Annotated in this window: 50 protein-coding genes, 1 tRNA gene and 1 pseudogene (1 of these 52 only partly in view); 37 read left to right on the top strand and 15 right to left on the bottom strand. The window is 63.7% G+C overall.

Annotated features, from left to right (window positions below; genetic code table 11):
- Positions 1-425, bottom strand: partial view of an acyl-CoA dehydrogenase family protein gene (locus F624_RS0127455; RefSeq protein ID WP_019577600.1) — the 5' end (the start) only. 838 nt of this gene lie to the left of the window's left edge; the window shows 425 of its 1263 coding nt (coding positions 1-425); it begins with the start codon at positions 423-425; the stop codon falls past the left edge of the window.
- Between the two features lie 212 nt (positions 426-637).
- Between F624_RS0127455 and F624_RS0127450 the strand changes: the two genes are divergently transcribed.
- Positions 638-1615 (top strand): helix-turn-helix domain-containing protein, encoded by a 978-nt coding sequence (locus tag F624_RS0127450; protein ID WP_019577599.1) that lies wholly within the window; start codon positions 638-640, stop codon positions 1613-1615.
- A 25-nt stretch (positions 1616-1640) separates the two neighbouring features.
- Here F624_RS0127450 and F624_RS0127445 read toward each other — a convergent pair whose 3' ends face one another.
- The 6 genes and pseudogenes from F624_RS0127445 to F624_RS0127420 all read right to left on the bottom strand — a co-directional run.
- A complete protein-coding gene (locus tag F624_RS0127445; protein ID WP_031256475.1) occupies positions 1641-2369 on the bottom strand; it encodes a methyl-accepting chemotaxis protein in 729 nt (242 codons plus the stop codon).
- Between the two features lie 90 nt (positions 2370-2459).
- Positions 2460-3296, bottom strand: a complete 837-nt coding sequence (gene cobA, locus F624_RS0127440; protein ID WP_019577597.1) for a uroporphyrinogen-III C-methyltransferase — start codon at positions 3294-3296, stop codon at positions 2460-2462.
- Positions 3293-4198, bottom strand: coding sequence for a DNA-binding protein YbiB (ybiB, locus tag F624_RS0127435; RefSeq protein ID WP_019577596.1), 906 nt, complete (start codon positions 4196-4198; stop codon positions 3293-3295). Before ybiB ends, cobA begins: the two co-directional genes overlap by 4 nt.
- Before the next feature lie 126 nt (positions 4199-4324).
- Positions 4325-7159: a nitrate reductase gene (locus F624_RS0127430; RefSeq protein ID WP_019577595.1), complete on the bottom strand. Its 2835-nt coding sequence runs from the start codon at positions 7157-7159 to the stop codon at positions 4325-4327.
- 71 nt (positions 7160-7230) lie between these two features.
- Positions 7231-8010, bottom strand: coding sequence for a type IV pili methyl-accepting chemotaxis transducer N-terminal domain-containing protein (locus F624_RS0127425; RefSeq protein WP_019577594.1), 780 nt, complete (start codon positions 8008-8010; stop codon positions 7231-7233).
- Between the two features lie 47 nt (positions 8011-8057).
- A pseudogene (locus tag F624_RS0127420) lies at positions 8058-9266 on the bottom strand (NAD(P)/FAD-dependent oxidoreductase); the annotation flags it as partial.
- Positions 9267-9594: 328 nt separating this feature from the next.
- Here F624_RS0127420 and F624_RS0127415 point away from each other — a divergent pair.
- A complete protein-coding gene (locus F624_RS0127415; protein WP_019577592.1) occupies positions 9595-11340 on the top strand; it encodes a bifunctional protein-serine/threonine kinase/phosphatase in 1746 nt (581 codons plus the stop codon).
- 45 nt (positions 11341-11385) lie between these two features.
- On the opposite strand, the gene F624_RS0127410 is transcribed toward F624_RS0127415, so the two are convergent.
- The 4 genes from F624_RS0127410 to F624_RS0127395 all read right to left on the bottom strand — a co-directional run bounded on the left by F624_RS0127410 (position 11386) and on the right by F624_RS0127395 (position 15940).
- On the bottom strand, positions 11386-12597 hold the full coding sequence (locus F624_RS0127410) for an MFS transporter (RefSeq protein ID WP_019577591.1): 1212 nt from the start codon (positions 12595-12597) through the stop codon (positions 11386-11388).
- Positions 12598-12895: 298 nt separating this feature from the next.
- Entirely contained in the window at positions 12896-13702 is an 807-nt protein-coding gene (locus F624_RS0127405) for an ABC transporter ATP-binding protein (protein ID WP_019577590.1), read from the bottom strand.
- A gap of 31 nt (positions 13703-13733) precedes the next feature.
- On the bottom strand, positions 13734-14657 hold the full coding sequence (ntrB, locus tag F624_RS0127400; RefSeq protein ID WP_019577589.1) for a nitrate ABC transporter permease: 924 nt from the start codon (positions 14655-14657) through the stop codon (positions 13734-13736).
- Between the two features lie 38 nt (positions 14658-14695).
- Positions 14696-15940: a CmpA/NrtA family ABC transporter substrate-binding protein gene (locus tag F624_RS0127395; RefSeq protein ID WP_019577588.1), complete on the bottom strand. Its 1245-nt coding sequence runs from the start codon at positions 15938-15940 to the stop codon at positions 14696-14698.
- 448 nt (positions 15941-16388) lie between these two features.
- Here F624_RS0127395 and tsaD point away from each other — a divergent pair, with 448 nt between their 5' ends.
- Both tsaD and F624_RS0127385 read left to right on the top strand, forming a co-directional pair.
- Complete coding sequence (tsaD, locus tag F624_RS0127390) at positions 16389-17480, top strand: tRNA (adenosine(37)-N6)-threonylcarbamoyltransferase complex transferase subunit TsaD (RefSeq protein WP_051107539.1); 1092 nt, start codon at positions 16389-16391, stop codon at positions 17478-17480.
- A gap of 105 nt (positions 17481-17585) precedes the next feature.
- Entirely contained in the window at positions 17586-18248 is a 663-nt protein-coding gene (locus tag F624_RS0127385; protein WP_019577586.1) for a helix-turn-helix domain-containing protein, read from the top strand.
- Between the two features lie 284 nt (positions 18249-18532).
- Here F624_RS0127385 and F624_RS0127380 read toward each other — a convergent pair whose 3' ends face one another.
- Positions 18533-18928: an Hsp20/alpha crystallin family protein gene (locus tag F624_RS0127380; protein WP_019577585.1), complete on the bottom strand. Its 396-nt coding sequence runs from the start codon at positions 18926-18928 to the stop codon at positions 18533-18535.
- A 92-nt stretch (positions 18929-19020) separates the two neighbouring features.
- Here F624_RS0127380 and F624_RS0127375 point away from each other — a divergent pair, with 92 nt between their 5' ends.
- Positions 19021-20310 carry a branched-chain amino acid ABC transporter substrate-binding protein gene (locus tag F624_RS0127375; protein WP_031256469.1) on the top strand — a complete coding sequence of 430 codons (1290 nt, stop codon included), beginning with the start codon at positions 19021-19023 and terminating at the stop codon, positions 20308-20310.
- A 9-nt stretch (positions 20311-20319) separates the two neighbouring features.
- On the opposite strand, the gene F624_RS0127370 is transcribed toward F624_RS0127375, so the two are convergent.
- Positions 20320-20559: a hypothetical protein gene (locus tag F624_RS0127370; RefSeq protein WP_019577583.1), complete on the bottom strand. Its 240-nt coding sequence runs from the start codon at positions 20557-20559 to the stop codon at positions 20320-20322.
- Between the two features lie 96 nt (positions 20560-20655).
- Between F624_RS0127370 and F624_RS0127365 the strand changes: the two genes are divergently transcribed.
- The 23 genes from F624_RS0127365 (at position 20656) to F624_RS0127255 (ending at position 42196) form a co-directional block, all read left to right on the top strand.
- Entirely contained in the window at positions 20656-21825 is a 1170-nt protein-coding gene (locus F624_RS0127365; protein ID WP_019577582.1) for a pyridoxal phosphate-dependent aminotransferase, read from the top strand.
- A gap of 83 nt (positions 21826-21908) precedes the next feature.
- Positions 21909-22175, top strand: coding sequence for a 30S ribosomal protein S15 (gene rpsO, locus F624_RS0127360; protein ID WP_019577581.1), 267 nt, complete (start codon positions 21909-21911; stop codon positions 22173-22175).
- A gap of 234 nt (positions 22176-22409) precedes the next feature.
- A complete protein-coding gene (gene pnp / locus F624_RS0127355) occupies positions 22410-24548 on the top strand; it encodes a polyribonucleotide nucleotidyltransferase (protein WP_051107532.1) in 2139 nt (712 codons plus the stop codon).
- A gap of 60 nt (positions 24549-24608) precedes the next feature.
- A complete protein-coding gene (locus F624_RS0127350; RefSeq protein WP_019577579.1) occupies positions 24609-25595 on the top strand; it encodes an NAD(P)H-quinone oxidoreductase in 987 nt (328 codons plus the stop codon).
- Between the two features lie 4 nt (positions 25596-25599).
- Entirely contained in the window at positions 25600-26349 is a 750-nt protein-coding gene (gene tpiA, locus F624_RS0127345; RefSeq protein WP_019577578.1) for a triose-phosphate isomerase, read from the top strand.
- Positions 26350-26368: 19 nt separating this feature from the next.
- Complete coding sequence (gene secG, locus F624_RS0127340) at positions 26369-26731, top strand: preprotein translocase subunit SecG (protein WP_019577577.1); 363 nt, start codon at positions 26369-26371, stop codon at positions 26729-26731.
- A 115-nt stretch (positions 26732-26846) separates the two neighbouring features.
- Positions 26847-26931, top strand: a tRNA-Leu gene (locus tag F624_RS0127335).
- A gap of 56 nt (positions 26932-26987) precedes the next feature.
- The gene (locus tag F624_RS0127330) at positions 26988-27347 is read left to right on the top strand and encodes an NADH-quinone oxidoreductase subunit A (protein ID WP_019577576.1); all 360 of its coding nucleotides are present in this window, start codon (positions 26988-26990) and stop codon (positions 27345-27347) included.
- Between the two features lie 27 nt (positions 27348-27374).
- Positions 27375-27854, top strand: coding sequence for a NuoB/complex I 20 kDa subunit family protein (locus F624_RS0127325; RefSeq protein ID WP_019577575.1), 480 nt, complete (start codon positions 27375-27377; stop codon positions 27852-27854).
- A gap of 9 nt (positions 27855-27863) precedes the next feature.
- Positions 27864-28472, top strand: a complete 609-nt coding sequence (locus tag F624_RS0127320; RefSeq protein ID WP_019577574.1) for an NADH-quinone oxidoreductase subunit C — start codon at positions 27864-27866, stop codon at positions 28470-28472.
- A 25-nt stretch (positions 28473-28497) separates the two neighbouring features.
- Positions 28498-29751 carry an NADH-quinone oxidoreductase subunit D gene (locus F624_RS0127315; protein ID WP_019577573.1) on the top strand — a complete coding sequence of 418 codons (1254 nt, stop codon included), beginning with the start codon at positions 28498-28500 and terminating at the stop codon, positions 29749-29751.
- A complete protein-coding gene (gene nuoE / locus F624_RS0127310) occupies positions 29748-30236 on the top strand; it encodes an NADH-quinone oxidoreductase subunit NuoE (protein WP_019577572.1) in 489 nt (162 codons plus the stop codon). The genes F624_RS0127315 and nuoE overlap by 4 nt, the downstream gene beginning before the upstream one ends.
- Positions 30236-31591, top strand: coding sequence for an NADH-quinone oxidoreductase subunit NuoF (gene nuoF / locus F624_RS0127305; protein ID WP_019577571.1), 1356 nt, complete (start codon positions 30236-30238; stop codon positions 31589-31591). Before nuoE ends, nuoF begins: the two co-directional genes overlap by 1 nt.
- Positions 31592-31605: 14 nt before the next feature.
- Positions 31606-33735 carry an NADH-quinone oxidoreductase subunit NuoG gene (gene nuoG / locus F624_RS0127300; RefSeq protein WP_019577570.1) on the top strand — a complete coding sequence of 710 codons (2130 nt, stop codon included), beginning with the start codon at positions 31606-31608 and terminating at the stop codon, positions 33733-33735.
- A complete protein-coding gene (gene nuoH, locus F624_RS0127295) occupies positions 33732-34814 on the top strand; it encodes an NADH-quinone oxidoreductase subunit NuoH (RefSeq protein ID WP_019577569.1) in 1083 nt (360 codons plus the stop codon). The genes nuoG and nuoH overlap by 4 nt, the downstream gene beginning before the upstream one ends.
- A gap of 12 nt (positions 34815-34826) precedes the next feature.
- Positions 34827-35336: an NADH-quinone oxidoreductase subunit NuoI gene (gene nuoI / locus F624_RS0127290; RefSeq protein ID WP_027477194.1), complete on the top strand. Its 510-nt coding sequence runs from the start codon at positions 34827-34829 to the stop codon at positions 35334-35336.
- Between the two features lie 37 nt (positions 35337-35373).
- The gene (locus tag F624_RS0127285) at positions 35374-36030 is read left to right on the top strand and encodes an NADH-quinone oxidoreductase subunit J (RefSeq protein WP_019577567.1); all 657 of its coding nucleotides are present in this window, start codon (positions 35374-35376) and stop codon (positions 36028-36030) included.
- A complete protein-coding gene (nuoK, locus tag F624_RS0127280; RefSeq protein WP_019577566.1) occupies positions 36027-36335 on the top strand; it encodes an NADH-quinone oxidoreductase subunit NuoK in 309 nt (102 codons plus the stop codon). Before F624_RS0127285 ends, nuoK begins: the two co-directional genes overlap by 4 nt.
- 15 nt (positions 36336-36350) lie before the next feature.
- Positions 36351-38372 carry an NADH-quinone oxidoreductase subunit L gene (gene nuoL, locus F624_RS0127275; RefSeq protein ID WP_031256463.1) on the top strand — a complete coding sequence of 674 codons (2022 nt, stop codon included), beginning with the start codon at positions 36351-36353 and terminating at the stop codon, positions 38370-38372.
- Between the two features lie 13 nt (positions 38373-38385).
- Entirely contained in the window at positions 38386-39861 is a 1476-nt protein-coding gene (locus F624_RS0127270; RefSeq protein ID WP_027477191.1) for an NADH-quinone oxidoreductase subunit M, read from the top strand.
- Positions 39862-39885: 24 nt separating this feature from the next.
- A complete protein-coding gene (nuoN, locus tag F624_RS0127265) occupies positions 39886-41373 on the top strand; it encodes an NADH-quinone oxidoreductase subunit NuoN (protein ID WP_019577563.1) in 1488 nt (495 codons plus the stop codon).
- Positions 41374-41383: 10 nt separating this feature from the next.
- Positions 41384-41692 carry a DUF2818 family protein gene (locus tag F624_RS0127260; RefSeq protein ID WP_031256460.1) on the top strand — a complete coding sequence of 103 codons (309 nt, stop codon included), beginning with the start codon at positions 41384-41386 and terminating at the stop codon, positions 41690-41692.
- Positions 41693-41707: 15 nt separating this feature from the next.
- Positions 41708-42196 (top strand): DUF1178 family protein, encoded by a 489-nt coding sequence (locus F624_RS0127255; protein WP_019577561.1) that lies wholly within the window; start codon positions 41708-41710, stop codon positions 42194-42196.
- Between the two features lie 39 nt (positions 42197-42235).
- Here the strand turns inward: F624_RS0127255 and F624_RS0127250 are convergent, their stop codons facing one another.
- Positions 42236-44026 carry an ABC transporter transmembrane domain-containing protein gene (locus F624_RS0127250; protein WP_031256458.1) on the bottom strand — a complete coding sequence of 597 codons (1791 nt, stop codon included), beginning with the start codon at positions 44024-44026 and terminating at the stop codon, positions 42236-42238.
- A gap of 255 nt (positions 44027-44281) precedes the next feature.
- Between F624_RS0127250 and F624_RS0127245 the strand changes: the two genes are divergently transcribed.
- The 4 genes from F624_RS0127245 to F624_RS0127230 all read left to right on the top strand — a co-directional run bounded on the left by F624_RS0127245 (position 44282) and on the right by F624_RS0127230 (position 49205).
- Positions 44282-44716 (top strand): MarR family winged helix-turn-helix transcriptional regulator, encoded by a 435-nt coding sequence (locus tag F624_RS0127245; protein ID WP_019577559.1) that lies wholly within the window; start codon positions 44282-44284, stop codon positions 44714-44716.
- Complete coding sequence (locus F624_RS0127240) at positions 44713-46272, top strand: efflux transporter outer membrane subunit (protein WP_157443659.1); 1560 nt, start codon at positions 44713-44715, stop codon at positions 46270-46272. Before F624_RS0127245 ends, F624_RS0127240 begins: the two co-directional genes overlap by 4 nt.
- Positions 46273-46347: 75 nt before the next feature.
- Positions 46348-47628 (top strand): HlyD/EmrA/EmrK family protein, encoded by a 1281-nt coding sequence (locus tag F624_RS0127235; RefSeq protein ID WP_019577557.1) that lies wholly within the window; start codon positions 46348-46350, stop codon positions 47626-47628.
- Between the two features lie 11 nt (positions 47629-47639).
- A complete protein-coding gene (locus tag F624_RS0127230; RefSeq protein ID WP_031256456.1) occupies positions 47640-49205 on the top strand; it encodes a DHA2 family efflux MFS transporter permease subunit in 1566 nt (521 codons plus the stop codon).
- A gap of 36 nt (positions 49206-49241) precedes the next feature.
- Here F624_RS0127230 and F624_RS0127225 read toward each other — a convergent pair whose 3' ends face one another.
- Positions 49242-50282, bottom strand: a complete 1041-nt coding sequence (locus F624_RS0127225) for an L-histidine N(alpha)-methyltransferase (protein WP_019577555.1) — start codon at positions 50280-50282, stop codon at positions 49242-49244.
- A gap of 392 nt (positions 50283-50674) precedes the next feature.
- Between F624_RS0127225 and F624_RS0127220 the strand changes: the two genes are divergently transcribed.
- The 5 genes from F624_RS0127220 (at position 50675) to F624_RS0127200 (ending at position 55392) form a co-directional block, all read left to right on the top strand.
- Complete coding sequence (locus F624_RS0127220) at positions 50675-51445, top strand: ABC transporter ATP-binding protein (protein ID WP_019577554.1); 771 nt, start codon at positions 50675-50677, stop codon at positions 51443-51445.
- A gap of 1 nt (position 51446) precedes the next feature.
- On the top strand, positions 51447-52181 hold the full coding sequence (locus tag F624_RS0127215; RefSeq protein WP_019577553.1) for an ABC transporter ATP-binding protein: 735 nt from the start codon (positions 51447-51449) through the stop codon (positions 52179-52181).
- A 66-nt stretch (positions 52182-52247) separates the two neighbouring features.
- The gene (locus F624_RS0127210) at positions 52248-53438 is read left to right on the top strand and encodes an ABC transporter substrate-binding protein (RefSeq protein ID WP_019577552.1); all 1191 of its coding nucleotides are present in this window, start codon (positions 52248-52250) and stop codon (positions 53436-53438) included.
- 74 nt (positions 53439-53512) lie between these two features.
- A complete protein-coding gene (locus F624_RS0127205; protein WP_019577551.1) occupies positions 53513-54397 on the top strand; it encodes a branched-chain amino acid ABC transporter permease in 885 nt (294 codons plus the stop codon).
- Between the two features lie 14 nt (positions 54398-54411).
- Entirely contained in the window at positions 54412-55392 is a 981-nt protein-coding gene (locus tag F624_RS0127200) for a branched-chain amino acid ABC transporter permease (protein ID WP_019577550.1), read from the top strand.
- Positions 55393-55674: the final 282 nt, after the last annotated feature.

Raw genomic sequence — 55674 nt, 5'->3', positions numbered from 1 at the left:
TTGGCGCTGCCGCCGGGCTCGCTGGAGGCAAAGCCGGCCAGGGGGGCGCCGGATGGGCTCAGAAAAGGGGCCAGACAACGGGCCTGCAGCTCGGCATCGCCCGCGATCAGCAAGGGGGTGAGGCCCAGCAGATTGGCCAGCGCCGTGAGCGACACATTCACGTCGACGGCGTGAAACTCTTCGGTGATCACGGCCATTTCGACCATGCCCTGACCATCGCCCCCGAAAGGGGCAGGCACCAATCGCCGCATGAAGCCGGCCTGCACCAGTGCCTCGTAAAAGGGGCGGGTGGCCTGAAAGCGCTCGTCCGGGGTGGGCAGATGGCGAATCGCGGGGGCCACGCCGCGCAAGACCTGGTGGGCAAAGCGCCGGGCGGATTGCTGAAGTTCTTTTTGGGCCGGGGTGATGGAAAAGTCGATGGGCATGTTGTCCTCCGAGGTGGGGTGAGGGTGATTCCGTCATCGATTCTGGGGAGGGGCTGCCGCGTTGGCTTGGGCAATGGCGCACCGCGTCTTGGCGTTTTCGGCACAGGGTGTAACCCGCTTGTCATGGAACAGGAAATGCTTGCAAAGTTGGCCCCTGGCTGACCCCGGCCATCCACAGCCCCCTTCATCCACGCCCCCCGGAAAGGCAGACCATGCGCGTCTGGAACACCCAGCATTTGCCGGCCTCGCAGCAGTACACCTATTGGCGCGAAGTGCTGTGTGAAGCCTTCACGGCGCTGGATTGCGTGGTGCCGTCTGAACAGGACCGCGGGGGTGGTTTTTCAAGCCGCGTGACCAGCAACACCTTTGCGGATCTGGGGGTGTCGCAGTTGCAGTCGCGTGCTCAAAGCGTGCGGCGGGGGCGCTCGGAAATCAGTCGAAGGCCTTCAGAGTATTTTTTTGCCAACCTGCAAGTCATGGGGCGTTGCCTGGTCCGGCAGGATGGGCGCGAGATCCTCGCGCAGGCAGGCGACCTGTACCTGGTGGACACCACCCGCCCCTACGAGATCGATCAGGCCGATGACGATTGGCAGTCCTTGTGTTGCACCGTGCCGCATGCCCGTCTATCGCCCCTGCTGGTGCGGCCGGCGCATGAGTTGACGGCGCGCCACCTCAGTCGGGATTCGGGCATGGGGCGGGTGGCCGCTGATTTCGTGCAGACCCTGGCGGATCAGGCTGTGGCCTTCGATCTGGGGCAGCAGCGCGTGCTGGCGGACAACCTGAACACCTTGCTGGCAGCGGCCTTGCAGGGGACGGCGGGCACCGATGCACGACAGGCCGATTCACTGCGCCAGGAGCTGTATGGCGCCATGTTGCGTTACATCGAATCCCATCTGCGCGATCCAGCGCTGCAGGTGCGCCAGGTGGCATCGCATTTCCGGGTGTCCGAACGCTACCTGCACAAACTGTTCGAGGGGCGGGAACACTCCTTCACCCAGGAGGTGCTGGCGCGGCGGCTGGCGCATTGTGCGCAGGCCCTGGCCCAGACCGAGCGGACCCGGCCGGTGGCGTCCATTGCTTTTCAGTGGGGCTTTGGCGATGTCTCCCATTTTTGCCGGCAGTTCAAGCGCCGCTACGGCATGAGCCCCAGCGCCTACCGTGAGGAGGTGTCCCGCCGTTCAGGCACCTGAGACGGGCTGTTTCGGCGCAGCCCGTTCAGTGCTTGACGCCCTGGCGCCCGGCCAGCGACACCGCCTTGAGCGACAGGCCGTCAATCTCGGCCGTGATGCCCGACAGCACGTTGGCCACCACCGCAAACTCGCGGCCGTGCTGGCCGGCGCGGGCCGCCATGACCTGGGCGTTGAAGCTCACCACCTTGGCTTCGCGGGCCACCGTCTGGATCGAGGCCACGATGCCGGTCAGCTCGCGCATCATGGCTTGCGATTGCGCGGCCGTGACCTGGTCGAAGGCGGTAGTGGCACGGTTCAGGGCATCGAGCACCCGATCGGTGCTGTCCACCAGCGCGGCCAGGGTGTCATTCACCCGCCGGTCCTGGCGTTCGATCTGGTCCAGGGTGGAGCGCAGTTGTTCGATGAAGGTGTCGATGGTCTGCCCCGCGCCTTGGGGGCCTTCATAGGCGCGCAGGATGGTCTGCGATTGCTCGGCGGGCAGGGCCCGGCCGGTCTCGCGCAGGTGTTGCTGGCTGCTGGTGAACAGGTCGAGTGATTTGCGTGCGGCCACCAACTGACCGGCGTGCCCCTGGGCGGCCAGCACGGTCTGCAGGATCATGCGTTGCGACAGCATGCGCTGGCGGGCGGCCATGTTGACCAGGGAGATGTCGCCTTCCTTGGGCCTGGCTGCGGCGCCCGGGCCGGTGGGCAGGGCTGGCGCATAGGCCGTTGGGGCCGTGTGAGCCGTGGAGTGGTGTCGAGCCAATGCAGTCATGCGGACTTCTCTTTCCCTGGTGAACACAACGGACACGAAGCAAATGCCGGGCCAGAATTGTCAGTGCCGAGTCAGGCCGGCAGGGCGCTTTCAGAACGTGCCGGTGCGTTCGCCCAGGGCCTCGTCGCCCGCAGGCAGGGAGGGGTTGTGGGCCAGGGCCTGCACCCCGCCGATCACGTCGCCCACCACGATCACCGACGGGCTGCCCAGTTGCTCGGCCTGCAGCGTGTGGCACAGCTGCGCCAGGGTGGTGATGGCGTGGCGCTGCGTGGGCAGGGTGGCGTGCTGCACGATGGCCACCGGGGTGTGGCCGGGCAAGCCTTGCAGCAACTCCTGCTGGATGCGTTCGGCCCCGCTCACGCCCATGTAGATCACCAGGGTGAGGCGGGCGCTGTGGGCGGTGGCGGCCAGGGCGGGCCAGTCGGTGCCGCTGTCGCCGGGCTTGGCGTGGCCAGTGACAAACACCACGCCATGGGCGTGTTCGCGGTGCGTCAGGGGCACGCCCAGCGAGGTCACCGCGGCCAGCCCGGAGGTGATGCCATTGACCACACTGACCTCGATGCCGGCGGCGCGCAGGTGCTCGACCTCTTCGCCCCCCCGACCGAAGATGAAGGGGTCGCCCCCCTTGAGCCGCACCACCTGCTCGCCCTCGTGCACTGCCGTGATCATCAGCTTCTCGATGAAGGCCTGCGGGGTCGATTTGCAGCCGCCGCGCTTGCCCACATAGACCACGCGGGCCTGGGGCGAGGCCAGGGCCACGATGTCGTCGCTGACCAGGTCGTCCACCAGCAGCACGGTGGCGCGCTGCAAGGCCTTGACGGCCTTGAGCGTGAGCAATTCGGGGTCACCCGGGCCGGCACCCACCAGGGTGCAGTGGCCTGGCAGGGTGGCTGAGGTTTTGGCGTCGGAAGCGAAAGAGTCTGTCATGGGTGTTCCACAAGGCGCAGGATGTGTTCGACCTGGCGTGCGATGGGGGCCGGAACCGGCAGCTTGCCGGCCAGCACCAGTTGAATGTAGTTGGCGGTGGAGGCCGCGCTGATGTCGCGGGGCAGCTCCGGCAAGGCTGCCAGCGGGCCTTGCTGGGCTTCCTGCCAGGGGTGGGCCTGGCCCCCGATGTAGGCCGTCATCTCGGGGGTGCGGCGCGGGTCGGCCACCACCTCGCCTTCGGTGCCGCGCAGCAGCAGGGCGCGCTGCCCGGTCAGGGCCAGGGTGGCGGCCATCGATTCGGCGTACTCGGGGTGGGTGTAGCTGCTCACCAGCACGCTGGGGCCCTGGCAAGGGCTCATCAGCTTGACCATGCTGTGGGCGGAGTTGCGCAGGCCCACGGCCCGGCGCACTTCCAGCAGGCGCTTCAGCCCCGGCAGCAGCAAGCCCGTGGGCGCGTACACCAGTTCGCCGGCCTTGAGCGGTCGCACCGCCACCAGCGACGGGGTGCCAAGCGCCGACAGCACGGCGGCGGCGGGAACGCGGGCTTCCTCGGTGGGGGTGCCATGCACCAGCACGCTGGCACCGCGGCGCGCCAGCAGCAAGGCCAGCAGGGGGGTGAGCACGGGCAGCTTGCGTGCACCGTTGTAGCTGGGCAGCACCACCATCGGTTGGAGCGAGGGGGGCATGCGGGTCATGCGGGCATGGGTGGCATCGAGAAACCCGGCCATCTCCTCGGGGGTTTCTCCCTTGATGCGCATGGCCAGGCAGAAGGCGCCGATTTCCAGATCGGTCACCGTGCCATCCAGCACCTGCCCCATGAGGTCGGCCGCCTGCTCCCGGCTCAGGGGGCGTGCGCCCTCTTTGCCGCGGCCAATTTCCTTGATGTACTGACTGATTGCCATGTCGTGGTCTGCTTTTTTTGGAAGGTCTGTTGAAACAGAGCCGCGCATTGTCCCTGAAGCCTTCTGACTTTCGGCTATATGCCCAACTTTGGTGCGGCTTCTGCGATGCCACACCTGCATTGAGTATCAGCCGGTCACGGGCTTGATCAACCGCACCATGCGCTTGAGCTCCGGCACACATGAACCACAATTCGTGCCACATTTCAGCGCCCCCTGCAGCTGGCCGAGCCGATCCTCGTCCGGGCCCTGGCAAACCGCCAACTTGGCCTCGATGGCCTGGTCCGTCACACCCAGGCAGCTGCACACGGTTCGGCCTTGGCTCACCACGGCGACCGGGGCTTCGGCGCCCGGCGACAGCAGCAGGCGCCCGTAGGCCTGGGCGGGCAGATACTCTTGCAGCAAGGTCTTGAGCCACACCTCGGCGCGGGTGTCGCCGCCCAGCAGCAGGCCGGTGACGCGGATGTCCTCCCCCTGGGGCTCGACCCGCACGGTGCGGCGCTGGCCACGCTGCGCGTCGATGTAGCGCAGCGAGTCGGTGTCGCGCAGGCCCAGCAGGGCCTCGATCTGCACCAGCAGCTCGGGCGGGGGGGCTTCGAGTGCGGCGGCGCGGAACAGCACGCCGGTGCGTTCGCCCTGTGCGGGCCCTGACGGCCCAGACGGCCCAGACGGCCCAAAGGGCACGCAGGCACTGAAGGCAAAGGCCGCCATCAGAGGCTTGAGCTGCTCGCGCACCGTGAGGGCCTGGTCGGCGGGCAGCCAGGCCATGGCCACCAGGGACCAGGGCAGCTCGGCCTTGCTGATGCGCACGGCGGCATGCTTGAGCTCGGGCTGCTTGGAGCCCGGGCAGAAGGTGCTGGGCATCAGGGTGTTGACGCCGGCCAAGGCCTCGCCGGTGGCCGAGCAGCCGCTGAGAAACTCAGAGCCCCAGTGCATGGCGATGCAGGCCTGGCTGATGCCGATGTCCGTGCTGGCCTGCACCGGCAGCACGATGGCGCCGCGGCGCGACTGCACGCTCACCAGCTCGCCGTCTCGCCATTGGTGGCGGGCCATGTCCTGGGGGTGGAGCTGCACCGCGGGCTCGGGCACATGGCCGAACAGGCGGCCCAGCGTGCCGGTGCGGCTCATGCCGTGCCACTGATCCCGCAGTCGGCTGGTAGTGAGCGAAAAGGGGTAGCGCTCATCGCGGCTCTCGGCCACCGGCTGGTAGGCGGTGGCGCTGAAGCGGGCGCGGCCATCGGGCGTGGGGAACACGCCGTCTTCGTACAGCCGCGCCTTGCCCGTCTGCGCGCCGGCGGGCAGAGGCCATTGCTGTGGGCCCTGGCGGTCTAGCAGGGCGTAGCTCAGGCCGGTGATGTCCAGGTCGCGGCCACGGGTGGATTCGCGGTGCTCGCACCAGATGGCTTCCACTCCGGCCTCGGGGGCTTCGGTGGGGTAGGGGAACAGCGTGGCCTGGCCGGGGCGCAGCCGGGCCTCCAGACGATGGGCCAGTTGCACGCCGATGGCCCAGTCGTGACGCGCCTCACCGGCCGGGGGCAGGGCGGCGCGCACGCGGCTGATGCGCCGTTCGCTGTTGGTCACGGTGCCCAGCTTCTCGCCCCAGGTGGTGGCGGGCAGCAGCAGGTCGGCGAATTCGGCGGTGGCGGTGCTGGCAAAGGCCTCCTGCAGCACCACGAACTCGGCGCGCTGCAGGGCACGGCGCACGGTGGCCTGGTCCGGCATCGATTGGGCGGGGTTGGTGCAGGCAATCCACAAGGCCTTGATCTGGCCATCGGCCGCGGCCTCGAACATCTCGACTGCGCTCTTGCCCGGGGTGCCGGGCACCTGGTCCAACCCCCAGTGGGCGGCCACTTCGGCGCGGTGCTGCGGGTTGGCCATGTCGCGGTGGGCGCTCAGCAGGTTGGCCAGCCCGCCCACCTCGCGCCCGCCCATGGCATTGGGCTGGCCCGTCAGCGAGAACGGGGCGGCCCCTGGGCGGCCGATCTGGCCGGTGGCCAGGTGCAGGTTGATCAGTGCGGCGTTCTTGGCCGTGCCGCTGCTGGACTGGTTCAGGCCCTGGCAGTACAGGCTCAGCGTGGCGGGCGAGGTGGCAAACAGGCGTGCGGCCTCGCGCAGGTCCTGCGCGGTGATGCCGCAGACCTCGGCTACGCGGGTGGGCGTGCAATCGCGCACCACGGCCTGCAGCGCGTCGAAGCCGCTGGTGTGGGCCGCGATGTAGGCCGGATTCGTCCAGCCCTCCCACAGCATGATGTGCAGCATGCCGTGGAACAGCATCACATCGGTGCCGGGCTGGATGGCCAGGTGCAGGTCTGCCAGCTCGACCGTGTCGGTGCGGCGCGGGTCGACCACCACGATCTTCAGGCCGGGGCGGGCGCGCTTGGCGTCTTCGATGCGGCGAAACGCGATCGGGTGGGCCCAGGCGGTGTTGCTGCCGGCGATGAACAGGCAGTCGGCATGGTCGAAATCGGCATAGCTGGCCGGTGGGGCGTCGGCCCCCAGGGTGGCCTTGTAGCCGGCCACGGCGCTGCTCATGCACAGGCGCGAGTTGGTGTCGAGGTTGTTGGTGCCCAGCAGGCCTTTGGCCAGCTTGTTGAAGACGTAGTAGTCCTCGGTCAGCAACTGGCCCGACAGGTAGAAGCCCAGGGCATCGGGCCCATGCTCATGCACGATGCGGCCCAGCTGGTCAGCGGCCAGGTCCAGGGCAGCGTTCCAGGCCAGGGGCTGGGGCGGGCCACGCCTTTGCAGGCGTTGCAGCGGCTGCAGCAGCCGGGTCTGGCGGGTGACCGCGGCGCTGGCGGTGAGGTGCAGGGTGGAGCCCTTAGTGCACAGCCGCCCGAAGTTGGCCGGGTGTTCCGGGTCGCCGCGCACGCCGGTGATGGCGTGGGCGCGGGTTTCGATGATCACGCCGCAGCCCACGCCGCAATAGGGGCAGGTGGAACGGGTTTCCTGGGGGATGGCGCTCATCGGCATGGGGCTCCTGCGGCAGTCATCGCCTGGGGGCGGACAGGTTTCCAGAGGGTCATGGGGTTCTCCGTTCAGGCCTTGAGGGCCGCATACATCCCGGTGACGCGATCCATCACCGAGAGCAGGTTTTCGCTGGTCACGAACACCTCCGACAGGGGTTTGCTGCCGGGGGTGGCCGAGACCATTCTTTTCAGTGCGGCATCGAAGAACACCCATTGGCCGTCGGCCAAGGTCAGTTCCTCCGTGATGCGGGGGTGGGTCTCCGGGGCCTTGCGCAGCGTGTCCTGGGCCTGCAGAAAGTCGTTGCGTGCCCGGGACATTTCGGCGCCCACCAGGCCTGGATCGACCTGCAGCACGCCGGCCAGGTAGAACTTGGCCAGGCGTTGCGACAGCATGCGCTGCCGTCCAGCGAGGTTGACCAGGGGGCCTGCGGGCCGGGTGGAGGTGGCTTCCAGCTGGGTCGTGCCTTGCTGGGCCAAGGCCAGGACCTGGGCATCGGCCTGCAGCAGGGCGGGTGCCCGTGCGGCGGCGGGTGGGGCGTTCAGTCCTTCGCGCAGCGCCTGCCAGGCGGTGTCCAGTGCGGCATAGGTGCCGCGGATCGCCAGGCTGGGCGCGTAGGTCTTGAGTTGTTCCTGCTGGCGCTCGAACAGCGCCATCGACTGGCCCAGCACCTGCTGTGCGGCAGGCGTGGGGGCCTGGGCCGCCAAGGCCAGCCAGGCCTTGACCATGCGCTGCGAGAGCATGCGCTGGCGTCCGGCCATGTTGATGGCGTCGGCCAGGTCGACCTGGGCCCAGGCCGAGGCGGCCCAGCAGGTCGCCAGCCCCAGAAAGTGTCGGCGTTTCAGACCCATGGTGCTTCTCCGATCGTGCCTCAGGCCTTGAGCGCGCTGGACTGGCGACTGGATTCGCCGAACATCAGCTGGTCGCGGAAGTCGGCCACGCTGCAGCGCTCGCGCAGCAGCTTGAAGTACCAGCTGCCGTCCACCGTGTCGCCGTACAGGCAGGCCCCGATCAGCTTGTCGTCCTGGATGACCAGCTTCTTGTAGACCCCGGCACGGGGGTCGCTCAGCACGATCTCCTCGGTGCCTTCGCCGCCCATGAAGTTGCCGGCTGAGAACAGGTCGATGCCGGTGACCTTGAGCTTGGTCGACGTGTGCGAGCCCAGGTAGCGCGCGATGCCGAACTCGGCCAGGTGGTTGGCGGCCACCTGGGCCTGCTCGAACAGCGGGGCCACCAGGCCGTAGGCGGTGCCGCGGTGGGTGGCGCACTCGCCCACCGACCAGATGCGCGGGTCGGTCACGGTCTGCAAGGTGTCGTTGACCACGATGCCCCGGTTCACCAGCAGGCCGGCCTGCTCGGCCAGCTCGGTGTTGGGGCGCACACCCACGGCCATCACCACCAGGTCGGCAGGCACCTCGGTGCCGTCCTTGAAGCGCACGGCCTTGACACGTCCGTCTTCGCCACCCACCAGCGCCTGGGTCTGCGCCCCCAGGCGGAACTGCAGGCCGCGCTCTTCCAGCGAGTGCTGCAGCAGCCGGGCTGCCACATCGTCGAGCTGGCGTTCCATCAGCCAGGCGTTCACGTGCACCACTGTCACGCTCATGCCGCGCAGCATCAGGCCGTTGGCGGCCTCCAGCCCCAGCAGGCCGCCGCCGATGACCACGGCATGGCGGTGTTTGGCGGCGGTTTCGATCATGGTGTTGGTGTCGTGGATGTCGCGGTAGGCAATCACCCCCTGGAGGTCCTTGCCCGGAACCGGCAGCATGAAGGGGGTGGAGCCCGTGCACAGCAGCAGCCGGTCGTAGGCCGCCTCGGTGCCGTCTTCGGCCCGCACCACGCGGCGGGTGCGGTCGATCTGCACCACTGTCTTGCCGCTGTGCAGGGTGATGCCGTGGTCGTGGTACCAGTCGTAGGGGTTGAGGACGATGTCCTCCAGCGTCTGCTCGCCGGCCAGCACGGGCGACAGCATGATGCGGTTGTAGTTGGGGTGCGGCTCGGCGCCGAAGATGGTGATCTCGTACAGCGAGGGATCGACCTTCAGCAGTTCTTCGATGGTGCGCACCCCGGCCATGCCATTGCCGACCATCACCAGCTTGAGTTTTTTCATCGTCATGCTCCGTCGCTTGGGGCCGCTCTGGCGTGCCAGTCGGTCCGGAAAACAAAAAAGGCGTCCACACGATGCTGGCTCGATGACTCGATTCAGCATGTGGGGACGCCTTCGTCCCGGAGGGATCCGGTGCGCCATTGCACGGGATCCTTCCGGCGGCCCGGGGGCCGTTGAGGGTTTCAAGCAATGGCTGTGCCAGCCTGTGGGGGCCGCGCTGGCGCTGAAGTTTCTGGCGGCGCCCGAAATTGGTGCGGTGCGTCACGCCTGCGGACAAGGTGTGTCGCGCGGGTGCACCAGCTTCGGGCATGGAATCTGCTTTGGCTGATGCATGAGCTTTGATCTCGAATTTGGTTTTGTCTCGCTGCCTGGGCGCAAGTCCGAGAACGAGGATTTCGCCGCCCTGGCCGTCGGCCAGGGCCACGAGCGTGGCCGTGGTGCGATTGCCGCGATCGCCGATGGGGTGAGCACCGGGGGCTTTGGCCGTGAGGCGGCCCAGACCACGGTGACGACGCTGGTGCGCGACTACTTCGGCACCCCCGAGACCTGGGACACCACGGTGGCCCTGGACCGCGTCATCAGCGCCCAGAACGCCTGGCTGGCAGGCATCAACCGGCGACGGCAGCCGGCGTTGGGGCTGACCACGCTCACCGCCCTGGTGCTGCGCGGGCAGACCTACACGGTGGCCCATGTGGGGGACACCCGGGCCTACCTGGTGCGCGACGGCGAGATGCAGCAACTGACGGTCGACCATGTGATGCCGCACACCGACTTGGCCCACCAGCTGACCCGGGCCGTGGGGCTGGATGAGCGCTTGCTGGTCGACTACAGCCAGGGCGATCTGCAAAGTGGCGACACCTTTGTGCTGCTGTCCGACGGGGTGCATGGCAGCCTGCCAGGGCGCGACATCCTGGGCCTGCTGGCGCAGGGGCTGGCGCCCCAGGCCCTGAGCGAAGCCCTGGTCAAGGCGGCCCTGCGCAGCGGCAGTGGCGACAACCTGACGGCCGCCGTGGTGCGGGTGCAGGGAGCGCTTGAAGGCACGCTGCAGGACGAGGCCCGCCACGCCCTGCAGCAGCCCGTGCTGCCCTTGCTGAAGGTGGGCGACACGGTGGATGGCTTGGAAGTGCTGGCGCTGGTGGCCGACAGCGGCATCCACCGCCTCTACCAGGTGCGTGATCCGCTGACGCAGCGGCGCTACGCCCTGAAGTCGCTGCACCCCCAGCGCGCGCACGACCCCGAGGAGCGCCAGACCCTGGCCCACGAGGCCTGGGTGGCGCGCCGCATGCAGGGCGGCAGCGCGGCGGGGCATCTGGCCCGGCTCAATGACTGGCCGCCGCAGGCGGCTGGCACGGCCAGCGGCTTCTACCTGCTGTACGACTGGTACGACGGTGAGACCCTGGGGGCCTTGCTGCAGCGTCAGCCGGCGCTGCCGCTGCCCCAGGTGCTGAACCTGGTCACCCAGGCCTTGCGCACGCTGGCCGTGTTGCACCGGCAAGGGGTGGTGCACCGCGATGTGAAGCCCGACAACCTGCACCTGGGTGAAGACGGCGTGCTGCGCCTGCTGGACCTGGGCGTGGCCCTGAGCGGGCGTGAGCCAGCCGCCACGCGCGAACTGCATGCCGGCACGCCCACCTACATGAACCCCGAGCAATGGGATGGGCATGGCCAGGCGGGCCACAAGGCTCAGTTGCCTGATGCCGGCAGCGACCTGTATGCCCTGGGCGTGACGCTGTACCAGTTGCTCAGCCTGGGTCGCTTGCCTTATGGCGAGGTGTTGCCTTACCAGAGCGGTCGCTACCACCGCGACCCGCAGCCGCCGAGTCGGCACAACCCGCAGGTGCCCATCTGGCTGGACCACGTGGCCCTGAAGGCGGTGGCGCGGCAGCGTGCCCAGCGCTTCGAGACCGCCGAGGAAATGCTGCTGGCGCTGGAGCGCGGCGCCTCGCGCCCCTTGAGCGCGCCGGTGGCCACGCCCTTGATCCAGCGCGACCCGGCGGCGGTCTGGAAGATCGCCCTGGTGGTGAGTGCGTTGTTCAACGCGGCGCTGGTCTACTGCCTGCTGTACCTGCCGCGCTGACTGGGCTGCACAAGCCAGTCAGTCGGGGCGCCGCAGGGACCGATTTCAGTGGCGGGCGCGCCCGCCTTTTTCAGCCCAGGTGCGGGTCCAGCGGATCTGCATCACACGCAACAGCAGCAGCACCCCCACGGCGCAGGCCGCAAAGCAGGCAAAGCCCAGCAGGTAGGAGCCGGTGTATTGCTTGGAGATGCCCATCAGGTTGGGCACCAGGCCACCCCCCAGCGCACCGAGTTCACCGATCATCGAGCCCGCCACGGCGGTGGTCAGCGGCCAGCGCAGGGGCACCAGCTGGAACAGTGCGCCATTGCCCGCGCCCAGGGCCGAGAAGCAGACCAGAAACAGCAGCACCGTGACCGGTAGCGAGCCTTGCGCGAAGCCGCACAGCAGCAGGCAGGCGGCGGTGACGACCAGCACGCCGGTGAGCGTGTTCACGCCCCCCCAGAGATCAGACAGCCAGCCCCCCATGACCCGCAGTGCTGCGCTCAGGAAGGCAGCGAGCATGGTGAGCTGGCCAGCCTGAACCTTGCTGACCCCGAATTGTTCGTAGAAATAGCTGGGCAGAAAGGCCGACAGGCCCACGAAGCCGCCGAAGGTGACGGCATAGATCAGGCTGAAGGCCCAGCCGTCTTTCTCGTACAGGCACGACAGGTGCTCGCGCAGCGTGGTGTGGGGCGACAGGTCGGCCGGCTCTTTGGCAAAGACCACCATCACGGCGGCCGGGATGGCCACGCTGAGGGCCGCGATGCCATACACCGTCTGCCAGCCGAAGTTCTGGGCCAGCACCGGGGCCAGCAAGGCCGCGAAGGCCGTGCCCACATTGCCGGCGCCCACGATGCCCATGGCCAGGCCCTTGTAGCGGGGCGGGAACGAGCCCGAGCCCAGCGACATGGCCACGCCGAAGCTGGCACCGGCCACCCCCAGCAGCACGCCCATGGCCAGCAGGTCATTGAAGGTCTGCACAAAGAAGTAGCCATAGGCCATGCTGAGGCTGATGCCGCCCATCTCGACCAGGGTGGCGTTCTTGCGCCCGATGTACTGCGCCATCAGGCCCAGCGGAAAGCGCATGAAGGCCCCGGCAAAGATCGGGATGGACAGCATCAGCCCCTTTTGGGTGGGGCTGAGCTGCAGCGCCTCGGTGATGAAGGGGGCCATGGCGCCGTTGATGGACCAGATGGCAAACGAGAAGCCGAAGTACAAAAAGGCGGACCAGAGCGTGGGGCTGTGACCTGAGCGGTGGAAGTCTCGGAAGTTGAACATGGGTGTCTTTGCGGGCCCGCAGGCGTTCCGGAAAACAAAAAAGGCGTCCGCACCAGCCTGCTTCTGGTGAGAAGCCCGCTGTGGAGACGCCTGTGTCCTGAGGGGCCGGGTGCATCGTCACACCTGGGGCCCCAACGGCCCCTGAGGGCCGATACCCAGGGCAAGCAAACTCCATGCCGCCAAAACAAGGGGTTCTGGCACGGGTTTGGTGCGCGGGCGGCCCGGACGAAGAAAAACGCCCCTCGACGGCGCAGGGCCGGGAGGGGCGGTTGGGGGGGGGGGGGGGGGGGGGGGGGGCTCAGGCGGCGGTCTTTTCGACGTGGGCCTGGCGGGTGTACAGGAAGTCGATCACGGCCTTGCGGTAGCCCAGGTACTGGGTGCTTTCGGCCAGGGCGACGCGCGAGCGGGGGCGGGGCAGGTCGACGCTCAGCACCTCGCCGATGGTGGCGGCCGGGCCGTTGGTCATCATCACGATCTTGTCGGACAGCAGCACGGCCTCGTCCACATCGTGGGTCACCATGACCACCGTGGCCTGGGTCTGGGCCACGATCTCCAGCAACTCATCCTGCAGCTTGGCGCGGGTGAGGGCGTCGAGCGCGCCAAAGGGTTCGTCCATCAGCAGCACCTGGGGCTCCATCGACAGGGCCCGGGCAATGCCCACGCGCTGCTTCATGCCGCCCGAGATTTCGCCTGGGCGCTTTTGTGCGGCGGCGGTCAGCCCGACCAGGGCCAGGGCCGCCTCGGTGCGGGCCTTGAGTTGGGCCTTGCTTTCGCGCTGGCCGAAGACGCGCTCCACCGCCAGGTGGATGTTCTCGTGGCAGGTGAGCCAGGGCAGCAGGGAGTGGTTCTGGAACACCACCGCCCGCTCGGGGCCTGGGCCCTTGATCTCGCGGTTGGCGCACAGCATGGCGCCCTGGGTGGGCGAGGTCAGCCCGGCGATCAGGTTCAGCAGGGTCGACTTGCCGCAGCCGCTGTGGCCGATGAGGGCCACGAACTCGCCCTTGGCGATGGTGAGGTGGATGTCCCGCAGGGCGGGGAAGGCCCCCTTGGCGGTGCGGAAGGTCTGTTCGACACCCTGGATCTCGATGTACTTGGCGCTGTTCATGGCGTGGTCCTTGATGAGGGGGTGGGGTGGTTCAGCTCTTGACTTCTTCGAAGGTGAAGGCCGTGGCGATGCGGATCAGGGCGTACTCCAGCAGCAGGCCCACGCCGCCGATCACGAAGATGGCGATGATGATGTTCTTGACGTTGAGGTTGTTCCACTCGTCCCAGACCCAGAAGCCGATGCCCACGCCGCCGGTCAGCATCTCGGCCGCCACGATCACCAGCCAGGCGGTGCCCACGGCCAGGCGCACGCCGGTGAGCATGTAGGGCAGCACCGAGGGAAAAAGGATCTTGGTGAAGATCTTCCACTCGGACAGCTTGAGCACGCGGGCCACGTTCATGTAGTCCTGGGGCACGCGCTGCACGCCCACGGCGGTGTTGATGATCATGGGCCAGATCGAGCAGATGAAGATGGTCCAGATGGCGGCCGGGTTGGCGCCCTTGAAGACCAGCAGGCCGATGGGCAGCCAGGCCAGTGGCGACACCGGGCGCAGCAGGCTGATCAAGGGGTTGAACATGCGCGAGAGGAATTCAAAGCGCCCGATCAGAAAGCCGGCCGGGATGCCCACCAGGGCGGCCAGGCCGAAGCCCATGGCCACGCGCTTGAGCGAGAACAGCACGTTCCAGCCCACGCCCTGGTCGTTGGGGCCCTTGCTGTAGAAGGGGTCGCTGAACACCTCCAGGGCCTGCTTGAAGGTATCGGCCGGCGACGGGATGGCGCTGGCGGTGGTGATCGACACGATGGCCCACAGGCCCAGCATCAGGCCCAGCCCGAAAACCGGGGGCAGCACGCGCAGCCAGAAGGCGCGCCAGTCAAACGGCAGGCGGGCAGGGCGCGGGGCGGCGGGGGCGGCTTTTGTCATGGGGGCTGGGGCGATCGAGGCAGCAGGCTTGGGCGCGGGCACCTGGGGGGTGGCGGGTAGTTCGACGGGGTTGTGAAAGACGGCACTGACCATGGCGGGCTCCTGATGGGGGGGTGGGGCTCAGTGGCGGATCAGGCGTGAACCTTGAAGGATTCGGCGTATTTCTTGGGGTCCTTGCCATCCCAGACCACGCCATCGATCAGCTTGCTGGTGCGCATGGGGTCTTTGGGCACGTTGATCTTCAGGGCCCCGGCGGCCTGCTTGTAGAGGTCGATCTGGTTGATCTGCTTGGCCACGGCCAGGTAATCGGGGTGCTCCTTGAGCAGGCCCCAGCGCTTGTGCTGGGTCAGGAACCACATGCCGTCGGACAGGTAGGGGAAGTTGACGGCGCCGTCGTTGAAGAACTTCATGTGGTTGGGGTCGTCCCAGGTCTTGCCCAGGCCGTTCTGGTAGCGGCCCAGGATGCGCTGGTTGATGGCGTCCACACCGGTGTTGACGTAAGACTTGTCGGCGATGGTCTCGGCCATCTTCAGCTTGTTCTGCAGGCTGGCATCGATCCACTGGCTGGCCTCGAGGATGGCCATCATCACGGCGCGCGAGGTGTTGGGGTACTTCTTGGTGAATTCGGCGGTGGTGCCCAGCACCTTCTCGGGGTGGTCTTTCCAGATGTCCTGGGTGGTGACGCCGGTGATGCCGATGCCGTCCATGATGGCGCGGTGGCCCCAGGGCTCACCCACGCAGAAGCCGTCCATGTTGCCCACGCGCATGTTGGCCACCATCTGGGGCGGCGGCACGGTGATGACCTTGGCGTCCTGCAGCGGGTTGATGCCGGCCGAGGCCAGCCAGTAGTACAGCCACATCGCATGGGTGCCGGTGGGGAAGGTCTGGGCAAAGGTGTATTCGCGCTTGTCGCTGGCCATCAGCTTGGCCAGGCTGGCCGCGTCGACGGCGCCCTTGTCGGCCAGCTTCTTGGACAGCGTGATCGCCTGGCCGTTGTTGTTCAGGGTCATCAGCACGGCCATGTCCTTCTTGGGGCCGCCCAGGCCCAGGTGCACGCCGTAGACCAGGCCGTAGAGCACGTGGGCAAAGTCCAGTTCGCCGTTGACCAGCTTGTCGCGCACGCCGGCCCAGCTGGCTTCCTTGCTGGGGATGATCTTCACCCCGTACTTCTTGTCGAAGCCCAGCACCGAGGCCATGACCACGCTGGCGCAGTCGGTGAGGGGGATGAAGCCGATCTTCACCTCTTCCTTCTCGGGCTTGTCGGAGCCGCCCGCATAGACGACCGAGCGCAGGGCCGGGGACAGGCCCGTCGCAGCCACGGCAGCGGTTTGCAGCACGGTGCGCCGGCTCAGGCGGGTGTTCAACAGGTCGGTCATGGGCTACTCCTTGAAGCTGAAGTCATTCGGAACGTACAAAGCAAAAAAGGCGTCCTCACGCAACGACTGAGCCCGATGGGCCTGCCGTGGTGGGGACGCCTTTGTCCTGGCAACGCGCCAGGCCCGCCTTTGGGTCTGACATGTTGTTTGACCCGTTGGGGTCATGCACCAGTTAAGCAAAGGGCGTGCCAGGCAAAAATGGCCAGGATGGCTGGCTAGACTGGGGCTGGCGGGGCTGGCTGTGACGCATGCCGGTGCGCGCGGTTCGGGCTTGGTGCGCAGGGCAGGCCTTGGGGCGGGGGCGCTGCACTGCTTTTGTGCAATGCACCAATCACCCCGCCGCCGATGCGCCTTCGGTGGCCCTGCAGGGGTGGGGGCATGGGCGGCCTGTCGATCAGGCGAGGCCGTCAGGGCCTACACTTCGGCACCGATGATGAACCGTCTGCCCATGTCCGTGACCGCTTCCACCCCCTCTTTTGCTGATGACACCCCAGGCCGGGCACCCGGCCTGGTGCTGGGCATCGAGTCTTCCTGTGATGAGACGGGGGTGGCCCTGGTGCATGCCAGTGGGCAAGGGGTGCCGCGCCTGGAAGCGCATGCCCTGCACAGCCAGATCGAGATGCACCAGGCTTACGGCGGGGTGGTACCAGAACTGGCCAGCCGGGACCACATTCGACGCGTGTTGCCGCTGGCAACCCAAGTGCTGGCGGCCGCAGGGCGCAGCCTGGCCGAGGTGGATGTGGTGGCCTACACGCGCGGGCCCGGCTTGGCCGGGGCCTTGCTGGTGGGCTCGGGCGTGGCTTGTGCGCTCGGGGCGGCCCTGGGCCGGCCGGTGCTGGGCGTGCATCACCTGGAGGGCCACCTGCTGTCGCCGTTTCTCAGCGCCGATCCGCCAGAGTTCCCCTTTGTGGCCTTGCTGGTGTCGGGCGGGCACACCCAGCTGATGCGGGTGGACGCGGTGGGTGAGTACCAGATTCTGGGCGAGACCATCGACGACGCTGCCGGCGAGGCCTTTGACAAATCGGCCAAGCTCATGGGCCTGGGCTACCCGGGTGGGCCGGCCTTGTCGCGCCTGGCCGAGACGGGTGACCCCGCCGCCTTCAAACTGCCCAGGCCTTTGCTGCACAGCGGCGATCTGGACTTCTCGTTTGCCGGGCTGAAAACCGCGGTGCTGACCCAGGCCCGCAAGCTGGGCGATGCGCTGGAGTCGCGCAAGCCCGATCTCGCGGCCAGCACCCAGGCCGCGATTGTCGAAGTGCTGTTGAAGAAGTCGATGGCGGCCTTGCGCCAGACCGGCTTGCGCCGTCTGGTGGTGGCGGGCGGTGTGGGGGCCAACCGCGAGCTGCGCCAGCGGCTGAATGCCGCCTGTCTGGTGGCCCGGGTGCGTGTGCACTACCCCGAGCTGCACCTGTGCACCGACAACGGCGCCATGATCGCCATGGCCGCCGCCATGCGCCTGCAGTCCGGTCGCGCTCAGGCGGGGCGGGACTACAGCTTTGATGTGCGCCCGCGCTGGCCGCTGGATGCCATCGACACCTGAGCCGGCAGGGGCCCAGTGTGCTAGCGGGTCTTGAAAAACTAATTTTTTCAACTATCACTTTGTTGAACTTGACAATTTATTCGGCAAATTCGGTAGAATTGATTCATGAGCTCCGAAAACAACTTTTCCTCCGTTCCTCCGTCTGGTGAGCACTGCACCACGATCGAGGTGGCTCGTGAATTGGGCATGGCAGTGCGCTCGGTCCAGATGATGGTGGACCGCGGCGAGCTGGAAGCCTGGAAAACGCCCGGTGGGCACCGACGGATCTCCAGGGTCTCGGTGGACCGCTGGCTGGCCAACCGTCGCGCCGGCCGCCGAGGCAGCCAACGGGGCAGCCCGGCCAACCCGCGTCGGGTGCTGTTCATCGAGGACTCGGCCCACTACCAGAATCTGGTGTCGCTGATGATGCAGCAGCACTTTCCCGAGGTGTCGCTGCATTTGGCCGACGATGGCATCGTGGGCCTGGCCATGTATGGGCAGTTGCAGCCTGATGTGCTGTTGCTGGACCTCTTGCTGCCGGGCATCGACGGGGCCACGCTGCTGACCAGCCTGCGCGCCCACCCGGAGCTGAATCGGAGCCAATTGGTGGTGGTCACCTCGCTCGACGAAGAGCAGCGCCGCCCCTACGCCTTTGCGCTGCGTGACATTCCGCTGGTCTACAAGCCCAACCTGGTCACGGACCTGCCCAAGCTTCTGGGTGGGTTGCTGCACGAGGTGGATGCCAGCCCGTCGGCGGCGCCAGAAGCCCGGTCTGCCACCGTCGCCTGATCTTTTCCTCCCTGGCCGGCTCAGGCCGGCTTTTGCCCCGCAGCACCTCTCGGTCTGCGGGGTTTTTCATTTTTCACGCGGTGTTCGGTCGCTTCACAAGTGCCAACGGTGATTCCTGCTACCGAAGTGCTTGAAATACCAAGGGTGATTGAGCCGTATGCGTGTACTGCTGCAAGCGATTAAATTGACAGACCTCAACGCTGGCTGTGGTCTGTTGTGTGCGGGGACGAGCGGCAGAAAAAAGGCCCTTGACGGGCCTTGTGTTTGCTGGGGTGTTGACCCGGTCAACTGATGTTGATTCGGGTGCCTTGAGGCTGGGGCGGTGCCTTCTTGCCGAGCTGCAGTGTGAGGACCCCATTGAGCAATTGGGCTGAGCTGGAGGCCGCATCGAGTTCGTTCGGCAGCTCGAAGGCCCAGCGGTAGCGACGAGCCGCTTCGGCCGTGCTTTCGATGCGCACCACGCGGCCTTCGATGTCCACCTGGAGTTGCTCGCGGCTCAGGCCGGGCACATCGAGCTGGAGCTGGTAGCCCTGCTCGGTTTCTTCGAGCGACTGGGTGCTGGCCTGTTGGCGCTGGGCTTGTTGGTGCAGGGTCTGGGCCAGGAATCTTTCGAGGCCACGGTCCATGGCGCGCAGGCCGTTGAGGTGGGCGGAGGAGCGAATCACGGGGGCGAAGATCATGGTGCAAGTCCTTTACACTGCGCGGCTCTCGAACTGAGTGCCGCTTGGATCACAGGTGCGATCCGGCGGCTTTTTTTCAAGGATTTTTCTTCATGGAATATCTGCGCAGGTCCCTCTTGAAAAGGGCTTTGTCGGCGTTATCTGCTGCGGCTTTGCCGTGGGCGTCGGCGCAGGCTGCCAGCGCCTCCGGTCCGATCCGGGTGGCGCTGATCGAAGGGCTGAGCGGCCCGTTTGCCAATGCCGGCGAAGCGGTCTATCGCAACATCCTTTGGGCGGTGGAGCGTGTCAATGCCCGGGGTGGGGTGCGTCTGCCCGCGGCCACAGGTGGAGCTCGTCCACTGCAGCTGGACCGTTACGACAGCAAGGGCCAGAACGAAGAGGCCTTGTCGGCCCTGCGCTCGGCCATCGACGATGGCGCCCGGGTGGTGTTGCAGGGCAATTCCTCGGCCACCGCGGCGGTGCTGCTGGATGCCATCAACAAGCACAACGAGCGCGATCCGGCCCGCCGGGTGCTGTTCCTGAATTACTCGGCGGTCGACCCGGCGCTGACCAATGAGCGATGCAGCTATTGGCACTTCCGTTTCGATGCCCATGCCGACATGCGCATGGCGGCCTTGATGGAGGTGATCCGGGAGGATCGCGCGGTCAAGAGCGTCTACCTGATCGGTCAGGACTACAGTTTTGGCCAGGCTGTGCTCAAGGAGGCGCGTCGCCAACTGGGTGAGCAACGCCCGGATGTGCAGGTGGCGGGCGAGGAGCTGCATCCCCTGGGCCGGGTGAAGGACTTTGCCCCGTACGCGGTCAAGATCAAGGCCAGCGGCGCGCAGGCTGTGATCACCGGCAATTGGGGCAATGACCTGACGCTGTTGATCAAGGCGGCGCGCGAGGTGGGTTATGAAGGGCGCTTTTTCACCTACTACGGCAACGCGCTGGGCGCACCGGCAGCCATCGGTGACGCCGGCCTGGGCCGGGTGGTGGCGGTGGCCGACTGGCTGCCCAATGTGCCGGGGGCCCAGAGCGAGGCCTTCTACCAGGCTTTCCGCCAGCGCTTTCCCAAGCCTGCCGATGACTATGTGCACATGCGCATGCAGTTGATGATCGAGGCCCTGGCCCAGGCCATCGAAAAGGCCGGTTCGACCGAGGCGGCCGCCGTGGCGGCGAAGCTGGAAGGCAGCAGCGTGTCCTTGCACGGCCAGTCGGGCACGGTGCGGGCCAGCGATCACCAGTTCCAGCAAGGCCTGGTGGTCGGGGTGATGGAAAAGCAAGGCCAGCCGGGGGTTCGATTTGACGTCGAAGGCTCGGGCTATGGCTTCAAGGTGATCCGCCAGATTCCGGCCAGCAAGGCCGAGATGCCGACCACCTGCCGCATGCAGCGCCCCTGAGGGGGTGGTTCACTGGGCGTAGCCCAGGCAGGCGCCGGCATTGGCGCGGCCTTGGCATTCGCGGCTGAGGCGGCGATCCCGGTCGGCGCGGCTTTCCTCGGTGCCCGAGGGCGCAGCTGGTTTGCTGCGTCCCTGGCTTTTTTTGCTTTTGGATTTGGCGCCTGATGCGGCGAAGGCCAACGGCGCCGTGGCGCTGAGCAGGGCGCCAAGCCCGAACAGGGCTTGGCGGCGGGTGAGGGCGGTGGGCATGAGAGGCTCCGGTTGAAGGTGCGCGGGGCCGGGTGGCTCCGCTACCATGCGACTCTTGTTCAATCGCGTTGCGCCGTGCAACTACAGGACCCCCGAATGCGACCCGCCATCCTCCAGCTTGAAGAATCGAAAATCCGCGAAGTGGCCAATGCCGGCATGGGCCGGGCCGATGTGTTGGCCTTCTGGTTTGGCGAGAGTGACGAAGTCACGCCTGAAGCGGTGCGCCAGGCGGCCATCGATTCGATTGCTCAGGGGGAGACCTTTTACGCCCACAACCTGGGCCTGCCCGAACTGCGCCAGGCCCTGGCCGACTACACCAGCAGCCTGCACCGGCCGGTGGGGCCGGAGCGCATTGCGGTCACCTCGGGCGGGGTGAATGCCTTGATGCTGGCCATTCAGGCCCTGGTGGAGCCCGGCGACGAGGTGGTGGCCGTGACCCCGGTCTGGCCCAATCTGCTGGCCCAGCCCGCCATCATGGGCGGCGTGGTGAAGAGGGTGTCGCTCAAGCCGGTGGCGCAAGGGGTCGATCAGGGGGGCTGGCGCCTGGACCTGCCAGAGTTGCTGGCCGCCATCACGCCGGCCACCCGGCTGCTGATCGTGAACGCGCCCAACAACCCCACAGGCTGGACGCTGAGTGCCGAAGAGCAGTCGCAGATCCTGGCGCATTGCCGCCGCACCGGCACCTGGATCCTGGCCGACGAGGTGTATGAGCGGCTTTATTACGAGCCCTCGGCCAAGGGCTGTGCGCCCAGCTTCCTCGACCTGGCGGAGCCCGAGGATCGCCTGGTGGTGGCGCACAGCTTCTCCAAGAGCTTTCTGATGACGGGCTGGCGCCTGGGCTGGCTGGTCATGCCGCCGTCGATGCTGGCCTCCATGGGCAAGCTGATCGAGTTCAACACCTCGTGCGCCTCGGTGTTCACCCAGCGCGCCGGCCTGGCCGCCTTGCGTGAGGGCGGCAGCATCACCCCGCGGGTGGTGGCACACCTGAAAGCCTGCCGGGATCGCCTGGTGCCACAACTCCAGGCGCTGCCGGGGGTGCAGGTGGCCTCGGCCTCGGGCGGCATGTATGCCTTTTTCCGGCTGCAGGGGCATGACGATTCGCTGGCGGTGGCCAAGCGCCTGGTGGCAGAGGCCGGGCTGGGGCTGGCGCCGGGCAGCGCCTTTGCCCCGGAGGCTGATGGCTGGCTGCGCTGGTGCTTCGCCTCGCGTGATCTGAATCGCCTGGACGAAGGGGTGCTGCGCCTCAAGCGTTGGCTCGGGCTATAATTTCGAGGCTTTGCGTTTTGCAAGGCAGCACGCTGGCCGCATTTCCGGCAGTCAGCGCAAGTCAAATATTCAAAGGAACAAAAATGATCGCATCCGAAATCAAGGCCGAAGTTGTCAAGGCCAATGCACGCAGCGCCAACGACACGGGTAGCCCGGAAGTTCAGGTCGCCATCCTGACCGCCCGCATCAACGAACTGACCCCTCACTTCAAGACCCATGCCAAGGATCACCACGGTCGCCGTGGTCTGCTGCGCATGGTGAGCCGCCGTCGCAAGCTGCTCGACTACCTGAAGGGCAAGGACGCTGATCGTTACACCGCACTGATCGCCAAGCTGGGTCTGCGCAAGTAATTCGAGCAACGAATGCTGGACGCCTGAGTTAGTTCACTAGCTCAGGCGTTTGTTTTTTGTTTTTCCACAGCTGAAAGCAGGGATGCGCGCTGTGTCATTCCAAAAGGGTCGGCCCTCGGGCTCGCCGGGTCTTCTGGAATGGCATCGTGTTCCGGGTTTTCAACTGTCCCTTGCCACCCGGGCTGGGTGGAGATGAGGCTGGCCTCGCGGCCGGTCAAGCAGCAGGAGCTGAACATGAGCATTTTCAACAAAGTCACCAAGACCTTCCAGTGGGGTCAGCACACCGTCACCCTGGAAACCGGTGAAATCGCCCGTCAGGCCACCGGCGCCGTGCTGGTGAACATCGATGACACCGTGGTGCTGGCCACCGTGGTGGCTTCCAAGGGCGCCAAGCCGGGTCAGGACTTCTTCCCCCTGACCGTGGATTACATCGAGAAGGCCTACGCCGCCGGCAAGATCCCGGGCAGCTTCTTCAAGCGCGAAGCCAAGCCCAGCGAACTCGAAACCCTGACCAGCCGCCTGATCGATCGCCCGATCCGCCCGCTGTTCCCCGAAGGTTTCTTCAATGAAGTGCACGTGGTGATCCACACCGTGTCGCTGAACCCCGAAGTGGACGCCGACATCGCCGCCATGATCGGCACCTCGGCCGCTCTGGCCGTGTCGGGCATCCCGTTCAACGGCCCGATCGGTGCCGCCCGCGTGGGTTACATCAACGGCGAATACGTGCTGAACCCGGGTCAGACCCAGCGCAAGAGCAGTCAGCTGGATCTGGTGGTGGCCGGTACCGAGGCGGCCGTGCTGATGGTCGAATCCGAAGCGCAACAACTGTCCGAAGACATCATGCTAGGCGCCGTGGTGTTCGGTCATGAGCAAGGTAACATCGCCATCAACGCCATCCATGAGCTGGTGCGCGAAGCCGGCAAGCCGGTCTGGCAATGGGAAGCCCCGGCCAAGGACGAACCCCTGATCGCCAAGGTCAACACGCTGGCTGAAGAAGCCCTGCGCGCGGCCTATCAGATCCGCAACAAGCAAGCCCGCACCCAGGCCTGCCGCGAAGCCTACGCTGCCGTGATGGCCGGCCTGAAGGCCGAAGGCGTGGAGTTCGACAGCGTCAAGGTCGAAGGCCTGCTGTTCGAGATCGAAGCCCGCATCGTGCGCGGCCAGATCCTGGCGGGTGAGCCCCGCATCGACGGCCGCGACACCCGCACGGTGCGCCCGATCGAGATCCGCAACTCGGTGCTGCCCCGCACCCACGGCTCGGCCCTGTTCACGCGTGGCGAAACCCAGGCGCTGGTCGTGGCCACGCTGGGCACCGAGCGCGATGCCCAGCGCATCGACGCCCTGGCTGGCGAATACGAAGACCGCTTCATGCTGCACTACAACATGCCTCCCTTTGCCACCGGCGAAGTGGGCCGCATGGGCAGCACCAAGCGCCGCGAAATCGGCCACGGCCGTCTGGCCAAGCGTGCTCTGATGGCGGTTCTGCCGACCAAGGAAGAGTTCCCGTACACCATGCGTGTCGTGTCTGAAATCACCGAGTCGAACGGCTCGTCGTCGATGGCTTCGGTCTGCGGCGGCTGCCTGTCGCTGATGGACGCCGGTGTGCCGATGAAGGCCCACGTGGCCGGCATTGCCATGGGTCTGATCAAGGACGCCAACCGTTTCGCCGTGCTGACCGACATCCTGGGCGATGAAGATCACCTGGGTGACATGGACTTCAAGGTGGCCGGTACCACCAACGGCATCACCGCCTTGCAGATGGACATCAAGATCCAGGGCATCACCAAGGAAATCATGCAAGTGGCCCTGGCGCAAGCCAAGGAAGCCCGCCTGCACATCCTGGGCAAGATGCAAGAAGCGATGGGCGAGGCCAAGACCGAAGTGTCGAACTTCGCTCCCAAGCTCTTCACCATGAAGATCAACCCCGAGAAGATCCGTGACGTGATCGGCAAGGGCGGCGCCACCATCCGTGCGCTGACCGAAGAAACCGGCACCCAGATCAACATCGAGGAAGATGGCACCATCACCATCGCCGCCACCGACGGCGCCAAGGCTGACGAAGCCAAGCGTCGCATCGAGCAGATCACGGCTGAGGTCGAGATCGGCAAGATCTACGAAGGCCCGGTCACCAAGATCCTGGACTTCGGCGCTCTGATCAACCTGCTGCCTGGCAAGGACGGTCTGCTGCACATCAGCCAGATTGCGCACCAGCGCGTTGAAAAGGTCACCGACTTCCTGTCCGAAGGCCAGATCGTGCGCGTCAAGGTGCTCGAAACCGACGACAAGGGCCGCGTCAAGCTGTCCATGAAGGCATTGGCCGATCGCCCTGCGCATGGTGAAGCTGCTCCCCAGCAGCAACAACAGCAACAGTAATCCCGGTTGCGAGGGCTGTCCGCCGGCTGGGCTGGCGGGTGGTCTTCGGTGAGAGGTCTCATGAAAGCCATTGAAATCACCACCTACGGCGCTCCGGAGGTGTTGCAGCCTGCAGAGCGCCCCGAGCCGGTTGCGGGTGAGGGCGAGCTGCTGATCCGCGTTGCGGCCAGCGGGATCAACCGTCCTGATGTGCTGCAGCGCACCGGCAACTACCCGGTGCCGCCAGGCGCCTCGGATATTCCCGGGCTGGAAGTGGCAGGGGTGGTGGTTTCCGGTGATCCGGTGGCCATGGCCGAAGCGGGTTTTCAGGTCGGTGATGCGGTGTGTGCGCTGGTGGCTGGTGGGGGTTACGCCGAGTTGTGCGTGGCGCCTGTGGCCCAGTGCCTGCCGGTGCCTCAGGGCTGGACGGCTGTCGAGGCAGCCTCGTTGCCCGAGACCTTCTTCACCGTCTGGAGCAATGTCTTCGATCGTGGCCGCTTGCAGGCGGGTGAAACCCTGTTGATCCAGGGGGGTGCCAGCGGCATTGGCGTCACGGCCATCCAGTTGGCCAAGGCCCGTGGGGCCCGCGTCATCGTGACGGCGGGCAGTGATGACAAATGCGCGGCCTGCCTGAAGCTGGGCGCCGACCATGCGATCAACTACAAGACCCAGGATTTCGTGCAGGTCTGCAAGGAACTCACGAATGGCCGCGGTGTGGATGTGGTGCTGGACATGGTGGCCGGGGCCTATGTGGCCCGCGAGGTCGAGTGCCTGGCGGAGGATGGTCGGATTGTGATCATTGCCGTGCAAGGCGGTGTGAAAGCCGAGTTCAATGCGGGCATGGTGCTGCGCAAGCGCCTGACCATCACGGGCTCGACCCTGCGCCCCCGTCCTGTGGCGTTCAAGGCGGCCATTGCCCGCTCTTTGCGTGAGCAGGTCTGGCCTGTGCTGGCGCGCCGTGAGATTGCGCCCATCATTTTTGCTACCTTCCCTGCTGAACAGGCTGCCCAGGCGCATGCGCTGATGGAGTCTGGTCAGCATGTCGGAAAAATTGTTTTGACCTGGTGAATTCATGAAAAAGAAGCTGATTGCCGGCAACTGGAAAATGAATGGCAGCCTGGCTGCCAACGATGCCCTGGTGCGCGCTGTGGCGGCCGGTGTGGCTGATGCAGCCGCTGAAGTGGCCGTGTGCGTGCCGGCGCCCTACCTGTCGCAGGTGGCCGCGTTGCGCGGTGCTGTGGCTCTGGGGGCGCAAGACCTGTCGGCCCACGAGTCGGGCGCCTACACCGGCGAGGTGTCTGCGGGCATGCTGCGTGATCTGGGTGTGCACTACGTGATCGTGGGGCACTCTGAGCGACGCCAGTACCACGGCGAGACCGACGAGTTGGTCGCGCGCAAGGCGCAACGCGCGCTGGCCGCGGGCCTGGTGCCGATTGTCTGTGTCGGTGAGACGCTGGCGCAGCGTGAAGCGGGTGAGACTGAGTTGGTGGTCAAGCGCCAGTTGGCGGCCGTGATCCACCTCAACGGCCATTGCATCAGCGAGATCGTGGTGGCCTATGAGCCGGTGTGGGCCATCGGCACGGGCCGCACCGCATCGCCCGAGCAGGCGCAGGCTGTGCACGCGGTGTTGCGTGCTCAGCTGCAGGCGGCTACGCCAAGTGCTGACCGCGTCAAGCTGCTGTACGGCGGCAGCATGAATGCGGCCAATGCGGCTGAATTGCTGGCTCAGCCGGACATTGACGGCGGCCTGATCGGCGGGGCCTCATTGAAGGCACCTGATTTCCTGACCATTGTGGCCGCCGCGTCTGCGTTGGCTGTTTGATTTTTTATCTGGAGTTTTTATGAACATCATCACCACCATCATCCTGGCGGTACAGATGCTGACGGCCCTGGGCATGATCGGTCTGATCCTGATTCAGCACGGCAAGGGCGCTGACATGGGTGCAGCGTTTGGCAGCGGCGGCTCGGGCAGCCTGTTTGGTGCCAGTGGCAGTGCCAACTTCCTGTCGCGCACCACAGCTGTGCTGGCAGCGGTCTTCTTTGTCTGCACGTTGGCACTGGCCTATTTCGGCAACCTGCGTCCGGCAGCCAGCTCGGGCAGCGTGCTGGAAGGTGCTGCTATCGTGACGCCGGCCGCCCCTGCGGCTGTGCCTGTGGCGCCTGCTGAACCGGCCAAGGGTGCGGCCGCAATTCCGACCAAATGAGCTCTTGATTTTCTGCCCGGCAACCCCAGAGGGGTGGGTTTTTCCGGGTAGAATTGACTTCTGTTCGGAAAGCCAAAACCGCAAGGTCCTCATGCCATCCGAGCAGCAACATCCCGCCGTCGTGGTGAAATTGGTAGACACGCTATCTTGAGGGGGTAGTGGCGAAAGCTGTGCGAGTTCGAGTCTCGCCGACGGCACCAAAATAAAAATCCTTCCTGTAATTCACAGGAAGGATTGCGGTGATGAAATCCTCCAGATGAACCTCGATCAATACCTCCCCGTTCTCTTGTTCATTCTGGTTGGTCTAGGCGTTGGGGTCATCCCTCAAGCGCTGGGCTACCTGCTTGGCCCGAATCGGCCTGATCCGGCCAAAAATTCCCCTTACGAGTGTGGTTTCGAAGCGTTTGAAGACGCGCGCATGAAGTTTGACGTGCGCTACTACCTCGTGGCCATCCTCTTCATTCTCTTCGACCTCGAAATTGCCTTCCTCGTCCCTTGGGCTGTGTCTTTGACCGACACCGGTTCGGGTGGCTTCTGGACCGGGGTGGTGTTCCTCATCGATCTGCTCGTGGGCTTCATCTACGCGTGGAAAAAAGGCGCGCTGGATTGGGAATGAGCGAAAGCATCAACAAGGACGCATGCAATGATTGAAGGTGTCATGAAAGAGGGCTTTGTCACCACCAGCTACGACGCGGTGGTGAACTGGGCAAAGACGGGGTCGCTGTGGCCCATGACCTTCGGGTTGGCTTGCTGCGCGGTCGAAATGATGCACGCAGCGGCTGCGCGTTACGACATCGGCCGTTTTGGTGCTGAGGTGTTCCGCGCCAGTCCGCGTCAAAGCGATTTGATGATCGTGGCCGGTACGCTTTGCAACAAGATGGCTCCGGCTCTGCGCAAGGTGTATGACCAGATGAGCGAGCCGCGCTGGGTGCTCTCCATGGGTTCCTGTGCCAACGGTGGTGGCTACTACCACTACAGCTACTCCGTGGTGCGTGGCTGCGACCGCATTGTTCCGGTGGACGTCTATGTGCCCGGCTGCCCACCGACGGCTGAGGCCTTGATCTACGGGATCATGCAGCTGCAGCAGAAAATCCGCCGTACCAACACGATCGCCCGGGTTTGAGATAGCACCATGACACAGATTGCAATCCAGGCAGAAGCCCTGAAGGACGCGATTGTTGCCGCCTTGGGTGACAAGATCAAAACGGCGGTTGTGGCGTTGGATGAGGTCACCATCGAGGTGGCAGCTGCCGACTATCTGGCGGCCATGCAGATTCTGCGTGATGCGCCCACTTGCCGCTTTGAACAATTGGTCGACCTGTGCGGTGTGGACTACTCCACCTATGGTGATGGCACCTGGGACGGCCTGCGTTACGGCGTCGTCAGCCACCTGCTGTCGGTCAGTCTGAACCAGCGCGTGCGCGTGCGGGTCTTCTGCCCCGACGACGATGCTCCTCAGGTGGTCTCGGTGGCCGACATCTGGAACTCTGCCAACTGGTACGAGCGCGAAGCATTCGACCTGTACGGCATCGTTTTCGAAGGTCATAACGACCTGCGCCGCATCCTGACGGACTATGGCTTCATCGGTCACCCCTTCCGCAAGGATTTTCCGATTTCGGGTCATGTCGAGATGCGTTACGACGCAGAACGCCGCCGTGTGGTGTACGAGCCCGTCACCATCGAGCCGCGGGAAATCACGCCCCGCATCATTCGTGAAGACAAGTATGGAGGCCTGCACTGAGGCGCTCTGCCTTGTGTGATGCATCATGGCTGAAATCAAAAATTACACTCTGAACTTCGGGCCTCAACACCCGGCAGCCCACGGCGTTTTGCGTCTGGTGCTGGAGTTGGACGGCGAAGTCGTTCAACGCGCTGATCCCCACATCGGTCTGCTGCACCGTGCCACTGAAAAGCTGGCCGAACACAAGACCTTCATCCAGTCGCTGCCCTACATGGATCGACTGGATTATGTGTCGATGATGAGCAACGAGCACGCTTACTGCCTGGCCATTGAAAAGCTGCTGGGTCTGGAAGTGCCGGTTCGTGCACAGTACATCCGTGTGATGTTCTCCGAGATCACCCGCCTGCTGAACCACCTGATGTGGCTGGGCTCGCACGGCAACGACATCGGCAGCTCGACCATCCTGATCTACACCTTCCGTGAGCGTGAAGATCTGTTCGACATGTACGAAGCTGTGTCGGGCGCACGCATGCATGCGGCATATTTCCGTCCAGGTGGCGTCTACCGCGACCTGCCGGACACCATGCCGCAGTACAAGGTCAGCAAGATCAAGAACGCCAAGGCCTTGGCCGAGCTCAATCAGAACCGTCAGGGTTCGATGCTCGATTTCATCGAAGACTTCACGCGTCGCTTCCCGAAGTGCGTGGATGAGTATGAAAACCTGCTGACCGAAAACCGCATCTGGAAACAGCGCACCGTGGGCATCGGCGTGGTCGAGCCCGAGCGTGCTCTGAACCTCGGCATGACCGGCCCGATGCTGCGTGGCTCCGGCTTTGCCTGGGATCTGCGCAAGACGCAGCCCTACGACGTCTATGACCGCGTCGACTTTGACATCCCGGTGGGTAAGACCGGCGACAGCTACGACCGCTATCTTGTGCGTGTCGCTGAAATGCGCGAGTCCAACAAGATCATCAAGCAATGCGTGGACTGGCTGCGTGCCAACCCGGGCCCGGTGATCACGGACAACCACAAGGTGGCTCCACCGGCCCGTGAAGCCATGAAGTCGAGCATGGAAGAGCTGATCCACCACTTCAAGCTCTTCACCGAAGGCTTCCATGTGCCCGAAGGCGAGGCCTATGCTGCCGTGGAACACCCCAAGGGTGAGTTCGGTATTTATCTCGTGAGCGATGGCGCCAACAAGCCCTATCGTCTCAAGATCCGCGCCCCGGGATTTGCCCATCTGGCAACCCTGGACGAAATGGCCCGCGGCCACATGCTGGCGGATGCGGTGGCCATCATTGGCACCATGGACATTGTGTTTGGAGAGATTGATCGATGATCTCTGATTCGACCAGGGCTCGTTTTGCCCGTGAAGTTGCCAAGTATCCCGCTGATCAAAAGCAGTCGGCCGTCATGGCCTGCCTGTCTATCGTTCAGCAAGAGCAGGGCTACGTGAGTGAAGACAGCGAGAAAGTCATCGCTGAGGTGTTGGAGATGCCCGTGATCGCGGTGCACGAAGTCACCACCTTCTACAACATGTACAACCAGCAGCCGGTGGGCAAGTACAAGCTCAACGTCTGTACCAACCTGCCGTGCCAGTTGCGCGACGGTTACAAGGCGCTGCACCACCTGGAGAAGAAGCTGGGCATCGCCATGGGTGAAACCACCCCGGACGGCCTGTTCACGCTTCAGCAATGCGAATGCCTGGGCGCTTGCGCTGATTCGCCGGTGATGCTGGTGAATGACCGCACCATGTGCAGTTTCATGAGCAACGACAAGCTCGATCAACTGGTGGACGGCCTGCGCGCTGCCGAGGTGAAGTGATGGCCTCCGCTCAAAGCATTCTTTCCCAGTTCCAGTCGACCGGTGTCGAGACTTGCTTCCACGACCGCCACATTGGCCCGCAGATCTATGCCGGCCTGAACGGCAGCAACTGGAGCATCAAGGACTACGAAGCCCGTGGTGGCTACCAGGCTCTGCGCAAGATCCTGGCGCAAGACGGCGGCGAAGGCCTGACCCAGGACCAGGTGATCGCCACGGTCAAGGAATCCGGCCTGCGCGGTCGCGGCGGTGCCGGTTTCCCGACCGGCCTGAAGTGGAGCTTCATGCCGCGTCAGTTCCCGGGCCAGAAGTACCTCGTCTGCAATTCGGACGAAGGTGAGCCGGGTACTTGCAAAGACCGTGACATCCTGCAATTCAATCCGCACATCGTGATTGAAGGCATGATCATTGCCGCCTATGCCATGGGCATCTCGGTGGGTTACAACTACATTCACGGCGAAATCTTCCAGACCTACGACCGTTTCGAGGAAGCCCTCGAAGAAGCCCGCGCCGCAGGTTACCTGGGCAACAACATCATGGGCAGCGCCTTCAGCTTTCAGCTGCATGCCGCCCATGGCTTTGGCGCCTACATCTGCGGTGAAGAAACCGCCTTGCTCGAGTCCCTCGAAGGCAAGAAGGGCCAGCCCCGTTTCAAGCCGCCGTTCCCGGCCAGCTTCGGTCTGTACGGCAAGCCCACCACGATCAACAACACCGAAACCTTTGCTGCGGTCCCCTGGATCATCCGCAATGGTGGTGCGGCCTATCTGGAATGTGGCAAGCCCAACAACGGTGGTACCAAGATCTTCTCGGTCAGCGGTGACGTTGAGCGCCCGGGCAACTACGAGATTCCGATGGGAACGCCGTTCGCCAAGTTGCTGGAACTGGCCGGTGGTGTGCGCAAAGGCCGTCAGCTGAAGGCCGTGATCCCTGGGGGCTCCTCTTCGCCGGTGTTGCCTGCGTCCGTCATCATGGAATGCACCATGGATTACGACTCGATCGCCAAGGCCGGCTCGATGCTGGGTTCTGGTGCTGTGATCGTGATGGACGACTCGCGCAACATGGTCGAGAGCCTGCTGCGACTGTCCTACTTCTATTCGCATGAATCCTGTGGCCAGTGCACACCTTGCCGCGAAGGTACAGGTTGGATGTGGCGCGTGATCGACCGCATCTGGCACGGCCAGGGTCGCGATGGCGATCTCGAATTGCTGAACTCGGTGGCCGACAACATCCAGGGCCGCACCATCTGCGCCTTGGGTGACGCCGCCGCCATGCCCGTGCGGGCCATGCTGAAGCACTTCAAGCCCGAATTCCAGGCATTGATTGAGCAAGCCAAGTCGCAAAAGACTGCGCACGCTTGATCGCGAGAGAACATATGGTTGAAATCGAACTCGACGGTCAAAAGGTAGAGGTCAATGAAGGCAGCATGGTCATGCATGCTGCTGAAAAGGCCGGCACCTACATTCCGCACTTTTGCTACCACAAGAAGCTGAGCATTGCGGCCAACTGCCGCATGTGCCTGGTGGATGTTGAAAAAGCCCCCAAGCCGATGCCGGCCTGCGCCACCCCGGTGACGCAGGGCATGATCGTCCGCACCAAGAGCGACAAGGCCATCAAGGCCCAGCAATCGGTGATGGAGTTCCTGCTGATCAACCACCCGCTGGACTGCCCGATCTGCGATCAGGGCGGCGAATGCCAGCTGCAGGATCTGGCCGTGGGCTACGGTGGCTCCTCTTCCCGTTACGAGGAAGAAAAGCGCGTGGTCTTCCACAAGGATGTCGGTCCGCTGATCTCGATGGAAGAGATGAGCCGTTGCATCCACTGCACCCGTTGCGTGCGCTTCGGCCAGGAAGTGGCCGGCGTGATGGAACTGGGCATGATCAACCGCGGTGAGCACTCCGAGATCACCACCATTGCAGGCGACACGGTGGATTCCGAGCTGTCCGGCAACATGATCGACATCTGCCCGGTGGGTGCCTTGACCAGCAAGCCCTTCCGTTACAGCGCCCGTACCTGGGAACTGTCGCGTCGCAAGAGCGTGAGCCCGCATGATTCCACCGGTGCCAACTTGATCGTGCAGGTCAAGAACCACCAGGTGTTGCGCGTTGTTCCTCTGGAGAACGATGCCGTCAACGAATGCTGGATTGCTGACCGCGACCGCTTCTCCTACGAATCGCTCAATGGCCCGGATCGTCTGACCCAGCCCATGCTGAAGCAGGGTGGCGAGTGGAAGACCGTGGATTGGCAGACCGCTCTGGAGTATGTTGCCAATGGTCTGAAGCAGATCGGTGCCAACCACGGTGCTGCCAGCATTGGCGCCCTGGTCAGCCCGCACAACACAGTGGAAGAACTCTTCCTGGCCGCTCAGCTCGTGCGCGGCCTGGGCAGTGACAACATCGACTACCGCCTGCGCAACGCAGAATTCACCGCTTCCGAAGGCGCCCGCTGGCTGGGCACTTCGATTGCCTCGCTGTCCGAGTTGCAACGTGTTCTGGTGGTGGGTTCGAACCTGCGCAAGGATCACCCGCTGTTTGCCCAACGCATCCGCCAAGCGGCCCGCAGGGGTGCCAAGGTTCATGCGCTGTACTCGGTTGAAGCCGATTGGGCGCTGCCTGTGGCCCAGTTCCAGGTGGCTCCGGCGTCTGAGTGGCTGAACGTGCTGGCGAGCATTGCGGCTGCCGTGGCAGCTGAAAAAGGCTTGGTGGCTCCCTGGGCGGTTGAGGTGACCCCGACTGCTGTTGCGGTGGCCAAGTCGCTGCTGGGTGGTGATCGCAAGGCCGTGCTGCTGGGCAACGCCGCAGCGCACCATGCCAATGCCTCCAGCCTGCTGGCCCTGGCCAACTGGATTGCCCGCGAGACCGGCGCCTCGGTCGGTTACCTCACCGAGGCTGCCAACACCGTGGGTGCTCAACTCGTCAAGGCCCAACCCTTGGCTGCCGGCTTCAATGCAGCTCAGATGGCGCAAGGTGCCCTGAAGGCTGCTCTGCTGCTGAACGTCGAGCCGGGTGCCGATCTGGCCGCCGGTCAAGCCGCTGTTTCGGGTCTGAACAAGGCCGAGATGGTGGTGACGCTGAGTCCCTTCAAGACCAATCTCGACATCAGCGACGTGCTGTTGCCGATTGCTCCGTTCACCGAAACCTCGGGCAGCTTTGTCAATGCCGAAGGGCGTCTGCAAAGTTTCCACGCCGTGGTCAAGCCGCTGGGCGAAACCCGTCCGGCCTGGAAGGTGCTGCGCGTGCTGGGCAATATGCTGGGTCTGAATGGTTTTGCCGATGAGTCTTCGCAAGATGTTCTGGCACGTGCCGCTCTGGTTCCGGCTGGCAGCCAGCAGGTGGCCAGCGCTCAGCTGAGCAACGACACGGGTGCTGCCATCCGCGCCTCGGTGGCCGGCGAATCGGCTCCGGTGACGGCTTCCATCTACCAGCTTGACGGTTTGGTGCGCCGCTCGCCGTCTCTGCAATTGACGGCCGATGCACGGTCGACCACGAACGAGGTGACCGCATGATCGACGCGCTGTACAACGCCGGACTGGGTTTGCTGCCCGCCAGCTGGTGGACTGCGGCCGCCTGGCCTGTGATCTGGATTCTGCTCAAGATCGTGGCGGTGCTGGCCCCCCTGATGGGCGCCGTGGCCTACCTCACGCTGTGGGAGCGCAAGCTGCTGGGTTTCATCCAGGTCCGCTATGGCCCCAACCGTGTGGGCCCGGCCGGTCTGCTGCAGCCGATTGCCGACGCGCTCAAGCTGCTGACCAAGGAATTGATCCGCCCTGACGCTGCCAGCAATGGCCTGTTCCGTCTGGGGCCGATCATGGCCATCATGCCGGCTCTGGCCGCTTGGGTGGCCATCCCCTTCGGCCCCGAAGTGGCCCTGACCAACCTGAACGCCGGCTTGCTGCTGGTGATGGCGATCACCTCGATCGAAGTCTATGGCGTCATCATCGCTGGCTGGGCCTCGAACTCGAAGTACGCCTTCCTGGGTGCTCTGCGCGCCTCGGCTCAGATGGTGAGCTATGAAATTGCCATGGGCTTCTGCTTCCTGGTGGTTCTGATGGTGAGCGGCAGCATGAATCTGTCGGTCATCGTGGCAGGGCAGGCCAAAGGCATTGCGGCCGGCCTGGGGCTCAACTTCCTGTCATGGAACTGGCTGCCCTTGCTGCCCATTTTCATGGTCTACCTGATCTCGGGCGTGGCAGAGACCAACCGCCACCCGTTTGACGTGGTAGAAGGCGAAGCCGAAATCGTGGCCGGTCACATGGTCGAGTACTCGGGCATGGGCTTCGCCATCTTCTTCCTGGCCGAATACGCCAGCATGTGGCTGGTCTCCATCCTGGCCGTGCTGATGTTCCTGGGCGGTTGGCTGTCGCCGATCGACCATGCCATCTTCAACGCCGTGCCGGGCTGGATCTGGCTGGGTGCCAAGACCTTCATCGTGGTGTCCATGTTCATCTGGATCCGCGCCACTTTCCCGCGCTTCCGCTATGACCAGATCATGCGTCTGGGCTGGAAGATCTTCATCCCGGTCACCCTGGTGTGGCTGCTCGTGGTGGGTTTCTGGATGCAGAGCCCCTGGAACATCTGGAACTGAGTGGGCAAGAACATGACAGTCGCTGCAGCTTCCCCTTTTTCGCTCACGGACTTCTTGAAGAGCTTCATGCTTTTCGAGTTGTTCAAGGGCATGGCCATGACGGGCCGTTACGCCTTCAAACGCAAGGTGACGGTTCAGTTCCCCGAGGAAAAAACGCCTCTTTCGCCGCGCTTCCGTGGCCTGCACGCCTTGCGCCGTTACGACAACGGTGAAGAGCGCTGCATTGCCTGCAAGCTCTGCGAAGCGGTTTGCCCGGCCATGGCCATCACCATCGAATCCGATGTGCGTGCCGATGGTTCGCGCCGCACCACGCGCTACGACATCGATCTGACCAAATGCATCTTCTGCGGTTTTTGCGAAGAAAGCTGCCCGGTGGATTCGATCGTGGAAACCCATATTTTTGAGTACCACGGTGAAAAGCGGGGCGACCTGTACTTCACCAAAGACATGCTGTTGGCGGTGGGCGACCGTTACGAGAGCGATATTGCGGCTGCCAAGGCGGCAGACGCGAAATACCGTTGATCAGCTTCCTCGCCTGAACCCTGAAAAGATCTGATTCATGGACGCCAAGACTGGTTTCTTCTATCTCTTCTCGGTGGTGCTGCTTTTTGCGGCCTTCCGAGTGATCACAGCGCGCAACCCCGTGCACGCTGTCCTCTACCTCATGCTGGCCTTTTCGCAGGCCTCGGCCATCTGGCTGCTGCTCAAGGCCGAGTTCCTGGCCATTGCCCTGGTGCTTGTCTACCTGGGTGCGGTGATGGTGCTGTTCCTGTTCGTCGTGATGATGCTCGATATCGATGTCGACAGCATGCGCAAGGGATTCTGGAAGCATTTCCCACTGGCGGCCCTGATGGGTGCCGTGGTGGCTCTGGAAATGGCGGGTGTGCTGCTGGGTGGTTTCCGTCTGACGGAAGAACCCGCCACGGCCGCCATGGCCGAAGCGGCTGCCAAGGGCATCCAGTACTCCAATGCCCAGGAAGTCGGCAAGCTGCTCTACACGCAATATGTCTACCCGATTGAAATTGCCGCCGTGATCCTGCTGGTGGCCATGATCACGGCCATTGCATTGACCCTGCGCCAGCGCAAGGACAGCAAGTTTGTCGATGCCTCCGAGCAGGTGCGCGTCAAGGCCCGTGATCGCATGCAGCTGGTGAAGGTGGCCGCCACCCGCAAGGCTGAAGCGACCCCCGCCGCTGAACCGGAGAAAGCCAAATGACACTGACCCTGGGACATTTTCTTTCGATCGGTGCCGTGCTGTTTGCGCTGTCGGTGATCGGGATTTTTCTGAATCGCAAGAACTTGATCGTTCTGCTCATGGCCATCGAGCTGATGCTGCTGGCTGTCAACATGAACTTCGTCGCCTTCTCCCATTTCCTGGGTGATGTGCACGGTCAGGTGTTCGTGTTCTTCATCCTGACCGTCGCGGCCGCTGAGTCCGCCATCGGTCTGGCGATCCTGGTGCTCCTGTTCCGTAACAAGAACAGCATCAATGTCGATGAACTCAACACGCTCAAAGGCTAACCAGAGAATCCAACAATGAGCGCAACGCTTTCTGCATCCACACTGCTGGCGGTGCCGCTGGCACCGCTGGCCGGGTCGATCCTGGCCGGGATTTTTGGCACGGCGTTCGGCGGCAACTGGATTGGTCGCCGCCTGAGCCACTCGCTGACCATCCTGGGCGTGTTCGTCGCCTTCGTGCTGTCGGCCCTCACCTTCAAGAGCGTGGCTTTTGAAGGGGCCCGTTTCAGCGAAACCCTGTACACCTGGATGGTGGTCGGTGGCCTGAAGATGGAGGTCGGTTTCCTCATCGACAGCCTGACGGCCATGATGATGTGCGTCGTGACCTTCGTGTCGCTGATGGTTCACATCTACACCATCGGCTACATGGAAGAAGACGAAGGCTACAACCGCTTCTTTGCCTACATCTCGTTGTTCACCTTCTCCATGCTGATGCTCGTGATGAGCAACAACATGCTGCAGCTGTTCTTCGGCTGGGAGGCTGTGGGTCTGGTGTCCTACCTGCTGATCGGCTTCTGGTTCAACAAGCCGACGGCCATCTTCGCCAACATGAAGGCTTTCCTGGTCAACCGGGTGGGCGACTTCGGCTTCATCCTGGGCATTGGCCTGCTGGCTGCCTATGGTGGCACCTTGAATTACGCCGAGACCTTTGCCAAGGCCGACGAACTCGCCAAGCTGACCTTCCCGGGCACCGACTGGATGCTGATTACCGTGGCGTGCATCTGCCTGTTCATCGGGGCCATGGGCAAGAGCGCCCAGTTCCCGCTGCACGTCTGGCTGCCGGACTCGATGGAAGGCCCGACCCCGATTTCTGCCCTGATCCACGCGGCCACCATGGTGACCGCTGGTATCTTCATGGTGGCTCGCATGTCGCCGCTGTTTGAGCTCAGCGACACGGCTTTGAACTTCATCATGGTGATCGGTGCGATCACGGCGCTGTTCATGGGCTTCCTGGGCATCATCCAGAACGACATCAAGCGCGTTGTGGCCTACTCGACCCTGTCGCAGCTCGGTTACATGACTGTGGCCCTGGGGGCTTCGGCCTACTCCGTGGCGGTGTTCCACCTGATGACGCACGCCTTCTTCAAGGCGCTGCTGTTCCTTGCCGCAGGCTCGGTCATCATGGGCATGCACCACAACCAGGACATCCGTTGGATGGGTGGCGTTCGCAAGTACATGCCCATCACCTGGATCACCTCGCTGATCGGTTCGCTGGCTTTGATCGGTACGCCGTTCTTCGCAGGCTTCTACTCCAAGGACAGCATCATCGAAGCGGTGCATGAGAGCCATCTGCCGGCTGCCGGTTTCGCCTCGTTCGCGGTGCTGGCCGGTGTGTTCGTCACGGCTTTCTATTCGTTCCGTCTCTACTTCCTGGTGTTCCACGGCAAAGAGCGCTTTGACCAGAACCCAGACGCTCACCATGGACACGACGACCATGGCCACCATGGCGACCACCATGAGCCGCATGAATCGCCTTGGGTGGTGACCCTGCCGCTGGTGCTGCTGGCCATCCCTTCCGTGATCATCGGTTACATCGGCATCGAGCCCATGCTGTTCGGCGACTTCTTCAAGGACGTGATCTTTGTGGATGGCGAAAAGCACCAGGTGATGGAAGAGCTGGCTCATGCCTTCCACGGCTCGGCTGCCATGGCCCTGCATGCTGTCAGCACGGCCCCGTTCTGGCTGGCTCTGGCGGGTGTGGCACTGTCCTACTACATGTACATGATCAACCCGGCATTGCCCGCGGCGATCAAGTCGGCCTGCAAGCCGATCTACAACCTGCTCGAGAACAAGTACTACCTCGACTGGATCAACGAAAACATCATCGCCCGCGGTGCTCGTGGTCTGGGTCTGGGCCTGTGGAAGGCCGGTGACCAAGCCATCATCGACGGCGCGGTGGTCAATGGCTCCTGGAAGCTGGTCGGTTGGGTCGCTGGCTTGGTGCGCTGGATCCAATCCGGCTACATCTATCACTATGCGCTGGTGATGATCCTGGGTGTGTTTGTCTTCATGACGTATTTCGTCTGGCTCAACAAGTAGGAGAAAAACAAAAATGGGATTGTTGAGTCTTGCAATCTGGACACCGATTGTTTTTGGTGTCGTGCTGCTGGCCCTGGGCCGGGATGAACACGCCAAGGTGGTCCGTTGGATCGCCTTGATCGGCGCGGTCTGCGGTCTGCTGGTCACCTGGCCCCTGTACACGGGCTTCGAGATCGGAACCTCGGCCATGCAGTTTGTTGAAAACGTGAGCTGGATCGAGCGTTTCAACATCCACTACCACCTGGGTCTCGATGGGATCTCGTTCTGGTTCGTGCCCTTGACCGCTTTCATCACCGTGATCGTCGTGATCGCGGGCTGGGAAGTGATCACTGAGCGCGTCAACCAGTACATGGGCGCGTTCCTGATCCTCAGCGGTTTGATGATCGGTGTGTTCTCTGCCCTGGACGGCATGCTGTTCTACGTGTTCTTCGAAGCCACGCTGATTCCGATGTACCTGATCATCGGTATCTGGGGTGGTCCGAACAAGATCTACGCGGCGTTCAAGTTCTTCCTGTACACCTTGCTCGGCTCGCTGCTGACGCTGGTGGCCCTGATCTACCTGTACGCCGCTTCGGGTGGCAGCTTTGACATCCAGACCTGGCACAAGCTGCCGCTGGGTTCGACGGCCCAGACCCTGCTGTTCTTTGCCTTCTTCGCTGCGTTCGCTGTGAAGGTGCCGATGTGGCCGGTGCACACCTGGCTGCCGGACGTGCACGTTGAAGCCCCCACCGGCGGCTCTGCTGTGCTGGCCGCCATCATGCTGAAGCTGGGTGCCTATGGTTTCCTGCGCTTCTCGATGCCCATCGCCCCCGACGCCTCGCGTGAGTGGGCCTGGCTGATCATCGGTCTGTCGCTGACGGCTGTGATCTATGTGGGTCTGGTGGCCATGGTCCAGAAGGACATGAAGAAGCTGGTGGCTTATTCGTCTGTGGCGCACATGGGCTTTGTGACCCTGGGCTTCTTCATCTTCAACGACCTCGGCGTGGCCGGTGGTCTGGTGCAGATGATTGCCCACGGTTTTGTGTCGGGTGCCATGTTCCTGAGCATCGGTGTGCTGTACGACCGTGTCCACTCGCGTGAGATCGCCAGCTACGGTGGCGTGGTGAACACCATGCCCAAGTTCGCCGCCTTCGCCTTGCTGTTCTCGATGGCCAACTGCGGCCTGCCGGGCACCGCTGGTTTTGTGGGCGAGTGGATGGTGATCCTGGGTGCGGTGCAGTCCAACTTCTGGTTGGGTCTGCTGGCCGCCTCGGCCCTGATCTTCGGCGCGGCTTACACCCTGTGGATGTTCAAGCGCGTCTATCTGGGCCCGGTGACCAATGACCACGTGCGCGAACTCACGGACATCAACGCCCGTGAGTTCCTGATCATGACCCTGCTGGCGATTGCTGTTCTGGCAATGGGTCTGTACCCCAAGCCTTTCACCGATGTGATGAACGCGTCGGTCACTGACTTGCTGCAACACGTCGCAGCCTCGAAGCTGAACTGACCAGCCTGACCAGAGAGAAACGAGATGATTGACAAACTCAGCTGGATCACGATCTACCCAGAGGTCATTTTGCTGGCCATGGCCAGCGTGATCGCCATTCTCGACCTGGGCGTGAGCAGCCCACGTCGCACCGCCACCTATTTGCTGACCGTGATCACCCTGGTGGTGGTGGCGGGCATGCAGGCCCTGTATGCCGACAGTGGTCAGACCTTCTATGGCTTCAGCGGCATGGTGGTCAGCGACCCGATGGGCAACTGGCTCAAGTGCTTTGCTTCCGTGGCGGTGTTGGTGACCCTGGTTTATGGTCGCCCCTACGCCTCCGAGCGTGGCATGCTGCGCGGCGGTGAGTTGTTCACGCTGAGCCTGTTCGCCTTGCTCGGCATGTTCGTGATGATCTCGGGCAACAACTTCCTGTTGATCTATCTCGGCCTGGAACTGTTGACCCTGTCGAGCTATGCCCTGGTGGCACTGCGCCGTGACCATGCCACTTCGTCTGAGGCGGCCATGAAGTACTTTGTGCTGGGTGCGCTGGCCAGCGGTTTCCTGCTGTATGGCCTGTCCATGCTGTACGGTGCAACCGGCTCGCTGGATCTGGGCCAGGTCTTCAAGGCCGTGGGTTCGGGCCAGGTGGATCATCAGGTGCTGGTCTTCGGCTTGGTTTTTGTGGTGGCGGGTCTGGCGTTCAAGTTGGGCGTGGTGCCTTTCCACATGTGGGTTCCCGATGTGTACCAGGGGGCGCCGACCGCTGTCACCCTGATGATCGGTGGTGCGCCCAAGTTCGCGGCTTTTGCCATCGTGATCCGTCTGTTGGTGGAAGGCCTGCTGCCGCTGGCCATCGACTGGCAGCAGATGCTGCTGGTGTTGTCGGTCTGCTCGTTGCTGATCGGTAACCTGGTGGGTGTGGTGCAGACCAACCTCAAGCGCATGCTGGCTTACTCGACGATTTCCCAGATGGGTTTTGTCCTGCTGGGTTTGATCCCCGGTGTGGTCAATGGCACCACTTTGCCGGCGGCCAATGCCTACAGCTCGGCGATGTTCTACGTGGTCGTCTACGTGCTGACCACCCTGGCCACCTTCGGTGTGATCCTGCTGCTGGCCCGTGAGGGTTTTGAGAGCGAAGAGATCTCCGATCTGGCCGGTCTCAACCAGCGCAGCCCTTTCTACGCCGCGGTGATGTCGGTGTGCCTGTTCTCCATGGCTGGTATTCCTCCGTTGGCAGGCTTCTACGCCAAGCTGTCGGTGCTCCAGGCCTTGGTCACCACGGGTGAAAATGGCTACATCGCCCTGGCTGTGTTTGCTGTGCTGATGTCCTTGATCGGTGCCTTCTACTACCTGCGTGTGGTCAAGGTCATGTACTTTGACCAGCCTCTGACGGCCACCACCGTGTCGGCACCGGCTGACGTGCGGATCGTGATGTCGATCAACGCAGCGCTGATTCTGTTGCTGGGCCTGTTGCCCGGTGGCCTGATGACCCTGTGCGCCCGCGCCATCGTGCTGACGCTGGGTTCCTGAGTCGGCCACTGTGAACCAGACGGTTTCTGTTTGGCTGGTCATTTTGGCGGCATTGCTTGCCGCCAACTTGCCCTTTGTGAATCACCGCCTGCTGGCGGTGATTCCGTTTGCAGCGGAGAAAGCCTTGCCCTGGCGTCTGCTCGAACTGGTGTTTTTTTACGGTCTGGTGGGTGTTTTTGCCTGGGGCATGGAGCAAAGCGCCGGTCAGGCCGCCCCGCAAGGGTGGGAGTTCTATGCGACCACGTTTTGCCTGTTTCTCACACTGGCCTTTCCGGGCTTTGTGTACCGCTATCTGCTCAAGCACCGCCGCGGCGCCTGACTTCGGTTTTCCGTCATGAAGGTTCTGAACCTGCAGTGTGCCGCCCAACACGGGTTTGAAGGCTGGTTTGCCTCCGAGGCCGAGTTTCAGCGTCAGCTCGCCGAGGGCCTGGTGAATTGCCCGGTCTGTGGCGATCACGCCATCCACAAGCTTCCTGCAGCGCCTCGATTGAATCTCAGCGCCTCCCGTGAGCTTGCTTCGCGCGCCCCGTCTTCGAGGCCTGAGTCCCGAACCGAAACCCGGCCTGAATCGCAGACTGGGCAGCCAGTTGACCAACGGGAGCTTCAGGCCGCTTGGCTGAAATTGGCCCGCGAAGTGGCTCGTCAGACCGAGGACGTGGGATCGGACTTTGCCGAGGAGGCGCGGCGCATCCACCACGGAGAGGCCCCCGAGCGTGGCATCCGGGGGCAGGCCACGGTTCAGGAAACCCTGGCCTTGGTGGAGGAGGGCATTCCAGTGTTGCCGCTTCCCATGCCCGTGTCCGCCAAAGAAACGCTCCAATAAGGCGTTTCAGGTGGGCTGGCCTGGCTGGCTGTGAGGCCTTCAGCTCAGCAACTGCATGTTGGCAAATCGGGCATATACGCCACCCAGGGCCATCAAATCTTCATGTCTGCCCTGTTCCACGACCTGTCCCTGATCGAGCACCACAATGCGATCTGACTTCTGGACAGTGGCCAGGCGGTGCGCAATGACCAGGGTGGTGCGTTGGCGCTCGCCAGCGTTGAGGGCGGCGTCCAGTGCGGCCTGCACCATGCGTTCGCTCTCGGCGTCCAGCGCACTGGTGGCTTCGTCCAACAGCAACAGGCGGGGCCGGCGCAGCAAGGCCCTGGCAATCGAGAGCCGTTGCTTTTGCCCACCGCTCAGGCGCACGCCGCGCTCTCCCAAGAACGTGTGATAGCCCTCGGGCAGGGCACGGATGAATTCGTCTGCGAAGGCCTCGCGAGCGGCGGCCATCACTTCGGCATCGGTGGCCTGGGGGGTGCCGTAACGGATGTTTTCCAGGGCGGTGTTCGAAAAGATCACCGCGTCCTGGGGCACCACACCGATCTGGGCGCGCAGGGCGTCCAGATCCCAGTCGGCCAGGGGCACACCGTCCAGACGGATGGCCTGTGTCGGACTCACATCGTAAAAGCGTTGCAACAGCTGCAACACGGTCGATTTGCCTGCACCGCTGCTGCCCACCAAGGCCACTGTCTCACCCGGAGCGATCTGCAGCGTGAAATGGTTCAGCGCCGCTTGCTGGGGGCGTGAGGGGTAATGAAACTGCACGTTCTCGAAGTCGATCGCCACACCCGCCGCAAGGTCTGCGGACGCCGGAACATGGTGGCCGTTGCGGAGGGTGGGGGGCGTGTGCAGCAATTCCATCAAGCGTTCTGTGGCCCCGGCCGCCCGCAAAAGGTCGCCATACACTTCGCCCAGCACGGCGGCTGAGCTGGCCAGAATCAGCACATAGACCACCGTCTGTCCCAATTCGCCGGCACTCAGCCGGCCCCGCATCACCGCCTGGGTGCCCTCGTACAGCCCCCAGAGCAAGGCCGCGCTGGTGGCCATGATCACAAAGGCCACCAACACGGAGCGGGCTTTGCTGCGGCGTACTGCAGTTTGAAACGCTGCTTCAGTGGCTGCGGTGAAGCGAGTGGCTTCGCGCAGACCCGCATTGTTGGCTTGAACCGTGCTCACCGCATTCAGCACTTCGGCGGCGACGGCGCTGGCGTCCGCGACCCTGTCCTGGCTGGCCCGCGACAGGCGTCGTACCCGGCGCCCGAACCACACGGAGGGCGCCACGATCAGCAGCAGGGCTAGCAAGACCTGGCCCATGACGAGCGGATTGGTCCACACCAGCATGCCGAGGGCGCCCAGGCCCATCACGCCATTGCGCAAGCCCATGCTCAAGGAGGAACCCACCACCGTCTGCACCAGCGTGGTGTCGGCGGTGAGGCGTGACAGGACCTCGCCGGTCTGGGTGGTTTCAAAAAAGGCCGGGCTTTGGTCCAGGACATGGGCATAGACCGCATCTCTGAGGTCGGCGGTGATGCGCTCGCCCAACCAGCTCACGGTGTAGAAGCGCGCTGCCGAGAACACCGCCAGGGCCGCTGCCACGCCAAACAGAGCGCCAAAGTGCTGGCCCAGCGCCAGCGCCTGCTGGTCGCGGTGTGCTGGCAGCAGGCCGCCGTCGATCAGGCTGCGCAGGGCTTGTGGAAACACCAGCGTTGCGCCGGCGGCCAGCAGCAGAAACAGCAGGGCCAGCCCGATGGCACCCCGGTACGGAGACAGGAAGGGGCGCAAGCCCCCGAGTGCACGGGGGGAGGCTTTGGCGGAAGCGGGGGAGTTCATCGTGACATGCCTGCGTTGTGAGCGGATTGCTGTGCAGCGAGTGTGCTGGGTTTTCGCGACTGTAACGTTCCCGGTCCGCAGACGCTGTGTTTACCAAAAATTAACATTGCTTCAGCAGACTCAGCCTTGACAATAATTGCCTGGGCAAATAATATTTTCGCCATGTCATCCGATTCTTCAAGCCCACAGGGTGCCTCTGCGCCTGGGTTCTACCGCCCCGAGTCTTACGGGGGCCAAATCAGTGTGGGTTACACCATGCGTCACATCGTCAGGCTGATGGGCCTGGAGATCGATCGCAAGATGGAGCCCCACGGTTTGACCAATGCCCAGTGGATTCCTCTGATCAAGCTTTACGAACGCCCAGGCGGCAGCGTTGCTGAATTGGCCCGCTCCTGCCAGCTGGACAACGGGGCCATGACCCGCCTGCTGGACCGGGTTGAGAGCAAGGGCCTGTGTCGTCGGGTGCGATCTCTTTCAGACAGGCGTGTTGTCAATCTGGAGCTGACACCGGAAGGGGAGGAGGCCGCGCGCATCATTCCCGAGGTGCTTTGCAACATGCAAAACAGCATGCTCGAAGGCTTCTCTGAGGCGGAGTGGCTGCAACTCGTCGAATTTCTTCAACGCATTTTCAAGAACGCAGAGCGCATCCAGGCCGACGCTGATGCTGCTGCTGCGAAGGGCAAGTCATGATCCAACATCCTCAGCGCCATACCGATCGGCGCAAACGTTTTGTCCTGGCGATGGCTGCAGCAGGTGCTGTGGCCGCTTTGGCCGGTTGTGCCGACTTCTCCGGCATTCAAGGGCACGCCAAGATGCGCGAACCGTCAAGCTTGGCAGCCAGTGGTGCGGCTGACAAGGCAAGCCCGACCTTGCCTTGGCTGCGTTCGGATGTGTGGCGCGAGTATGGCGATGCCCAGCTGGACGCCTTGCTGGAACAGGCCCTGAGCGGCAACCCCAGCTTGCAACAGGCTCGTCTGCGCCTCGAGCGGGCCCAGGCGCAGTCCGGTGTGGCTCGGGCGGCCTTGCTGCCTCAACTGGGGGCAGGGGCAGAAATCAACCGTGAACTCTACAGTGCCAACAGCCTGTACCCGCCGCCGCTGGCTGGCAGTGTGGACAATTCCGGCACGGTGCAGTTGCAGGGCTCCTGGGAGCTGGATTTCTTTGGCAAGAACCGGGCGGCCCTGGATTCCGCCATCGGTTCTGTGCAGGCGGCCGCGGCCGATGCACAGGCCGCCCGCCTGCTGCTGGCGAGCAATGTGGTTCGTTCCTACTACCAGTTGGCCCGAGCAGGGGCACAACTGGAAGTGGCCGAGCGCACGCTGGAGCAACGCAAGGAGATGCTGGGTTTGGTCCGTTCACGGCTCGCCGCGGGCCTGGACACCCAGTTGGAGCTGCGCCAAAGCCAGGGCGGGATTCCCGAGGCCCAACTGCAGATCGAGGCGCTGCGCGAGCAGCAAGCCCTGGCCAAGAATGCGCTGGCCACCCTGGTCGGCGACCCTTCTATTGCACAGCGGCTGAAGGTGCCCTCCTTGCCTGCGGCCTTGGGGGTCTCGGCGCCGGCTGAAGTGCCCTTGAATCTGCTCGGTCAGCGTGCCGACGTGGTGGCCGCCCGCTGGCGGGTTGAAGCTGCCAGCCGTGACACTGATATGGCCCGCGCGCAGTTCTACCCGAACATCAACCTGAAGGCCTATGCCGGTTTCTCGGCTTTGGGGTTTTCCAATCTGTTCAAGTCCAGCAGTGAGCAGTGGGGTGTCGGCCCCGCCATCAACCTGCCCTTGTTTTCAGGCGGGCGCTTGCGGGCCAATCTGCGCGTGAAGACGGCCGATCTGGACACGGCCATTGAGTCCTACAACGGCACGGTGCTGGAAGCCGTTCACGATGTCGCCGACCAGTTGGTGACCGCGCAATCGCTTGAGCGCCAGCAGACCGAGCAAAGGAATGCCCAGCAAGCCGCGGAAGATGCCCACCAGATCGCGGTGCAGCGTTACAAGGCGGGCTTGAGCACCTACCTGCAGGTCTTGGCCACGGAAAGCAATGTGCTGCAGCAGCGCCGTGCGGCAGTCGATCTGAAGGCCCGCGTCATCGACACCCAGGTGGCCCTGTGGCGCGCTCTGGGTGGCGGCCTGCCGACCTCTCCGGTGGCGTTGGCCAATGACCGTGGGGCGCTGGAAAACGGCGCCATCCGTCTGCAGTCGGCGCTGGCCGGCCAGCGCCCGGACACCGCAGCGGCCCCGGCCACCCCTTGAAAGCCCCCTGACCCCTTTGATTTCAGCGCGGGCCATGGCTGATGCGCCCCGCTCATCCCCCACACAGGATTCATCATGAACGCTCCACAAAACAACGCTGCCCCTTCGCTCGATCCGTCCTCTGCCAAGGCCTCGCGGCGCAAAGGCCTGCTGTCGATTGCCGCATTGGTGGTGATTGCCGGCGCTGGCTGGGCTGCTTACGAGTGGCTGGTTTCCAGCCACTACGAAACCACCGACAACGCTTATGTGCAAGGCAATCTGATTCAGATCACGCCGCAGATCAGCGGCACCGTCACGGCCATCCTGGCCGATGACACCGATTTTGTGAAGGCCGGTGCGCCCCTGGTGCGCCTGGATACCGCCGATGTCGCTGTGGCCCTGGAGCAGGCGCAGGCCAACCTGGCGCAAACAGTGCGGCAAGTGCGCACGGTCTATGCCAACAACGCCTCGTTGGAGGCCCAGGTCAAGCTGCGCGAAACCGATGTGGCCAAGGCCCAGTTGGAGATCGAGCGTGCCCAGGACGACCTGAATCGCCGCCAATCGCTGAGCGGCAATGGCGCCGTGTCCCGCGAAGAACTGGCCCATACCCAGACGCAATTGGCCAATGCCCGCAGCGTGCTGGCAGCCGCCCAGGCCGGTGTGGTGGCCGCACGCGAACAACTGGCCAGCAACAAGGCCATGACCGACGGCACCCCGGTGGAGACCCACCCCAGCGTGCTGGCTGCGGCAGCCAAGGTGCATGAGGCCTTCCTGGCCTCGCGCCGTGCCGCTTTGCCCGCCCCTGTGGATGGCTATGTGGCCAAGCGCACGGTTCAACTGGGCCAGCGCGTGGCCGCCGGCAACCCGATGATGTCCATCGTGCCGCTGAACCAGCTGTGGGTGGATGCCAACTTCAAGGAAGTCCAGCTGCGCAACATCCGCATCGGCCAGCCCGTCAAGCTGACGGCAGACCTGTGGGGCAAGAAGGTCGAGTACAGCGGCAAGGTGGCTGGCCTGGGCGTGGGCACGGGCGCCGCGTTTGCCCTGCTGCCGGCCCAGAACGCCACCGGCAACTGGATCAAGGTGGTGCAGCGGGTGCCCGTGCGCGTCACGCTGGACCCCGAAGAGGTGGCCAAGCACCCCCTGCGCATCGGCCTGTCCATGGACGCCGAGGTGGATGTGACGGACCGCGACGGCAAGTCGCTGGCCGATGCACCGCGCGACAACGCGGCGGTGCAGACCCAGGTGTATGCCGTGCCTGACGATGAAGCCACTGCGCTGATCAACCGGGTCATCTCGGCCAATGTGGGGCACCCGGTGCGCCTGTCCAAGGCCGCTTTTGCTGCGGCGCCCGTGGTGGCTCAAAACGCCCATTGAAAGGCCACAGCATGTCGTCCAATTCTGCGGCTTTCTCGCCCCCACCTCCGCTGGAGGGGGCGGCCCGCACCTGGGGCACGATCGCCCTGTCGGCGGCCACGTTCATGAACGTGCTGGACACCTCGATTGCCAACGTGTCGCTGCCCGCCATCGCGGGTGACCTGGGGGTGAGCCCGAATCAGGGCACCTGGGTGATCACCAGCTTTGCCGTGGCCAATGCGATTGCCGTGCCTCTCACGGGCTGGTTGTCCCAGCGGGTGGGGCAGGTGCGCCTGTTTGTGATCAGCGTGCTGCTGTTCGTGCTGGCCTCGTGGCTTTGTGGCCTGGCCCCCAACATGAGTAGCCTGATCGCGCTGCGTGCGCTGCAGGGCTTTGTGGCCGGCCCGATGATCCCGCTGTCTCAGGGCCTGCTGCTGTCCAGCTACCCGCGTGCACTGGCGGGCCTGGCCATGGCCATGTGGTCGATGACCACCTTGATTGCGCCGGTGATGGGCCCCTTGCTGGGCGGTTGGATCACCGACAACATGAGCTGGCCCTGGATTTTCTACATCAACATCCCGGTGGGCATCGCCTCGGCCCTGGTCACCTGGATGCTGTACCACAAGCGCGAGACACCGACCAAGCAACTGCCCATCGATTCGGTGGGCCTGGCCTTGCTGGTGATCTGGATCGGCGCCATGCAGGTGACGCTGGACATCGGCAAGGAGAACGACTGGTTCCACTCGGACATGGTGGTGGGCTTGGCCGTGGTGGCCGTGGTAGGCTTGGCCCTGTTTCTGGTGTGGGAGCTGACCGACGACCATCCCGTGGTGGACCTGGCCTTGTTCAAGCGGCGCAATTTCTGGGCTGGGGCCCTGGCCACTTCGGTGGGCTATGGCCTGTTCTTTGGCAACGTGGTGTTGCTGCCGCTGTGGTTGCAGCAGTACATGGGGTACACCGCCACCCAGGCGGGCATGGTGATGGCCCCTGTGGGGCTGATGGCTCTGGTGCTGTCGCCCTGGGTGGGCAAGAACATTGCCAAGTTCGATCCGCGTTACTTTGCCACCTTTGCCTTCGCCGTGTTCGCGCTGGTGCTGTGGATGCGATCCAATTTCAATACGCAGGCTGATTTGGCGACCATCATGGTGCCGACCATTGTGCAGGGTGTGGCCATGGCGTTCTTCTTCATTCCGCTGGTGACCATCACCCTGTCGGGCATCACGCCAGACCGCATTCCGGCCGCATCAGGCTTGTCCAACTTTGCCCGCATCACGGCGGGTGCTTTTGGCACCTCGATCTCGACCACGGTCTGGGAGAACCGGGCCAGCTTGCACCACGCGCAGTTGGTCGAGTCCATTCAACAAGGCAATGCGACCGCCATGGGTGCCTTGCAGGGCTTGAATGCGGCAGGGTTGAGCCCGGAGCAGGCCTTGGCGCAGGTCAACCGCCTGGTGGATCAGCAGGCCTTCATGCTGGCAGCCAACGACGTGTTTCTGGCCTCGGCCTTCATCTTCCTGGCTTTGATTCCGCTGGTGTGGTTGTCCCACCCGCTGCCCGGAACGGCGGGGAGTGCCGACGCTGCCGCTGGCGCTCACTGAGCCCCAGCGCGCTGGCAAAACGGGGGCTTCGCCTGATCAGAGTGGCGGGGCTTCCAGCCAACACAGGGCCACTCGGCTCAAGGGGTCTTGCCAGCAGGGGCCGGGCGCGAAGCCTGCGCGACGGGCCAGCGCCTGCAGCTCGCTGGCCGTGCCGGGGTGCAGTTGCAGCGTCTGAATGGCCTCGCCCGCTGCCAGTGCGATGGCCGTCACCTGCCCATGGTGGCGCAGCTCGAGTGTCAGGGCCCGGGTGCAGCCCAGTTGCAGCACCACGTTGTGCCCTGATGCGTCCGCCTTCACCTGGTGCTGGAATTGTCCGTTGCCCAGCCGCAGTGCAAAGTCCCTCTGGCATCGGCGCAGGCCATTGAGGTTGAAGTCGGCCATGCGCCCTTGCGCATCGTTGTAGGCGCGCTCCTGCAATTGAGGGTCTTGGACTTGGTCCACGGTGATGAGCAAGGCGCCGCCTCGAAGCGCACTGGCCAGCCCTTGAAGAAGGGGGAGTCTGGCTTGTCGGGGGATCCGGCTCCAGCCAGAGCCGCCGATCAGGCCGATGCGTCGCGCTGCGTCGGGGTGCGCCGCCGGCAGGGCCGGGGACTGCGTGAAGTCACCGACCAGGGCCTGGATGTCCAGCCTGGGGTAGTCGTGCTGCAAGCCTGAAACTCGCGCCTGCAGGTGTTGCTCGGAGGTGTCCATGGCCACGTAGCGCACAGGTTGGTCCGCTTCTTCAATCAGGCGCCGCACCACGCGCATGGCGCCTGCACCATATTCGACCAGTTCGGGGCAGGGGCCCATGCGGCGTGCGATGTCGCCTGCATGTTCATGCAGCACCACCAGCTCGGTGCGGGCCAGAAAGTAGTCTGGAGATTCGGTGGCCAGTTCGTACAGGGCCGACCCCTGCAGGTCAAACAGATAGGGCCAGGGCAATTGCCGTGGCTGCTTTTGCAGAGCGCACAACACCTGGGCCTGCAGTTCCTCCGAGGCTGTTGTGGCGGGCAAGGCGCTGGCAGGCCAGGGCAGGGGGGCCTTGGCAGCGCCACGGCGTGCGCTGTTCCACTGGTGCATCGGGCCGACCGGGGCCATGGTGGGCGGGCGCTTCAGCGAGACAGGGGCTGCCCGTCTGCGAGCGCAGACAGGTTCAATCGCGTGCGTGTTTCGATCATCAGGGGCCTCCTCGCCGGTCGTTGTTCTGGGTTGATGCGCAAATGACCTTATAGGAATTCACAAGCGACGCACATGCGGGCTTGCACGGGGTGTGGGTGGATTGCATCTGCAAGCCGGGCGGGCGATGCGAGGCCCTGTGACGCCCGTGCCAAGCGCTGATGTCCGGTTGGCGACCAGCCTAGGCATTTGCCCCAGTATCAGCCGCTGCGGCGCAGCATTAGCATGAACTTCAATGCACATGAAACAAGGTGTATTGCAGCCAGCGGCACCTTGTTGCATCTTTTCCCATCTTCCGGAGCGCCCCAGAGACGATGAGCGACATCATTTTGCAAACCCAGAAGCTCACCAAGGAGTTCAAGGGCTTCACAGCGGTCAGCCAGGTGGATCTTGCAGTTGAACGTGGGTCCATCCATGCGTTGATCGGTCCGAATGGCGCTGGCAAGACCACCTGCTTCAACCTGCTGACCAAGTTCCTGGAGCCCAGCTCCGGTCGCATCCTTTTCAACGGCATCGACATCACACGTGAGCGCCCGGCGCAGATTGCCCGCCGCGGCATCATCCGCTCGTTCCAGATTTCTGCCGTGTTTCCGCACCTGACCTTGCTGGAGAACGTCCGCATCGGCCTGCAACGCATGCTGGGCACGAGCTACCACTTCTGGCGCAGCGAGAAGACCCTGAATCAGCTCAATGACCGCGCTCTGGCCCTGTTGGCCGAGGTGGGTCTGGAAGACATGGCCACTGAGCTGACCGTCAACCTGCCCTATGGCCGCAAGCGTGCCCTTGAAATCGCAACCACCCTGGCCATGGAGCCCGAGTTGATGCTGCTCGATGAGCCCACACAGGGCATGGGCCACGAAGACGTGGACCGCGTCACCCAGTTGATCAAGAAGGTGTCTCTGGGGCGCACCATCCTGATGGTGGAGCACAACATGAGCGTGATCTCGAACATCGCCGACAAGATCACCGTGCTTCAGCGCGGCGCTGTCCTGGCCGAGGGGCCTTACGCAGAAGTGTCGCGCAACCCCTTGGTCATGGAAGCCTACATGGGCACCACCGATGGCCAGTTGCAGGGAGCCCACTGAGATGAGCGAGGCAATTCACAAAAGCGCAGCGCCCGCAGCGCTCGAGATTCAGGGCTTGCAGGCCTGGTATGGCGAATCGCATGTTCTGCATGGCGTCGACATGGTGGTTCGGCCGGGCGAGGTCGTCACCTTGCTGGGCCGCAATGGCGCCGGGCGCACGACCACGATGCGGGCCATCATGGGGCTGACCGGGGCCCGCAAGGGATCGCTCAAGATCGATGGCGTCGAAACCATCACCATGCCCACGCATCGCATTGCCCACCTTGGCGTGGGTTACTGCCCGGAGGAGCGTGGCATCTTCTCCAGCCTGAGCTGTGAGGAAAACCTGCTGTTGCCGCCGCGCTTGAAAGGCGCCACGGGTGGCATGTCGGTGGAAGAAATTTACGACATGTTTCCCAACCTGGCGGAGCGTCGCCACAGCCAGGGAACGCGGCTTTCCGGGGGCGAACAGCAGATGCTGGCGGTGGCGCGCATTTTGCGGACGGGGGCCAAATTGCTCTTGCTCGACGAGATCTCCGAAGGCCTGGCCCCGGTCATCGTCCAGGCGCTGGCCCGCATGATCACCACCTTGCGCGCCAAGGGCTACACCGTGGTCATGGTGGAGCAGAACTTCCGTTTTGCGGCCCCGCTGGCCGACCGCTTCTACGTCATGGAGCACGGTCGGATGGTCGAGCAGTTTGGCGCCGCCGAACTCGACCAGAAGATGCCCGTGCTCAACGAACTCCTGGGTGTCTGAGCCCCAGAGTCCGCATTCACCCCGATACCAGGCAGTGACCCTTCGATCCATCCACAGGAGACAAACATGAAAACCAAACTCACCGTCCTCGCCGCCTTGCTGGCCTGCTCGGGCATGACCGCCGCCCAAGCGCAGGAGAAGGTCAAGATCGGTTTCATCACCGACATGTCCAGCCTCTACGCCGACGTTGAAGGCAAGAACGGGGCCTTGGCCATCCAGATGGCCATCGATGATTTCGGCGGCAAGGTCAATGGCATGCCGATCGAGCTGCTAACGGCGGATCACCAGAACAAGGCTGACATCGCCGCCTCCAAGGCGCGCGAGTGGATCGACACCCAGGGCCTGACCATGGTTTTCGGTGGCACCAACTCCGGCACGGCCCTGGCGATCGCCAAGGTGGCATCGGAAAAGAAGCGTGTCTACGTGAACAACGGCGCGGCGACATCGGCGCTGACCAACGAGCAATGCTCGCCCTACACGGTGCACTACGCCTACGACACGGTAGCACTGGCCAAGGGCACCGGTGGTGCGGTGGTCGATGGCGGTGGTCGCAACTGGTTTTTCCTGACAGCAGACTATGCCTTCGGCCATGCGCTTGAGGCCGATACCACCGCGGTCGTGAAGGCCAAGGGAGGCCAGATCCTGGGCAGCGTTCGCCACCCCTTGAATGCGTCGGATTTCTCGTCTTTCCTGCTTCAGGCGCAAAGTTCGAAGGCGCAGATCCTGGGTCTGGCCAATGCGGGCGGCGACACCATCAACTCGATCAAGGCGGCCAAGGAATTCGGCATCGGCAAGACCATGAAGCTGGCGGGTCTGCTGATCTTCATCTCTGATGTGCACAGCCTGGGCTTGAAGAACACCGAAGGTCTGCTGCTGACCGCGCCCTGGTACTGGGATCTGAACGAGGAGACGCGCAAATTCTCGGCTCGCTTCTTCGAGAAGACCAAGCGCATGCCGACCGAAATCCAGGCGGCTGATTACTCGGCCACCATGAATTACTTGAAGGCCGTGCAAGAGGCCAAGACGGTCGATGCCGACAAGGTGATGACGACCTGGAAAGGCATGAAGATGAACGACTTCTTCGCCTCAGGTCAGCTGCGGGCCGACGGGCGCTATGTGCACGACATGTACCTCATGCAGGTGAAGGCTCCGTCTGAGTCGACCAAGCCCTGGGATTACTACAAGGTGGTCAAGAAGATGGCCGGCGATCAGGTCTTCACGACCAAGGCCGAATCCAAGTGCGCGCTTTGGAAATGATCTCCTGAAACCGGCGGAGGGTGTTCCCCCTCTGCCGGCCTGACTGCTTTTTACCGTCCACCCACCAGTACCTTATGGAAATCTTCGGTGTCTCCGTGCCCGCCATGTTGAGCCAGTTGTTGCTCGGCCTGGTCAATGGGTCCTTTTACGCCATCTTGAGCTTGGGGTTGGCGGTGATCTTCGGCCTGCTCAACGTCATCAACTTTGCGCATGGCGCCTTGTTCATGATGGGGGCCATCCTCACCTGGATGGCGATGACCTACTTCAACATCAGCTACTGGGTGATGTTGATTGCATCACCTCTGATCGTTGGGGCTTTCGGCATCCTCATCGAACGTCTGTTGCTGCGATGGATCTACAAACTGGACCATCTGTATGGCCTGCTCCTCACCTTGGGCCTGACCCTGCTGATCGAGGGCGTCTTCCGTTCCATCTATGGTGTCTCGGGATTGGCTTACGACACACCGGATCAATTGGTGGGTGCAACCAACCTGGGCTTCATGATGCTGCCGAACTACCGCGCCTGGGTGGTGGTGGCCTCCGTGGTGGTCTGTCTGGCCACCTGGTTTGTCATCGAAAAGACCCGTTTGGGTGCCTACCTGCGTGCAGGTACCGAGAACCCGCGGCTGGTCGAGGCCTTTGGCATCAACGTGCCTTTGATGGTCACGCTGACATACGGCTTTGGTGTGGCACTGGCCGCCTTTGCCGGGGTGCTGGCAGCGCCCGTCATCCAGGTCACCCCTTTGATGGGGCAGAACCTGATCATCGTGGTGTTTGCCGTGGTGGTGATCGGTGGCATGGGGTCCATCATGGGCTCCATCCTCACCGGCCTGGGCTTGGGGGTGATTGAAGGTTTTACCAAGGTGTTCTATCCGGAGGCCTCGTCGACGGTCGTGTTTGTCATCATGGTCATCGTTCTCCTGATTCGCCCCGCCGGCTTGTTCGGCAAAGAAAAATAAGAGGAGCCCAGGGCATGAACAAAAACACGAACAATCTGCTGGCCTATGGGGTGCTGTTGCTGGCTTTGGTGGCGGCACCGTTTCTTGGCGCCTACCCCGTCTTTGTCATGAAGCTGATGTGCTTTGCCTTGTACGCATCAGCCTTCAACCTGTTGCTGGGCTACACCGGCTTGCTGTCTTTCGGCCATGCCGCCTTTCTCGGTGGTGCAGCCTACCTGTGTGGCCACTCAATCAAGGTCTGGGGTTTGAACCCCGAGTGGGCCTTGCTGTTGGGAACTGCGGGCGGTGCGTTTCTGGGGTGCATCTTCGGCATGTTGGCCATCCGTCGGCAAGGCATCTACTTCTCCATGATCACGCTGGCCCTGGCCCAGATGCTGTTCTTTGTCTGCCTCCAGGCACCGTTCACGGGCGGCGAGGATGGCATGCAAGGTGTTCCGCGCGGGGCCCTGTTCGGTGTGCTGGATCTCAAGAGTGATCTGGCCATGTACTACGTGGCGCTGGCCGTGGTGGTGCTCGCTTTCCTGTTGATCGTCCGCATCATTCATTCGCCGTTTGGGCAAGTGCTCAAAGGCATCAAGGAGAACGAGGCGCGGGCGATCTCTCTGGGCTATGACACGCAGCGCTACAAACTGCTGGCTTTTGTCCTGTCTGCAGCGCTGGCAGGGCTGGCCGGCTCGCTGAAAACGCTGGTGTTGGGTTTTGCAACGCTCAGCGATGTGCACTGGACCAGTTCTGGCGAGGTCATCCTCATGACCCTGGTCGGCGGGCTGGGCACCTTGTCCGGGCCGCTGCTCGGCTCGGCGGTCGTGGTCGTCCTTGAGAACAAGCTCGGTGAGATCGGCAATCTGTTGGCGGCCATCAGTGGGGTCGATTGGTTCAAGACCCTGGGCGAGTCGGTCACGATGGTCACGGGGCTGATCTTTGTGATCTGCGTGCTGGCCTTCAGGCGGGGCATCATGGGTGAAATCCTGGCCCTGCGAGATCGCTTCAAATAGGAAGAGGCAGCCGCCCCTCTTTCAGAAGCAGGGCAGCCCCGCCCTAATTTGATACCAGATAACCAATCTAGTAACTTGGTTATTAATGAATCTTGTGCCGATTCATCTTTCAGCCGCATTTCTCTGTGTATACTAGCGGGCTCGACTGCACAGAACAGTGCTCTACGAGTGGCGGAGGTGAGAAGCCTCTGGTGCTTGGTTGGGTTGGTTGTTGTGAGTGGTTTGAGAAGTTTTCTGGTTTTGAGTTTGCTGCTGTAAAAAGCGATGTATAATTCGAGGCTC

The organism is Curvibacter lanceolatus ATCC 14669 (assembly GCF_000381265.1).
In the GTDB taxonomy this organism is placed as follows: domain Bacteria; phylum Pseudomonadota; class Gammaproteobacteria; order Burkholderiales; family Burkholderiaceae_C; genus Curvibacter; species Curvibacter lanceolatus.
This window is presented reverse-complemented; position numbering and strand designations above follow the sequence as displayed.

Excerpts from the sequence above, each read along its gene's own strand:
- nuoN (WP_019577563.1), top strand. The coding sequence starts at position 39,886 with ATGATTGACAAACTCAGCTGGATCACGATCTACCCAGAGGTCATTTTG.
- tsaD (WP_051107539.1), top strand. The coding sequence starts at position 16,389 with ATGTCCGTGACCGCTTCCACCCCCTCTTTTGCTGATGACACCCCAGGC.
- F624_RS0127205 (WP_019577551.1), top strand. The coding sequence starts at position 53,513 with ATGGAAATCTTCGGTGTCTCCGTGCCCGCCATGTTGAGCCAGTTGTTG.
- F624_RS0127285 (WP_019577567.1), top strand. The coding sequence starts at position 35,374 with ATGGACGCCAAGACTGGTTTCTTCTATCTCTTCTCGGTGGTGCTGCTT.
- tpiA (WP_019577578.1), top strand. The coding sequence starts at position 25,600 with ATGAAAAAGAAGCTGATTGCCGGCAACTGGAAAATGAATGGCAGCCTG.
- F624_RS0127450 (WP_019577599.1), top strand. The coding sequence starts at position 638 with ATGCGCGTCTGGAACACCCAGCATTTGCCGGCCTCGCAGCAGTACACC.
- F624_RS0127365 (WP_019577582.1), top strand. The coding sequence starts at position 20,656 with ATGCGACCCGCCATCCTCCAGCTTGAAGAATCGAAAATCCGCGAAGTG.
- F624_RS0127375 (WP_031256469.1), top strand. The coding sequence starts at position 19,021 with ATGGAATATCTGCGCAGGTCCCTCTTGAAAAGGGCTTTGTCGGCGTTA.
- F624_RS0127415 (WP_019577592.1), top strand. The coding sequence starts at position 9,595 with ATGAGCTTTGATCTCGAATTTGGTTTTGTCTCGCTGCCTGGGCGCAAG.
- F624_RS0127200 (WP_019577550.1), top strand. The coding sequence starts at position 54,412 with ATGAACAAAAACACGAACAATCTGCTGGCCTATGGGGTGCTGTTGCTG.
- nuoI (WP_027477194.1), top strand. The coding sequence starts at position 34,827 with ATGACAGTCGCTGCAGCTTCCCCTTTTTCGCTCACGGACTTCTTGAAG.
- cobA (WP_019577597.1), bottom strand. The coding sequence starts at position 3,296 with ATGACAGACTCTTTCGCTTCCGACGCCAAAACCTCAGCCACCCTGCCA.
- nuoE (WP_019577572.1), top strand. The coding sequence starts at position 29,748 with ATGATCTCTGATTCGACCAGGGCTCGTTTTGCCCGTGAAGTTGCCAAG.
- rpsO (WP_019577581.1), top strand. The coding sequence starts at position 21,909 with ATGATCGCATCCGAAATCAAGGCCGAAGTTGTCAAGGCCAATGCACGC.
- F624_RS0127445 (WP_031256475.1), bottom strand. The coding sequence starts at position 2,369 with ATGACTGCATTGGCTCGACACCACTCCACGGCTCACACGGCCCCAACG.
- F624_RS0127255 (WP_019577561.1), top strand. The coding sequence starts at position 41,708 with ATGAAGGTTCTGAACCTGCAGTGTGCCGCCCAACACGGGTTTGAAGGC.
- F624_RS0127230 (WP_031256456.1), top strand. The coding sequence starts at position 47,640 with ATGTCGTCCAATTCTGCGGCTTTCTCGCCCCCACCTCCGCTGGAGGGG.
- F624_RS0127240 (WP_157443659.1), top strand. The coding sequence starts at position 44,713 with ATGATCCAACATCCTCAGCGCCATACCGATCGGCGCAAACGTTTTGTC.
- F624_RS0127235 (WP_019577557.1), top strand. The coding sequence starts at position 46,348 with ATGAACGCTCCACAAAACAACGCTGCCCCTTCGCTCGATCCGTCCTCT.
- nuoG (WP_019577570.1), top strand. The coding sequence starts at position 31,606 with ATGGTTGAAATCGAACTCGACGGTCAAAAGGTAGAGGTCAATGAAGGC.
- F624_RS0127425 (WP_019577594.1), bottom strand. The coding sequence starts at position 8,010 with ATGGGTCTGAAACGCCGACACTTTCTGGGGCTGGCGACCTGCTGGGCC.
- F624_RS0127225 (WP_019577555.1), bottom strand. The coding sequence starts at position 50,282 with ATGGCCCCGGTCGGCCCGATGCACCAGTGGAACAGCGCACGCCGTGGC.
- nuoF (WP_019577571.1), top strand. The coding sequence starts at position 30,236 with ATGGCCTCCGCTCAAAGCATTCTTTCCCAGTTCCAGTCGACCGGTGTC.
- nuoK (WP_019577566.1), top strand. The coding sequence starts at position 36,027 with ATGACACTGACCCTGGGACATTTTCTTTCGATCGGTGCCGTGCTGTTT.
- F624_RS0127215 (WP_019577553.1), top strand. The coding sequence starts at position 51,447 with ATGAGCGAGGCAATTCACAAAAGCGCAGCGCCCGCAGCGCTCGAGATT.
- F624_RS0127370 (WP_019577583.1), bottom strand. The coding sequence starts at position 20,559 with ATGCCCACCGCCCTCACCCGCCGCCAAGCCCTGTTCGGGCTTGGCGCC.
- nuoH (WP_019577569.1), top strand. The coding sequence starts at position 33,732 with ATGATCGACGCGCTGTACAACGCCGGACTGGGTTTGCTGCCCGCCAGC.
- ybiB (WP_019577596.1), bottom strand. The coding sequence starts at position 4,198 with ATGGCAATCAGTCAGTACATCAAGGAAATTGGCCGCGGCAAAGAGGGC.
- F624_RS0127270 (WP_027477191.1), top strand. The coding sequence starts at position 38,386 with ATGGGATTGTTGAGTCTTGCAATCTGGACACCGATTGTTTTTGGTGTC.
- F624_RS0127330 (WP_019577576.1), top strand. The coding sequence starts at position 26,988 with ATGAACCTCGATCAATACCTCCCCGTTCTCTTGTTCATTCTGGTTGGT.
- F624_RS0127385 (WP_019577586.1), top strand. The coding sequence starts at position 17,586 with ATGAGCTCCGAAAACAACTTTTCCTCCGTTCCTCCGTCTGGTGAGCAC.
- pnp (WP_051107532.1), top strand. The coding sequence starts at position 22,410 with ATGAGCATTTTCAACAAAGTCACCAAGACCTTCCAGTGGGGTCAGCAC.
- F624_RS0127245 (WP_019577559.1), top strand. The coding sequence starts at position 44,282 with ATGCGTCACATCGTCAGGCTGATGGGCCTGGAGATCGATCGCAAGATG.
- F624_RS0127250 (WP_031256458.1), bottom strand. The coding sequence starts at position 44,026 with ATGAACTCCCCCGCTTCCGCCAAAGCCTCCCCCCGTGCACTCGGGGGC.
- secG (WP_019577577.1), top strand. The coding sequence starts at position 26,369 with ATGAACATCATCACCACCATCATCCTGGCGGTACAGATGCTGACGGCC.
- F624_RS0127210 (WP_019577552.1), top strand. The coding sequence starts at position 52,248 with ATGAAAACCAAACTCACCGTCCTCGCCGCCTTGCTGGCCTGCTCGGGC.
- F624_RS0127430 (WP_019577595.1), bottom strand. The coding sequence starts at position 7,159 with ATGAGCGCCATCCCCCAGGAAACCCGTTCCACCTGCCCCTATTGCGGC.
- F624_RS0127220 (WP_019577554.1), top strand. The coding sequence starts at position 50,675 with ATGAGCGACATCATTTTGCAAACCCAGAAGCTCACCAAGGAGTTCAAG.
- F624_RS0127405 (WP_019577590.1), bottom strand. The coding sequence starts at position 13,702 with ATGAACAGCGCCAAGTACATCGAGATCCAGGGTGTCGAACAGACCTTC.
- F624_RS0127320 (WP_019577574.1), top strand. The coding sequence starts at position 27,864 with ATGACACAGATTGCAATCCAGGCAGAAGCCCTGAAGGACGCGATTGTT.
- F624_RS0127325 (WP_019577575.1), top strand. The coding sequence starts at position 27,375 with ATGATTGAAGGTGTCATGAAAGAGGGCTTTGTCACCACCAGCTACGAC.
- F624_RS0127350 (WP_019577579.1), top strand. The coding sequence starts at position 24,609 with ATGAAAGCCATTGAAATCACCACCTACGGCGCTCCGGAGGTGTTGCAG.
- F624_RS0127380 (WP_019577585.1), bottom strand. The coding sequence starts at position 18,928 with ATGATCTTCGCCCCCGTGATTCGCTCCTCCGCCCACCTCAACGGCCTG.
- F624_RS0127395 (WP_019577588.1), bottom strand. The coding sequence starts at position 15,940 with ATGACCGACCTGTTGAACACCCGCCTGAGCCGGCGCACCGTGCTGCAA.
- ntrB (WP_019577589.1), bottom strand. The coding sequence starts at position 14,657 with ATGGTCAGTGCCGTCTTTCACAACCCCGTCGAACTACCCGCCACCCCC.
- F624_RS0127315 (WP_019577573.1), top strand. The coding sequence starts at position 28,498 with ATGGCTGAAATCAAAAATTACACTCTGAACTTCGGGCCTCAACACCCG.
- F624_RS0127410 (WP_019577591.1), bottom strand. The coding sequence starts at position 12,597 with ATGTTCAACTTCCGAGACTTCCACCGCTCAGGTCACAGCCCCACGCTC.
- nuoL (WP_031256463.1), top strand. The coding sequence starts at position 36,351 with ATGAGCGCAACGCTTTCTGCATCCACACTGCTGGCGGTGCCGCTGGCA.